The sequence below is a fragment of the Acidovorax sp. SRB_14 genome, assembly GCF_012932145.1.
Taxonomy (GTDB): domain Bacteria; phylum Pseudomonadota; class Gammaproteobacteria; order Burkholderiales; family Burkholderiaceae_C; genus Simplicispira.
In genome coordinates this window covers 1-40,998 of record NZ_MWOK01000029.1, presented here as the reverse complement: position 1 = coordinate 40,998, position 40,998 = coordinate 1, and the positions used below count along the sequence as shown (strand labels likewise).

40 protein-coding genes are annotated in these 40,998 nt (G+C 68.8%); 22 read left to right on the top strand and 18 right to left on the bottom strand.

Translation table 11 applies throughout. The annotated features are described in order from the left end of the window. The 5 genes from B2J86_RS16375 to B2J86_RS16355 form a co-directional block, all read left to right on the top strand. Positions 1-739: DNA polymerase III subunit gamma/tau C-terminal domain-containing protein (locus tag B2J86_RS16375; RefSeq protein WP_305792586.1), on the top strand; the 739-nt coding region annotated here is incomplete at its 5' end. A 35-nt stretch (positions 740-774) separates the two neighbouring features. Beyond that, on the top strand, positions 775-1,107 hold the full coding sequence (locus B2J86_RS16370) for a YbaB/EbfC family nucleoid-associated protein (RefSeq protein ID WP_169169535.1): 333 nt from the start codon (positions 775-777) through the stop codon (positions 1,105-1,107). A gap of 199 nt (positions 1,108-1,306) precedes the next feature. Continuing rightward, the gene (gene recR, locus B2J86_RS16365) at positions 1,307-1,897 is read left to right on the top strand and encodes a recombination mediator RecR (protein ID WP_169169534.1); all 591 of its coding nucleotides are present in this window, start codon (positions 1,307-1,309) and stop codon (positions 1,895-1,897) included. An 87-nt stretch (positions 1,898-1,984) separates the two neighbouring features. After that, entirely contained in the window at positions 1,985-2,392 is a 408-nt protein-coding gene (locus B2J86_RS16360; RefSeq protein ID WP_173026143.1) for an MAPEG family protein, read from the top strand. Positions 2,393-2,516: 124 nt separating this feature from the next. Continuing rightward, a complete protein-coding gene (locus B2J86_RS16355) occupies positions 2,517-3,575 on the top strand; it encodes an ABC transporter substrate-binding protein (protein WP_173026142.1) in 1,059 nt (352 codons plus the stop codon). A 36-nt stretch (positions 3,576-3,611) separates the two neighbouring features. Here B2J86_RS16355 and B2J86_RS16350 read toward each other — a convergent pair whose 3' ends face one another. Together B2J86_RS16350 and gloB are read right to left on the bottom strand one after the other, a co-directional pair. Continuing rightward, complete coding sequence (locus B2J86_RS16350; protein WP_173026141.1) at positions 3,612-5,159, bottom strand: transglycosylase SLT domain-containing protein; 1,548 nt, start codon at positions 5,157-5,159, stop codon at positions 3,612-3,614. Then, positions 5,156-5,932, bottom strand: a complete 777-nt coding sequence (gene gloB / locus B2J86_RS16345) for a hydroxyacylglutathione hydrolase (RefSeq protein WP_173026140.1) — start codon at positions 5,930-5,932, stop codon at positions 5,156-5,158. Before gloB ends, B2J86_RS16350 begins: the two co-directional genes overlap by 4 nt. A 19-nt stretch (positions 5,933-5,951) precedes the next feature. Between gloB and B2J86_RS16340 the strand changes: the two genes are divergently transcribed. The 4 genes from B2J86_RS16340 to B2J86_RS16325 all read left to right on the top strand — a co-directional run bounded on the left by B2J86_RS16340 (position 5,952) and on the right by B2J86_RS16325 (position 11,649). Further along, complete coding sequence (locus tag B2J86_RS16340) at positions 5,952-6,725, top strand: class I SAM-dependent methyltransferase (protein ID WP_169636524.1); 774 nt, start codon at positions 5,952-5,954, stop codon at positions 6,723-6,725. Continuing rightward, on the top strand, positions 6,722-7,171 hold the full coding sequence (gene rnhA, locus B2J86_RS16335; RefSeq protein WP_169169529.1) for a ribonuclease HI: 450 nt from the start codon (positions 6,722-6,724) through the stop codon (positions 7,169-7,171). Before B2J86_RS16340 ends, rnhA begins: the two co-directional genes overlap by 4 nt. 144 nt (positions 7,172-7,315) lie before the next feature. Continuing rightward, positions 7,316-8,482, top strand: coding sequence for an efflux RND transporter periplasmic adaptor subunit (locus tag B2J86_RS16330; RefSeq protein ID WP_173026139.1), 1,167 nt, complete (start codon positions 7,316-7,318; stop codon positions 8,480-8,482). Between the two features lie 29 nt (positions 8,483-8,511). After that, complete coding sequence (locus B2J86_RS16325) at positions 8,512-11,649, top strand: efflux RND transporter permease subunit (protein ID WP_169169527.1); 3,138 nt, start codon at positions 8,512-8,514, stop codon at positions 11,647-11,649. Between the two features lie 195 nt (positions 11,650-11,844). On the opposite strand, the gene B2J86_RS16320 is transcribed toward B2J86_RS16325, so the two are convergent. Next, positions 11,845-13,623 (bottom strand): alpha/beta hydrolase, encoded by a 1,779-nt coding sequence (locus B2J86_RS16320; protein ID WP_169636519.1) that lies wholly within the window; start codon positions 13,621-13,623, stop codon positions 11,845-11,847. Positions 13,624-13,854: 231 nt separating this feature from the next. Here B2J86_RS16320 and B2J86_RS16315 point away from each other — a divergent pair, with 231 nt between their 5' ends. Further along, a complete protein-coding gene (locus B2J86_RS16315; RefSeq protein ID WP_173026138.1) occupies positions 13,855-15,243 on the top strand; it encodes a phenylacetate--CoA ligase family protein in 1,389 nt (462 codons plus the stop codon). A gap of 238 nt (positions 15,244-15,481) precedes the next feature. Further along, the gene (locus tag B2J86_RS16310; protein ID WP_173026144.1) at positions 15,482-16,639 is read left to right on the top strand and encodes an MFS transporter; all 1,158 of its coding nucleotides are present in this window, start codon (positions 15,482-15,484) and stop codon (positions 16,637-16,639) included. Between the two features lie 34 nt (positions 16,640-16,673). Here B2J86_RS16310 and B2J86_RS16305 read toward each other — a convergent pair whose 3' ends face one another. From B2J86_RS16305 to B2J86_RS16275, 7 genes are all read right to left on the bottom strand, one after another. Further along, the gene (locus B2J86_RS16305; protein WP_173026137.1) at positions 16,674-17,006 is read right to left on the bottom strand and encodes a thioredoxin family protein; all 333 of its coding nucleotides are present in this window, start codon (positions 17,004-17,006) and stop codon (positions 16,674-16,676) included. Between the two features lie 11 nt (positions 17,007-17,017). Continuing rightward, positions 17,018-18,382 (bottom strand): gephyrin-like molybdotransferase Glp, encoded by a 1,365-nt coding sequence (gene glp, locus B2J86_RS16300; protein WP_173026136.1) that lies wholly within the window; start codon positions 18,380-18,382, stop codon positions 17,018-17,020. Next, positions 18,379-18,915 carry a GNAT family N-acetyltransferase gene (locus B2J86_RS16295; RefSeq protein WP_169169524.1) on the bottom strand — a complete coding sequence of 179 codons (537 nt, stop codon included), beginning with the start codon at positions 18,913-18,915 and terminating at the stop codon, positions 18,379-18,381. The genes glp and B2J86_RS16295 overlap by 4 nt, the downstream gene beginning before the upstream one ends. Before the next feature lie 93 nt (positions 18,916-19,008). After that, entirely contained in the window at positions 19,009-20,145 is a 1,137-nt protein-coding gene (gene moaA, locus B2J86_RS16290) for a GTP 3',8-cyclase MoaA (protein ID WP_169169523.1), read from the bottom strand. Between the two features lie 84 nt (positions 20,146-20,229). Beyond that, on the bottom strand, positions 20,230-21,000 hold the full coding sequence (locus B2J86_RS16285; protein ID WP_173026135.1) for an SDR family oxidoreductase: 771 nt from the start codon (positions 20,998-21,000) through the stop codon (positions 20,230-20,232). 93 nt (positions 21,001-21,093) lie between these two features. Then, a complete protein-coding gene (locus B2J86_RS16280) occupies positions 21,094-21,687 on the bottom strand; it encodes a DUF2889 domain-containing protein (protein WP_173026134.1) in 594 nt (197 codons plus the stop codon). Between the two features lie 91 nt (positions 21,688-21,778). Further along, positions 21,779-23,212 carry an aldehyde dehydrogenase family protein gene (locus B2J86_RS16275; protein WP_169636514.1) on the bottom strand — a complete coding sequence of 478 codons (1,434 nt, stop codon included), beginning with the start codon at positions 23,210-23,212 and terminating at the stop codon, positions 21,779-21,781. A gap of 199 nt (positions 23,213-23,411) precedes the next feature. Here B2J86_RS16275 and B2J86_RS16270 point away from each other — a divergent pair, with 199 nt between their 5' ends. From B2J86_RS16270 to B2J86_RS16255, 4 genes are all read left to right on the top strand, one after another. Next, positions 23,412-24,041, top strand: a complete 630-nt coding sequence (locus tag B2J86_RS16270; protein WP_173026133.1) for an FMN-binding negative transcriptional regulator — start codon at positions 23,412-23,414, stop codon at positions 24,039-24,041. A gap of 1 nt (position 24,042) precedes the next feature. Further along, complete coding sequence (locus B2J86_RS16265) at positions 24,043-24,276, top strand: hypothetical protein (protein WP_173026132.1); 234 nt, start codon at positions 24,043-24,045, stop codon at positions 24,274-24,276. 66 nt (positions 24,277-24,342) lie between these two features. Continuing rightward, a complete protein-coding gene (gene tadA / locus B2J86_RS16260; protein WP_173026131.1) occupies positions 24,343-25,740 on the top strand; it encodes a tRNA adenosine(34) deaminase TadA in 1,398 nt (465 codons plus the stop codon). Between the two features lie 72 nt (positions 25,741-25,812). Continuing rightward, positions 25,813-26,784 (top strand): LD-carboxypeptidase, encoded by a 972-nt coding sequence (locus B2J86_RS16255; RefSeq protein ID WP_173026130.1) that lies wholly within the window; start codon positions 25,813-25,815, stop codon positions 26,782-26,784. Between the two features lie 27 nt (positions 26,785-26,811). On the opposite strand, the gene B2J86_RS16250 is transcribed toward B2J86_RS16255, so the two are convergent. Genes B2J86_RS16250 through B2J86_RS16240 form a run of 3 tightly spaced genes read right to left on the bottom strand, consistent with a single transcriptional unit; the run spans position 26,812 to position 28,955 of the window. Beyond that, positions 26,812-27,807: an HD-GYP domain-containing protein gene (locus B2J86_RS16250; RefSeq protein WP_169169515.1), complete on the bottom strand. Its 996-nt coding sequence runs from the start codon at positions 27,805-27,807 to the stop codon at positions 26,812-26,814. Positions 27,808-27,813: 6 nt separating this feature from the next. After that, positions 27,814-28,452, bottom strand: a complete 639-nt coding sequence (locus tag B2J86_RS16245) for a TIGR02281 family clan AA aspartic protease (RefSeq protein WP_173026129.1) — start codon at positions 28,450-28,452, stop codon at positions 27,814-27,816. Between the two features lie 17 nt (positions 28,453-28,469). Beyond that, entirely contained in the window at positions 28,470-28,955 is a 486-nt protein-coding gene (locus B2J86_RS16240; RefSeq protein WP_169169513.1) for a YajQ family cyclic di-GMP-binding protein, read from the bottom strand. Positions 28,956-29,012: 57 nt separating this feature from the next. Between B2J86_RS16240 and murB the strand changes: the two genes are divergently transcribed. Next, a complete protein-coding gene (gene murB, locus B2J86_RS16235) occupies positions 29,013-30,086 on the top strand; it encodes a UDP-N-acetylmuramate dehydrogenase (protein ID WP_173026128.1) in 1,074 nt (357 codons plus the stop codon). A 122-nt stretch (positions 30,087-30,208) separates the two neighbouring features. On the opposite strand, the gene B2J86_RS16230 is transcribed toward murB, so the two are convergent. The 5 genes from B2J86_RS16230 to B2J86_RS16210 all read right to left on the bottom strand — a co-directional run bounded on the left by B2J86_RS16230 (position 30,209) and on the right by B2J86_RS16210 (position 33,904). Then, the gene (locus tag B2J86_RS16230) at positions 30,209-30,574 is read right to left on the bottom strand and encodes an SPW repeat protein (protein WP_169169511.1); all 366 of its coding nucleotides are present in this window, start codon (positions 30,572-30,574) and stop codon (positions 30,209-30,211) included. A 235-nt stretch (positions 30,575-30,809) separates the two neighbouring features. Next, on the bottom strand, positions 30,810-32,150 hold the full coding sequence (argG, locus tag B2J86_RS16225) for an argininosuccinate synthase (RefSeq protein WP_169169510.1): 1,341 nt from the start codon (positions 32,148-32,150) through the stop codon (positions 30,810-30,812). A gap of 83 nt (positions 32,151-32,233) precedes the next feature. Beyond that, positions 32,234-32,551 carry a pyrimidine/purine nucleoside phosphorylase gene (locus B2J86_RS16220; RefSeq protein ID WP_173026127.1) on the bottom strand — a complete coding sequence of 106 codons (318 nt, stop codon included), beginning with the start codon at positions 32,549-32,551 and terminating at the stop codon, positions 32,234-32,236. Positions 32,552-32,687: 136 nt separating this feature from the next. Then, positions 32,688-33,377, bottom strand: coding sequence for a glycine zipper 2TM domain-containing protein (locus tag B2J86_RS16215; RefSeq protein WP_173026126.1), 690 nt, complete (start codon positions 33,375-33,377; stop codon positions 32,688-32,690). A gap of 128 nt (positions 33,378-33,505) precedes the next feature. Further along, positions 33,506-33,904 (bottom strand): arsenate reductase, encoded by a 399-nt coding sequence (locus tag B2J86_RS16210; protein WP_173026125.1) that lies wholly within the window; start codon positions 33,902-33,904, stop codon positions 33,506-33,508. Between the two features lie 36 nt (positions 33,905-33,940). On the opposite strand from B2J86_RS16210, the gene folC reads away from it, so the two are divergent. From folC to gltX, 6 genes are all read left to right on the top strand, one after another. Further along, entirely contained in the window at positions 33,941-35,266 is a 1,326-nt protein-coding gene (gene folC, locus B2J86_RS16205; RefSeq protein WP_173026124.1) for a bifunctional tetrahydrofolate synthase/dihydrofolate synthase, read from the top strand. Positions 35,267-35,290: 24 nt separating this feature from the next. Further along, positions 35,291-36,109: an SPOR domain-containing protein gene (locus tag B2J86_RS16200; protein WP_173026123.1), complete on the top strand. Its 819-nt coding sequence runs from the start codon at positions 35,291-35,293 to the stop codon at positions 36,107-36,109. 16 nt (positions 36,110-36,125) lie between these two features. Then, positions 36,126-36,614 carry a CvpA family protein gene (locus B2J86_RS16195; RefSeq protein WP_173026122.1) on the top strand — a complete coding sequence of 163 codons (489 nt, stop codon included), beginning with the start codon at positions 36,126-36,128 and terminating at the stop codon, positions 36,612-36,614. Between the two features lie 87 nt (positions 36,615-36,701). Further along, the gene (gene purF, locus B2J86_RS16190) at positions 36,702-38,207 is read left to right on the top strand and encodes an amidophosphoribosyltransferase (protein ID WP_173026121.1); all 1,506 of its coding nucleotides are present in this window, start codon (positions 36,702-36,704) and stop codon (positions 38,205-38,207) included. A 36-nt stretch (positions 38,208-38,243) separates the two neighbouring features. Beyond that, positions 38,244-39,455 carry an O-succinylhomoserine sulfhydrylase gene (locus tag B2J86_RS16185; RefSeq protein WP_173026120.1) on the top strand — a complete coding sequence of 404 codons (1,212 nt, stop codon included), beginning with the start codon at positions 38,244-38,246 and terminating at the stop codon, positions 39,453-39,455. Further along, entirely contained in the window at positions 39,452-40,870 is a 1,419-nt protein-coding gene (gene gltX / locus B2J86_RS16180) for a glutamate--tRNA ligase (protein ID WP_173026119.1), read from the top strand. Before B2J86_RS16185 ends, gltX begins: the two co-directional genes overlap by 4 nt. Positions 40,871-40,998: the final 128 nt, after the last annotated feature.

Genomic DNA, 40,998 nt, shown 5'->3' with positions numbered 1-40,998 from the left:
CGGGCCCGCCGCGGCGGCACCCTTGGCCGCGCCAGCGGTCCATGAAAATGCGGCGCCCCAGCGGGCTGCGGCGCCTGCGGCATCTGCGCCGCCAGCGGTCCATTCCGAAGCGAACGAAACCCCTGCGGGCGTGCCCCTGGCAGCCGATGAACCTGCTGCGCGGGCCGAGCTGGCCTTGCCCGTGCGGACGCCTGAGACGCTGCCGGCGGCACCCGCGTCAGCGCAGGCCGTGTCTGCACCGCCTGCCGCCCAGGTACGCACCCTGCCCGTGCGCACCCCGCCCGAGCCGGGCGCGCGCCTGCAGGCGCAGCCGGGGGCTGCGTCCGCAGGCCACCCGGCGCGCGGCTACACCGCCACCGAGGAAGGCGATGTCTGGCACCCTGTGGTGCAGCAATTGGCGGCCAGCGAGGCCATCACGGCCTTGGTGCGTGAATTGGCTTTGCAGTCGCAGCTGGTGGCGCGCGATGGCGGCCACTGGTTGCTGCGGGTGGAGCGCGAGTCGCTGAACCAGCCCACGGCGCGCGAGCGGCTGCGCGCTGCCCTGGAGGCGGCTGGCCATGCGCAGCAGATCAGCGTCGAGATCGGCCTGGTCATCGACAGCCCGGCGCGCCGCAATGCCGTGGCCGAGCAGGAGCGCCAGCGCGTGGCGCTGGAAACCGTCTTGGGCGACCCATTCGTGCAGGCTATGGTGCGCGACCACGACGCAAAAATAGTGCCCGGCAGCGTCAAACCCCTTTAACCCCCTCTCTCTATTTCCACCAGAAAGGTACTCACATGTTCAACAAGGGACAACTCGCCGGCCTCATGAAGCAGGCCCAGGCCATGCAGGACAACCTCAAGAAGGCGCAGGACGAACTGGCCAATGTCGAAGTCGAGGGCGAGTCGGGCGCTGGCCTGGTTAAGGTGCTCATGACCTGCAAGCACGATGTCAAGCGCGTCACCATCGACCCGAGCCTGCTGGCCGAGGACAAGGACATGCTCGAAGACCTGGTCGCCGCCGCCTTCAACGCGGCCGTGCGCAAGGCCGAGGAGACCTCGGCGGACAAGATGGGCAAGATCACCCAAGGCATGCCAGGCCTCCCCGGCGGCATGAAATTCCCTTTCTGATGCTGGCTACCGAGCGGGCGCCAGGCGTTGTTGCGGGACTCGTCGGGAAATCCTCACGTACAGGAAGTACGTTCCGGTTTCCCGCCACCCGCGCCTAGCCTGACACCCGCTCGCTACGCCCTTGAGGGCGGGGTCTGAATACCAAAACCACCAACGGGTGCGCGCTTCGCGGTCTGTCGCTCAAATTGCCGGTCCAACCATGTCCACCACCAACTCCCTTGACACATTGATCCAGGCGCTGCGGCGCCTGCCGGGCGTGGGGGTGAAGTCGGCGGCGCGCATGGCGTTTCACCTGTTGCAGCATGACCGCGCGGGGGCGCTGGCGCTGTCGCAGGCGCTGTCGCAGGCGGTGGGCAGCATGCGCCACTGCGCGCGCTGCCACACGTTTTGCGAAGCCGAGGTGTGCGAGGTCTGCCTCGACCCCGAGCGCGACGCGACGCGCCTGTGCGTGGTCGAGACGCCGGCAGACCAGTCGGCGCTGGAGCGCACCGCGGCCTTCCATGGGCTGTATTTCGTGCTCATGGGGCGCATCAGCCCGCTCGACGGCATCGGACCCAACGACATCGGCCTGAAGAAACTGCTCGACCGCGCCACCGACGGTGTGGTGCAAGAGGTGATCCTGGCGACCAATTTCACCGCCGAGGGCGAAACGACGGCCCACGTCGTCAGCGAGGCGCTCAAAAACCGCGGCCTGCGCGTCACGCGCCTGGCGCGCGGCGTGCCCGTCGGCAGCGAGCTGGAGTATGTCGATCTGGGCACGATTGCGCACGCCCTGGCCGACCGGCGCTAGACTCAAATACTATCGATTGGATAGCTTTAAGCGCTTATCCGGTCAGCGTTTCAGCCCCAAAACATCCATAAAACGAGTTCCTTGCATATGGCACATTTCACGGTGGCTTACTGGTGCGTTTTCATCGCGGCGCTGCTGCCCATCGTGTGCGCCAGCATCGCCAAGCGCGGGGCTTTCGGCAAGCCGCGCCAGGACGGCGGTTACGACAACCACAACCCGCGTGCCTGGCTCGCGCGCCAGAGCGATTGGCGCGCGCGCGCCAATGCGGCGCAGGCCAACACGTTCGAGGCGCTGCCGTTCTTCATCGGTGCGGTCATCGTGGCGCACCAGTTGGGGGCGGCGCAGGCCCTGCTCGACCTGCTGGCCTTCCTGTTCGTCATGCTGCGGGTCTTCTACATCCTGATGTATGTCTCCGACATGGCCACGGCGCGCAGTGCCGTGTGGGGCGCTGCCTTCCTCGTCAACAGCGCGATCTTCTTTATCGGCTACCGCTGAGGGGCTGCGGTGCCCAGCGCCCGGCCGCAGGTAGGTAGAACCCCTCAGGGATTACCCCGGGTGTGCCAACGGCCCGCCTGCAGCATCATTGTTGCAGTGCATCAAAACCAGGAAGTTCGCCCCTGTGTCCTCTGATCCGATCAGTCGCCGTGCCTTTGGCGCCCTGAGTGCCGCAACCGCTGCCGCGTGGGCCCCGGCGGTGCGGGCAGCGCTGCCTGGCGCCGATGCTACCGCCGCGCGGCTCACCGTGTCCATGGGGCCGCGCTCGGCCTTTGTGTTCCGCCACCTGCCCACCACGCTGGCGCTGCAGCTGGGCTTCTTCGCCGATGAGGGCGTGGAGCTGGCCATCGAGACCTTTGCCAGCGACGCGTTGGCCCTGCGGGCGATGCACGCTGGCGCCGTCGACGTGTGCGCCACCGACTTCGAGCAGCTGCTGCGCACGCCCGGCGATGCGCCGCTGGCGCGCGCTTTCGTGCTGCAGGGGCGTGCGCCGCAGGCGGCACTGGGCGTGTCGGCAAAGTCTCTGCCGCATTTCACGGCGCTGAGCGACCTGCGCCAGCGCAAGGTGGGCGTGGCGGCGCTGGGATCGCTCTCGCACACCACGGCCCGCCTGGCGCTCGCGCAGGCGGGGCTCGGGCCTGGCGACGTGTCTTTGGTGGCGGTGGGCGAAGGGCGCAGCGCCGCCGCCGCGCTGCGTGCGGGCCGCGTGCAGGCCCTGTGCCACGGAGACCCGCTGATGGCCTTGCTCGAGCAGCGCGGTGACCTGCGCATCGTCAGCGATGCGCGCACGCTCCGCGGGGCGCAGGCCCTGTTTGGCGGCAGTGTGCCGGGCGGCTGTCTGGTGGCACCGGCGGAGTTTTTGCAAAAACGCGCGCCCGAGGCGCAGGCGCTGGCCAACGGCGTCGTCCACGCGCTCAAATGGCTGCAGACCGCGGCACCGGCCGACCTGGTCAAGGCGGTCCCGCCGCAGGACCTGGGGGCCGACCGCAGCCTCTACCTGGCAGCGTTTGCGCGCGCCCGCGAGACCATCTCGCCCGACGGGGTGATGCCGCTCGATGGGCCCGCAACGGCGCTGCGTGCGTTGCTGCTCGCCGAGCCCAGTCGCAGCCGGCAGCGTGTGGACGTGCAGCGCTGGGTGGCGCCCGAGTTTGCCCGCAAGGCCAAGCAGAAATTCAGCGCCTGAGCCGGCCTGCGCCCGAGGGCGCGGCCGGGCACTAGGTCAACGCCGTGCCACCTTCGACGGTGTGCCGCCGCGTTTCTGCTTGGATGCCGCAGGCTGCTTGGTGTTGCGCGCGACTTTCGATGCGTTCTGGGTGGCGGGCGTCGCCTTGGCGCTGCGGCCGATTTGGGTCTGCACCGGCAGGTACAGCACGATTTGCTGCCCGAGCTTGAACGCGGCACCTGCCTTGGTGTCGTTCCAATCGGCCACGTTCGCGGCGCTCAGGCGGTAGCGCTGCGCCACGCTGGCGACGCTGTCGCGCTTGCCTGCGCGCACCGTGGTGCGGCGTGTGACGGTTTCGGGCAGCAGCGCGATCTGGCCGTTGTCGGCGACCTGCTCGGCCACGTCGTGGCGCATGGTGGTCGAGCGCGGCACCACCAGGGCCGAGCCCGCCTTGACCAGCATGCGCGGCGGAATGCCGTTGATGCTGCGCAGGTCGCCTTCGCCCATGCCCACGCGCTGCGCCACCTCGGCCACGCTCATCGTGGAGGGCAGCGTCCAGACGGTCCAGCTTGCGTACTGCCCCTGGGTGTAGGCCTGCAGGTTGCGCTCGAAAATTTTGGCGTTGTCCCAGGGCAACAGGATCTGCGGTGTGCCGGCCGCCAGGATCACGGGCCGATGCAGCGAGGGGTTGAGGGCCTTGAAGTCTTCTTCGCGCACATCAGCGAGCTTGGCGGCCAGCGCCACGTCGATGTCGCGGGGAATGTCCACGGTCTGGAAGTAGGGGTGGTTCTCGATCAGCGGCAGCTCGGTGCGAAACGCATCGGGGCTGGCCACGATGTTCTTGACGGCCTGCAGCTTGGGCACGTACATGCGGGTTTCGGCGGGCATGGTCAGGTCCGTGTAGCCGGTGCCCAGGCCCGCTTTCTGGTTGCGCGCGATGGCGCGGCCCACGCTGCCTTCGCCCCAGTTGTAGGCGGCCAAGGCCAGATGCCAGTCGCCGAACATGCCGTAGAGTTTCTGCAGGTAGTCGAGCGCGGCACGGGTGGACGCCAGCACGTCCCGGCGGTCGTCGCGGAAGGCGTTCTGCTTGAGGTCGAAATAGCTGCCCGTGGCCGGCATGAACTGCCACATGCCGGCCGCCTTGGCGGTGGAGACGGCTTGCGGGTTGAAGGCGCTTTCGATGTAGGGCAGCAGCGCCAGCTCGGTCGGCATGCCGCGGCGCTCGAGTTCCTCGACGATGTGGAACAGGTATTTGCTGGAGCGCTCGGTCATGCGCTGCATGTAGTCGGGCCGTGTCGCATACCACTGCTCGCGGTCCTGCACCAGCTCGTGCTGCAGGTCGGGCATGGCAAAGCCGCGGCGAATGCGCTCCCACAGGTCGGCCGGTGCCGACAGCGCGGCGACCTTGCCGCGCGCGGCGTGGGCCGAGGTGATCGGTTGCAGCGGGCCCTTGGCAAGATCGGCGCTGCGCCCGCGCTGCGCTGCGGTGGCGGGCGCGGGCGCGGGCTGGCCCTCAGTGTTCGTGGCATCGGCGGAAGTGCCATGGGTGGCGCAGCCGGTGAGCCAGAGCAGGCCCGCCAGGCATGCGATATGCAGAATTTTCATCGGAACTCGTTTTTCCATTCGCGCAGTGCCGCAAAAACGGCGACCGCGTCGGTGGTGTTGACAGAAGGGTCCCGGCGGCGCGCGGCAGCGGCCACGGCAGGGAGGCGGACGCGCAAGAAGGGGTTGATGTCCCGCTCGAGCGCCATGCGCGAAGGCAGCGTGGGCAGGTTGTGCGCGCGCAGCCGTTCGCATTCTCTGCTGTGGTGGAGCAGGGCGGCGTTGCCAGGTTCCACGACATGGGCAAATCGCAGGTTCGACAGGGTGTATTCGTGGGCGCAGCAAATGCGCGTGTCGCCCGGCAGCGCCGCAAGCGCATCGAGCGAGGCCAGCATCTGCGCCGGCGTGCCTTCGAACAGGCGCCCGCAGCCGCCCGAGAACAGCGTGTCGCCACAAAACAGCAGCGGGGCACCGTCCGCCAGCGTGCAGTGGTATGCAATATGGCCGGCGGTGTGGCCCGGAACGTCGATGACGGCAAACGACAGGCCCAGCGCCTCGACCTGGTCACCGCCGGCCAGCGCCACTGCCGGCGCCGGGATGCGCTCGCGTGCCGGACCGTACACCGCTGCGCCAGTGGCCTTGCGCAGCGCCTGCACTCCGCCGACATGGTCGCTGTGGTGGTGCGTGACTAGAATTGCCTGCAGCCGCAGACCGAGCCGGTCCAGCGCCTGCAGCACGGGCTCTGCTTCACCCGGGTCCACCACCAGGGCGTGGCGGCCGTCGTGCAGCATCCAGATGTAGTTGTCGGAAAAAGCGGGCAGCGGCAGTAGATTCATGAGCGATCAAATTATAGGTATGCACCATTGGTTCGATTCACCGCCCGGCCGCTACCTGCTGGAGTGGGAACAGGCGCGCTTTGACGCCGCCGTGGCCGATGTCTTTGGCTACCAGAGCCTGCAGCTGGGCATGCCGTCACTGCAGGGGCTGCGTGCCAACCGCATGCCGCACCGCTGGCTGGCACTCGGCGAGATGCCGCCGCAGCCCACCCTTGCGGGCGGGACGCCGCACCTGCTGGCCCACGCCGTGGCCCTGCCGTTTGCCGACAACAGCCTGGACCTGCTGGTGCTGCCGCACACTCTGGAGCTCAGCCACGACCCCCACACCGCGCTGCGCGAGGTCGCGCGGGTGCTGGTGCCCGAGGGGCGCGTGGTCATCAGCGGGCTCAATCCGGCCAGCCTGTGGGGCCTGCGCCAGATGCGCGCGCGCTGGGGACAGCGGCTGGGCAGTGGCACGCTCTACCTGCCCGATACGGGCCAATTCATCGGTCCCTGGCGGCTGCGCGACTGGTTGCAACTGCTGAGTTTCGAGGTCGACGAGGTCCAGTTTGGCTGCTACCGCCCGGCCGTGCGCACGCAAAAATGGCTGCAGCGTTGGGCCTGGGTGGACAGTGTGGGTGAGCGCTGCTGGCCCATACTCGGGGCCGCCTATTTCATGGTGGCCATCAAGCGCGTGCACGGCATGCGCCTGCTGGAACCCGCCTGGCGCAGCACCCGACCGCGCGCTGCGGCCACGGTGCCGGTGGCCAACCGGGCCACTGCCAGCCCTTTCATCGACAGGAATTTTGAGTGAACGAGATACAGATCTATACCGATGGCGCCTGCAAGGGCAATCCGGGCCCCGGGGGCTGGGGCGTGCTGCTGCGCTCCGGTGCGACCGAAAAAGAGTTGTTCGGCGGCGAGCTGGGCACCACCAACAACCGCATGGAGCTGATGGCGGTGATCGAAGCCCTGGCTGCGCTCAAGCGCCCGTGCGCGGTCACGCTCTACCTCGACAGCCAGTACGTGCGCAAAGGCATCACCGAATGGATCCATGGCTGGAAGGCCAAGGGCTGGCGCACCGCGGCCAAGCAGCCGGTCAAGAACGTCGAGCTGTGGCAACGCCTGGATGCGCTGGTGAGCGAAGGCGGACACCAGATCGACTGGCGCTGGGTCAGGGGCCATTCGGGAGACCCCGGCAACGAGCGCGCCGATGCCCTCGCCAACTGTGGAGTCGAGCGCGCACTGGGCCGCCGCTAAAGCAGCCGGGGCCCCATCTGCCGTCTGTGTAAACGCTGCGTAAAAGCACCTCGCTTTGCCGGAATTGCTGCGACCGAGGCCGCGTTGGGGGCGTGCCGCTGCTACATTCACAGGCTGCCCTTTATGTAACCCAATGTCACTTTCATGGCGTCCAGAGCGATTTATCTTCTTGTAGCCGCGGTCGGCATTGCCGGTGCGGGATCCTTGGCGTGGTGGTTTCAGAGAACTGCGCCGCTGCAGGCCTCTCCTCCTGCCAGCACCGCGCCGGCGAAAGGCGCCGGTGCGTCCGGCCAGCCGGTCGCCGTGGAGGCGGCCCAGGTGCGGCGCATGGCGCTCAGTGACGAAGCTCAGGCCGTGGGCAGCCTGCGCTCGCGCCGCAGCGTGGTGCTGCGCCCCGAGGTGAGCGGGCGCATCGTGCAGCTCAACTTGCGCGATGGCCAGCGCGTGCGCCAGGGCCAGTTGCTGGTGCAGCTGGACGACCAGCTGCAGCGTGCGCAGGTGCAGCAAAGCCAAGCCGAACTGTCGATTGCGCGCGCCAACCACCAGCGCAACCAGGACCTGGTGGCGCAAGGCTTCATCAGCCAGCGCTCGGTCGACGAGAGCGATGCGAACCTGCAGGTGGCGCAGGCCAAGCTGGCCCTGGCGCAGGCCACGGCGGCGCGGCTGAAGATCGTGGCGCCGTTCGATGGCATTGCCGGCATTGGCAACACCCAGGTGGGCGACTACCTCAAGGACGGCACCGACATCGTCAACATCGAAGACCTCGACAGCGTGTATGTCGACTTTCGCCTGCCCGAGCGCTTCCAGGGCAAGCTGCGCGTGGGCCAGAGCGCGCGCGTCGAGGTCGATGCGCTGCCGGGCGAGGCCTTCAGCGCCATGGTTCGGGCCATTGACCCGCAGATCGATGCCAACGGCCGTTCGGTCTCCGTGCGCGCCGCCATCGACAACCGGCAGCTGCGCCTGCGCCCCGGCATGTTTGCCCGCGTCACGGCCGTGTTTGGCGAGCGGGCCGATGCGAGCGTGGTGCCCGAAGAGGCGGTCGTGCCCAACGGCGCGGGCCACTATGTGCTCAAGGTGGTGTCGCAGGCCCAGGGCGGCATCGCGGTGGCGCAGCGCACCAGCGTCGTTCTGGGGCTGCGCCGCGACGGCTGGGTCGAGGTCGTGCAGGGCCTGCAACCCGGTGACACCGTGGTGACGGCGGGCCAGCAGCGCCTGTCCAAGGACCGTGCTCCGGTGCGCGTCGTGCCATCGCCCCAGGCGCCAGAGGCCGCACCCGAGGCGCAGGCCGCCACGCCGCGCCAGCCCGGCTGACGGCCCCGAACCCTTCTTTCGCTTCTTCCATGCAACTGGCCGAAACCTCCATCCGCCGCCCGGTGTTCGCCACCGTGCTGTCGCTGCTCATCGTGCTGATCGGCGCGGTGAGCTTCACGCGCCTGTCGGTGCGCGAGTACCCGAAGATCGACGAGCCCGTCGTCACCGTCAGCGTGACCTATGCGGGCGCGTCGGCCGAGGTGATCGAGTCGCAGGTGACCAAGCCGCTCGAAGACTCCATCGCCGGCATCGACGGCGTGGATGTGATCACCTCGATCAGCCGGGCCGAGCGCAGCCAGATCTCGGTGCGCTTTCGCCTCGAAAAGGACGCCGACAATGCCGCCGCCGAGGTGCGCGACCGCACCGCACGCGTGCGCAACCGCCTGCCCGACGCGGTGGACGAGCCTGTCATTGCCAAGGTCGAGGCCGATGCGTTTCCGGTGATGTGGCTGGCTTTCAGCAGTGACACCCTGAGCCCGCTGCAGATCAACGACCTGCTCAACCGCATCGTCAAGCCCCGCCTGCAGACGGTGACCGGCGTGGCCGATGTGCCCATCTATGGCGAGCGCCGCTACGCCATGCGCGTCTGGCTCGACCCGCAGCGCCTGGCCGGCTACCGCCTGACGACGCAGGACGTGGAGGACGCGATCCGGCGCAACAACCTTGAACTGCCGGCCGGCCGCATCGAGTCGCAGCAGCGCGAGTTCAGCGTCACCTCGCAGACCGACCTGGGCCAGCCGGGCCAGTTCGCCGACATCGTGCTGCGCACGGTCAATGGCTTTCCGGTGCGGCTGCGCGATGTGGCGCGGGTCGAAGAGGGCGCCGCCAGCGACCGCAGCAAGGTGCGGCTCAATGGGCGCGAAGCGATTTCGGTGGGCGTGATCCGCCAGGCCACGGCCAACCCGTTGGAACTGTCGGCAGGAGTGCGCGCCATGCTGCCCACGCTCAAGGCCGACCTGCCGGCCGACGTCACGATCGATGTCGCCAACGACAACTCCATCTTCATCGACCGCTCGGTCAAGAGCGTCTACACCACCATCGCCGAGGCGGTGGTGCTGGTGGCGCTGGTGATCTTCGTGTTCCTGCGCACCCTGCGCGCGTCCATCATTCCCATCATCACCATTCCCGTGAGCCTGGTGGGCAGCTTTGCGTTGATGTCGCTGGCGGGCTTTTCGATCAACACGCTCACGCTGCTGGCGCTGGTGCTGGCGATCGGCCTGGTGGTGGACGACGCCATCGTGATGCTGGAGAACATCTACCGCCACATCGAGGAGGGGCTGGACCCGTTTTCGGCCGCGATCAAGGGCGCGCGCGAGATCGGCTTTGCCATCGTCGCCATGACGCTCACGCTGGTGGCCGTGTATGCGCCGCTGGCCTTCACGCCGGGGCGCACGGGGCGCCTGTTTGTCGAGTTTGCGCTGGCGCTGGCCGGGGCGGTGGTGGTGTCGGGCTTCGTGGCGCTGACGCTCTCGCCCATGATGTGTTCGCTGTTGCTCAAGCACAACCCCCAGCCCAACTGGTTCGACCGCAGCATGGAGCGCTGGCTCACGGCGCTGTCCGGCGCCTACGGCCGCCTGCTGCGCTGGATCGTGACCGCGCGCTGGCAAACGCCCGGCAAGCCCGGCGGCGGCCTGCGCGGCAAGGTGTTCCAGGCGCGCTGGATCGTGGTCGGCGCGATGGCGCTCAGCGGCCTGGGCCTGGTGTGGGTGTACCCGACCATGAAGCAGGAGCTCTCGCCCCTCGAAGACCGCGGCACCATCCTGGCCAACATCACCGCGCCCGACGGCGCCACGCTCGATTACACCAACCGCTATGCGCTGGAACTGGAGAAGATTGGCCGCGACTACCCCGAGTTCGACCGCATCTTCGCCAACATCGGCAATCCCACGGTGTCGCAAGGCAGCGTGGTGTACCGCACGGTGGACTGGGAAAACCGCACGCGCAGCACGCTGGACATCGCGCGCGAGCTGCAGCCGCGCCTGGCCAGCCTGCCCGGCGTGAGCGCGTTCCCGATCACGCCGCCCTCGCTGGGCCAGGGCTTCCGGTCGCGGCCGCTGAACTACGTCATCCAGACCTCGGACAGCTACGAGAACCTCAGCGCCGTGGCCGAGCAGATGGTGGCCGAGATGGCGAAGAACCCGGGCATCACCTCGCCCGACGTCGACCTGCGCCTGAACAAGCCCGAACTGCGCATCGACGTGAACCGCGAGCGCGCGGCCGACCTGGGCGTGAACGTGGACGTGGTCGCTAAGGCCATCGAGACCATGCTGGGCGGGCGCACCGTGACCCGCTACAAGCGCGACGCCGAGCAGTACGACGTGATCGTGCAGACCCAGCCCAGCGGCCGCACGGCGCCCGAGGACATCGATGGCATCTATGTGCGCGGGCGCTCCGACGCGATGATTCCGCTCTCGGCCCTGGTCACGGTGCGCGAGAGCGTGAGCCCGCGCGAGCTCAACCACTTCGGCCAGCGCCGCTCGGCGACCATCACGGCCAACCTCTCGCCCGACTATTCGCTGGGCGAAGCGCTGACTTTCATGGACACCACGGCCGCCAAGCTGCTCAAGCCCGGCTACACCACCGACCTCAACGGCACCTCGCGCGAGTTCAAGAGCTCGCGGGGCGCGCTGGGCATCGTGTTCGTGCTGGCGCTGGTGTTCATCTTCCTGGTGCTGGCCGCGCAGTTCGAGAGCTTCATCGATCCGCTGGTCATCATGCTCTCGGTGCCACTGTCCATGATCGGCGCGCTGCTGGCGCTCAAATGGAGCGGCGGCTCGCTCAACGTGTACTCGCAGATCGGTCTGATCACCCTGGTCGGCCTGATCACCAAGCACGGCATCCTGATCGTCGAGTTCACGAACCAGTTGCGCGCGCAGGGCGTGGACATGGTCGATGCGCTCATCAAGGCCTCGGCGCAGCGCCTGCGGCCCATCCTGATGACCACGGGCGCCATGGTGCTGGGGGCCTTGCCGTTGGCACTGGCGTCGGGTGCCGGCGCCGAAACCCGCACGCAGATCGGCTGGGTGATCGTGGGCGGCATGTCGCTGGGCACGCTGCTGACCATCTTCGTGGTGCCGACCATGTATTCGCTGTTTGCGCGCCGCTCCGTGCCCGGCGCCAAGACGGCCACGGCCCACGACACGCCGCACGCCGTGGCCGACGCCTGAACCGGGTGTCCAGCGCCTGCAGCCCAGACTTGCTATGGAATAGTGAGCTGTTGGCGCTGGTTGGGTATGGGCTGGAGGCCTTTTTGCTCCATATCGGCGCACGCCGCCCGGTTCCGGCGGTCCACGCCCCTCAGGGGTCACGGGAATGGGGCAGTGGACGCCGGCGCAGGCATGGCGCAGCGCGGGGCCCGGTGCCTATTCCTTGTAGCGTTGCAGCACGTAGGTGCCCGGTGCGTCGCACAGCACGGTGCCTGCCGCGATGGGGGAGGTCGCCTGCCTGCGCGAGGAGTGCCGGGCCAGCCAGGCCTGCCAAGCGGGCCACCACGAGCCTTCGTGCGAGGGGGCCTTGGCCGCCCATGCGCCGGGCTCGGTCCAGCGGCCCCGCGCGGGCCGCGTGTGGATCTGGTAGCTGCGGTGCGGGTGGCCCGGCTCCGAGACGATGCCGGCGTTGTGCCCGCCGCTGGCCAGCACGAAGGTGATCTCGGCGTCGCACAGCTGGTGCAGCTTGTAGACCGAGCGCCAGGGCGAGACGTGGTCGCGCTGCGTGCCCACCAGGAACATCGGTGGCTGGAGGTCGGCCAGCGAGACCGCCTGCCCCTCGGCGCAGTAGTTGTGGGTGGCCAGCGCGTTGTGCAGGTACAGCTCGGTCAGGTACTCGTGGTGCATGCGCGCGGGCATGCGCGTGGTGTCGGCGTTCCAGGCCATCAGGTCGTTGGACTGGTCGCGCTCGCCCAGCAGGTACTCGCGCATGCGCCGCGCCCAGACCAGGTCGCGCGAGTGCAGGAACTGGAACGAGCCCGCCATCTGCTTGCCCGACAGGTAGCCCTGGCTGCGGGTGATGTGGTCGAGCAGGTCGATCTGCCCTTCGTCGATGAACAGGCCCAGCTCGCCCGGATCGGAAAAATCGGTTTGCGCCGCCAGCAGGGTCAGCGTCTTCAGCGGCGACAGCAGGTCCTGCTCGGCCACCCCGCCTGCGCGCGCCATGGCCGCTGCGGCAATGGCCAGCAGCGTGCCGCCCAGGCAGTAGCCCACGGCATGCACGGGCGTCTTGCGATCGCCCTGCGTGGCCACTGCCTGCAGCGCGTCCAGTACGCCCAGGCGCAGGTAATCGTCCATCGACAGATCGCTGTCCGCGGCGTCGGGGTTGCGCCACGACAGCATGTACACGGTATGGCCCCGGCCCACCAGGTAGCGCACCAGCGAGTTGTGCGGCGACAGGTCGAGGATGTAGTACTTCATGATCCACGACGGCACGATCAGCACCGGCTCGGGGTGCACCGTCGGTGTCTGCGGCGCGTAGCGGATCAGCTCGATGAGTGGATTGCGGTACACCACCGCGCCCGGCGTCACGGCCACGTCGCGGCCGACCTGGAAGGCAGGGATGCGCTCGGGCTCGCCCGGCAGGGGCACGCCGCTCGCGTCGGCCAGCCAGTGGCGCGCGCCCTGGCGCAGCCGTGTGCCGCCCGACTCCAGCGCATCGCGCAGCACCAGGGGGTTGGTGGCGGGCCAGTTCGCGGGGGCCAGCATGTCCAGCCACTGGCGCGCGAAGAAGCGCGTGAGGTCGGTGTGGTGCGCGGTCATGCCGGGCGCCCAGCTGGCCTCGCGCCAGAAGGCTTCGGCATTGTGAAAGCCCGCGCGCATCTGGCTGTAGGGCCAGTGCGCCCAGGCGTCGTGGCGAAAGCGCGGATCCTCGTCGGGGACGCCGTCTGCCTCGGGCGCGCGCCCATGGGCGTGCAGCGTGTCGGCCCAGAGGCGGGCGGCCAGTGCCGCCAGCTGCAGCTGCCGGCCGGGCGACACGCCCAGGTGCCAGGCCCAGTCCGCAGCGGCCAAGGCCAGCGACACCGGGGACAGCCCGCCTGTGAATTCGGCGCCGCCGGCATGGACCAGGCGGTCCAATTTTTCGGTGGGGGTTTCTGCGGCATGTGCCGCACGTCTGCCGGGTGGGGCGGGCGAGGGGTCGGACGGTTGGGCCATGGCGTGGAGAGGCAGAGGTGAAGGACAGTCCGCACTGCAGCGTGCTTCATGATAGTGCGCTCGCGTGGCGTGCGGGGCCACAAGGCAAAGTGGATTTTCGATGCCCATGCGCCGCAAGCGGACTTGCGGGTGGCGGCGGGTGCGGGCGCAGCGCTTTAATAGGGGGCATTGCAGCCGCTTCGCGGTATCCGCCGGAGCGCACCCGCAGCCAACTTGAAAAGGGCATGACCCATGAGTACCGTGTTCGATCCGTTGCGCCTGTGGACCGTGTCCGCAGATGTGCTGGCGGTCGACAGGGGAGACGCCGAGGGCGTGGTGCAGCGCCAGCGGGCCCGGCTGGCGCTGCTGCTGGAGGCCGTGCTGCGCGGCTCGCGCCTGTACCGGGCACTGTGGCCGGCGTCTGTCCGGCCCGACACGCCCTTGTGCCAGCTGCCGGTGGTCACGCGCGCCCAGCTGATGGAGCGGTTCGAAGACTGGGTGACCGATCCCCGCCTGGAGCTCGATGCCTTGCGCGCGTTCACCGCCGACCCCGCACGCCTGGCCGAGCCCTGGATGGGCCGGTACATGGTGTGGGAGAGCTCGGGCACCAGCGGACATCCGGGCATCTTTGTGCAGGATGCGCAGGCCATGGCGGTGTACGACGCGCTGGAGGCGCTGCGCCGCAGCCCGCCCCAACCGCTGGCGCGCTGGCTCGATCCGCTGGGCCTGGCCGAGCGCACGGCTTTTGTCGGCGCACTGGGCGGGCATTTCGCCAGCCATGTGTCGCTGCTGCGGATGGCCGCCCTCAACCCCTGGCTGGGCACCCGCTTGCGCAGCTTTTCCATCCAGGCGCCACTGGCCGAGCTGGTGGCGGAACTCAACGATTTCGCGCCGACCGTGCTGGCCACCTACCCGACGGCGGCTGCCCTGCTGGCCGACGAGGCGGCGCGCGGCAGCTTGCGCATCGCGCCGCGCGAAGTCTGGACCGGGGGCGAGACACTGGGCGCGGCGGTGCGCACGCACATCGAAAAAAATCTGGGTTCGGCGGTGCGCAACAGCTATGGGACATCCGAGTTCCTGGCCATGGGCTGGGAGTGCGCCCACGGGGGCATGCACCTCAACGCCGACTGGCACGTTTTGGAGCCGGTGGACGAGCACCACCGGCCGGTGCCCGCGGGCCAGCCTTCGTGCAGCGTGCTGCTGACCAATCTGGCCAATGCGGTGCAGCCCCTGGTGCGCTACGACCTGGGCGACCGCGTCACGCTGCAGGCCGGGCCCTGTGCCTGCGGCTCGCCGCTGCCGGTGTTCACGGTGCAGGGGCGCCAGGACGATCCGCTGCGCATGGCGGGCCGGGGTGGGCGCTGCGTCACGCTGCTGCCGCTGGCCCTGAGCACGGTGCTGGAGGAGGAGGCCGGCGTGTTCGATTTTCACCTGCGCCAGCTGGACCGGCACATGCTGGAACTGCACCTGCCGCTCGAAGGCGAGACGGGTCGCGCTGCCGCCGCGCGCTGCTCTGCGGCCTTGAAGGCCTTTGCCGGTGCCCAGGGGGTGGTGCAGGTCCAGGTGCGCGTGCGCCTGGGCCAGAGCGTGCCGCGCGGGCGCAGCGGCAAGGCCTGCCGCATCGTGGCCTGCAGCCGCTGAGCCGCACGGCCAGGCGCGGTATGCGGGTTTTTCCGTAGAATGCCCGCTTCCCCGCTCCGGGTTGCGGCGGTCGCTGCGCCGGCCCCGGGGCAGCAGAAAAGCCGTGTGTGCCGGTTCCGCGCGCCAGCGGCTTTTTCCCCTTCTCTTCCTTCTTTTCAGAAGCGCAGGCCGCCCGTGGGGCGCCTGTTTGCCGGATATGCAACGTCACTGGCCTGCGTTTGCCTGGGTGTGTTTCGCGATGTGTGTCGGCGTCATGGGCACGGCGCTGGCGAGCCCGCTGTACCCGCTGTACCAGGCGCGCTGGGGGCTGCAGCCCAGCCACATCACCGGCATCTACGTCGCCTACATGGTGGGCGCGCTGTCCAGCCTGCTGTTCCTGGGGCGGCTCAGCGACCGCTTCGGCTTTCTGCCGGTGCTGCGCTGGGGGCTCATTCTGGTGTATGCCGGGGTGCTGCTGTCGGCGGTGGCCTGGAGCGTGCCCTCCTTCGTGGCCAGCCGCGTGCTCATCGGCATTGCCTCGGGAATGATCACCACCTCGACCTCGCTGGGGCTCACGCAGCTGAGCCGTCCCAGCCAGGTGATGCGCGCGTCGGCCATGACGAGCTTCGCCATGGCGCTGGGCTTTGGCATGGGCCCGCTGGTGGGCGGGCTGGTGGCCCAGTGGGTGCCGCAGCCCCTGGTCACGGCCTATGTACCCAGCCTGTTGCTGGGCGCGCTGGCGATTTATGCGCTGTTCCAGGTCCGCGTGGAAGCGCAGGTGGCGGCGGCCCCGCAGCCACCGCTGGTGCTGCGCGACTGGCTGCCGCGCATCACCTTGCCCCGGCCGGCGGTGCGGCGGCCTTTCATGGTGGCCTGTCTGGGGGCGTTCGGCACCTTCGGCATCTTCGGGCTCTATGCCTCGCTGGCCCCGAGCTTCATGGAGCGCATGGTGCCCTGGCACGGGCCGGCCGTGAGCGGTTTGTCGATCGCCATGATCCTGTTCCTGTCGGCGCTCGTGCAGTGGCTGGCCCGGCCGGTGCACACCAAGACCTGCGCCGTCTGGGGGCTGGGCCTGCTGGCCGCGTGCAACCTGCTGCTGATCGCCACCTCGTTCACCCAGTGGTCGGTGCTGTTCGTGCTCAGCGTGCTGACCACCTCGGCCGGGCACGGGCTGGTGAACCTGGCCGGCATCGCCATCGTCAACAAGGTGGCCCGGCCCGAGACCCGTGCCGGCCTGCTGTCCACGTATCTGGTGGTGGGCTACATCGGCACCATTGCGCCAATCCTGGCCGTGGGCTGGCTTTCCGATGGGCTGGGCCTGGCGGCGGCCCTGGTGATTTTTTGCGTCGCCATGGCGGCCTTGACCGGGGCGCTGGCCTGGGCGGCCGCCCGCACGCCGCTGATCGAGGTGGCCTGAAGCGCGCCGGGCGGGCCCGGTCCAGTCCCGGCCTTCAGGCCGGCGCGTCGAGTTGCTGCAGCGCCCGGGCGAGCGCCTGCGCGTCCTGCGGCCGCACGAGGCGCGTCACTTCCTGGCCGCCGCGCAAAAACACCAGCGTGGGCCAGAGCTTCACGCCAAAGCTGCGGCCCAGGCGCTGGCCGGGGCCGTCCTCGACCTTGATGTGCGCGACATCGGCGCGCGGCGCCAGCGCCTGCTCGATCAGCGGCTGGGCGCACAGGCAGTGGCCGCACCAGGGCGTTCCGAACTCGAGCACGGCCGCGCCGGGCAGTGCATCGACTTCGGCGCGCGTCGGGGGCTGGGGCAGGTGCCGGGCTTGGTAGGTCATGGAGGAGCCTTTCACATGACACCGTCGAACACCATCACATCGACCACGTCGCCCGGCGCCACGTTGCCCTGGTCGTGGTGCAGCACGATCAGTCCATTGGCCTGCACCATAGAGCTGAGCACGCCCGAGCCCTGGTTGCCCACGGCGTGCACCTGCAGCGTGCCATCGGGCGCGGTGCCCACGCGGCCGCGCTGGAATTCGGTGCGGCCCGCCTTCTTGCGGATGGCCTGGGCGCTGACTGCGCGCAGCAGCGGTGGCGCGGCGTGCGTGCTGCCCATCATGCGCAGCAGGGCGGGGCGCACAAAAGCGAGAAAGGCCACCATCACCGCCACGGGGTTGCCGGGCAGGCCGAACAGGACGGCGCCGCGCCGGCCGTGTGGGCTATGGTTTTGATAGCTGTCAGCGCTTGTGGGGTAAGCGCTGGAGGCCGATTTGGCGTGAATTTCACCGCGCGGGATGCGGCCCACCGCCATCGGGCGGCCCGGGCGCATGGCGATATGCCAGAAGGCCATCTCGCCGAGCTGGTGCATCAGGGCGCGCGTGTGGTCGGCCTCGCCGACGCCGACGCCGCCGCTGGTGATGATGGCGTCGGCCTGCTGCGCGGCCGAGCGCAAGGCGCTTTTGAGTTGCGCGGGTTCGTCGCGCACCTGGCCCAGGTCGAGCACTTCCACGCCCAGCCGCGTGAGCAGGCCGAACAGGGTGTAGCGGTTGCTGTCGTAGACCGCGCCTTCGCGCGGCGCGTCGCCCAGGCCGAGGATTTCGTTGCCGGTCGAAAAATAGGCCACGCGCAGCCGGCGGCAGACCGTCACGGTTTTCAGGCCCAGGCTGGCCACCAGCCCCAGGGCAGCGGGCGTGAGCAGCGCGCCTCGGGAGAGTGCCACGCTGCCTTCCATCAGGTCTTCGCCCTTGAAGCGGCGGTTGTCGCCGGCGCGCAGCACATCGGCGGCGATCGCGATGTGCTCGCCCGCGGCGTCGGCGCGGGCCTGCGCGAACTCTTGCGGCACGACGGTGTCGAGGCCCGCGGGCATGACGGCGCCGGTCATGATCTTCACGCACTCGCCCGGGCCCACCCGGCCGCGCCAGGCCGCGCCCGCAAAGGCCTTGCCGACCACGCGCAACGCCAGCGGCGCGCCGGCCACGAGCTGGCGGCCGTCGAAGGCGTAGCCGTCCATGGCCGAGTTGTCGTGCGGCGGCACGCTCAGCGGCGAGACCACGTCGTGCGCGAGCACGCGGCCCAGGGCATCGCAAATGCCCAGTTCCTCGGTGCCTTCGACGGGCTGGACGAGGCGCTGCAGGAAGGCCGCCGCGTCGCTCGCGCGCAGCGCCTGGGGGGCGTAGCCTGGCAGCTCGGCGGCAATCTGGGCAAGGGTTTTCATGGGGCGGCGCGGATCAGGGTGGGCAGGGGCAGCAGCATGTGGACCTTGTCGTAGCCCACGCCGTCGACCACGATGGCGTTGGGGTGCCGGCCCCAGGCGCGAAAGCCCGCTTCTTCGTACAGGCGCTGGGCGCTGTCGTTGCCGGCGGTCACGGTGAGGTCGAGCTGGCGCAGTCCGGGCAGGCGCTCGGCCGCGGCAATGCAGGCCGCCAGCAGCTGGCGCGCCAGGCCCTGGCGCTGGGCGGCGGGCGCCACCATCATGCCGAGCACGGTGGCGCGGTGCCGCTCCTTGCGGCGCTGCGCGCGTTCGCAGCCGACGCAGCCGAGCAGCTGGCCCGCCGCATCGAAGGCCCCGAGAAAGAACAGGCCGCTGGCGGGCGCGCCCAGGCGCGGCGCGAATTCGCTGGCCGCCAGGGCCACCGAGGATTCGTGGTCGGACGTGAAGGCCGTGGGCGCGCGGCGCAGCATGTCGTCGCGCAGCGCCTTGTAGGCCGGGGCGTCGCTGGGCGTCAGCGGGCGGATGTGGGTGTTCATGGTGCCAACGGGGGGGCAGCGCCACGCGTGTCTTGTGCGTCAACCATGGCGTGTCGGCTTTCCGTGGTCTGCCCGGGTGCAGGGCGTGCCGCTTCAGCCACCGATGTAGCTCATCTCCACGCGCCGCACGCCCGGGCCCGCGTCGGCCGGCAGGCTGCTGCGCAGCTCGGAATAGCGGTCGCTGCGCCCCTGCCAGATGCCGGCAATGGCCGCGGCCAGCGCCGTGTCGTCGGCGCCGCCGCGCAGCAGGCCGCGCAGGTCGTAGCCTTGGGTGGCGAACAGACACAGGTAGACCTTGCCTTCGGTGGACAGGCGGGCGCGGTTGCAGTCGTGGCAGAAGGCCTGCGTGACGCTGCTGATCAGGCCGATCTCGCCGAGCGCCGGGTCGTGGCGGCCGCTGGCATCGGCCCAGCCCCAGCGCTCGGCGGTTTCGCCCGGCGCGGTGGGCTGCAGCGCCACCAGTGGCAGCTCGGCCTGCAGGCGCGCGATCAGTTCCTTCGAGGGCAGCACCTCGTCCATGCGCCAGCCATTGGTGGCGCCCACGTCCATGTATTCGATGAAGCGCAGCGCCGTGCCGGTGCCGCGAAAATGCCGCGCCATGGGCAGGATCTGCTGGTCGTTGGTGCCGCGCTTGACCACCATGTTGACCTTGATGCCGGTGAGGCCGGCGGCGTGCGCGGCCTCAATGCCGGCGAGCACATCGGCCACCGGAAAGTCGACATCGTTCATGCGCCGGAACACCGCGTCGTCGAGGCCGTCGAGGCTCACGGTGACGCGGTTGAGGCCGGCCTCCTTGAGCGCGCGCGCCTTGCGCGCCAGCAGCGAGCCGTTGGTGGTGAGCGTGAGGTCGGGTGGCGTGCCGTCGACGGTGCGCAGCTCGGCGAGCTGGGCGATCAGGTCCTCGATGTTCTTGCGCAGCAGCGGCTCGCCGCCGGTGAGGCGGATCTTGCGCACGCCGTGGGCCAGAAACTGCCGCGCCAGCCGCGTGATCTCTTCAAAGCTCAGCAGCGCCTGGTGCGGCAGGTAGGCATAGTCCTTGTCGAAGACTTCCTTGGGCATGCAGTAGCTGCAGCGGAAGTTGCAGCGGTCGGTGACGCTGATGCGCAGGTCGCGCAGCGGGCGCCCGAGCGCGTCGGAGAGCCGACCCGGAGAGACCGGGGAATGCCGGGGCCGCGGAGGCTGGAGGGCCGCCAGGCGCTGGTCCACAAGGGGGATGACACGTTCAGCCATGCTGTGATTCTGCCCCACTTGGTCCATGCAGGAATGGCCTGCCGTCGCAGGGGCTTGACCGAGGTCAAGGAGAAGGGCGGAAGCTCAGACGCAGCGCGCGCCGTCGACCTCGATGCACACGCCGCTGATGAAGGCGGCCTCGTCGCTGGCCAGGTACAGCGCGGCATTGGCCACGTCGAGCGCGGTGGAGAAGCGCCCGAGCGGAATGGTGGCGAGAAACTTGGCGCGGCGCGCCTCGTCCACCGGGCCGCCCGCGAACTCGGCGGCCAGGCCGGTGTCGGGGTTGAATACCGGGTTGATGCAGTTGACGCGGATGTTGTCGGGGCCCAGCTCGGCGGCCATCGACTTGCTGGTGGTGATGACGGCGCCCTTGGAGCCGTTGTACCAGGTCAGGCCCGGGCGCGGGCGCAGGCCGGCCGTGGAGGCGATGTGGATGAAGCTGCCGCCGCTGCCGCCCGGGTTGGCGCGCATGGCCGGCACGGCGTGGATGGCCGAGAGGTAGATGCTCTTGACGTTGATCGCATAGACCTTGTCGAACTCGTCCTCGCCCACTTCGAGCATCGGGCGGTTGCGGTGCGTCCAGCCGGCGTTGTTGACGACCACGTCGAGCCGGCCGAAGCGGTGTACGGCTTCATGGACCAGCGCCTTGACCTGGGCCGAGTCGGTCACGTCGGCCTCGAAGAAGGAGGCCGTGCCACCGGCCGCCGTGATCTCGGCCACCACGCGCTGGCCACCGGCGGCGTTGATGTCGGCGACGACGACGCGGGCGCCTTCGGCGGCCAGGCGCTTGGCGATGCCCTCGCCAATGCCGTTGCCGGCGCCGGTGACGATGGTGGATTTGTTCTGTGCGCGCATCGGTTTTGTCTCCTGGAATAGTTCAAATAGGATAGCGTCTTACGCTGGACAGGAAAGGGTTTGGGGCAGATTTCGCCGGATGGATGGCCCCGGTCACTGCGCTTCTGTGGTGGCGGGTGTGGGGGGGAGGGCAGGGGCGCCGCCCGGGGTCGCGCGGCCATAGAACTGGGGGAAATATTCCTTCACGCCCGCTCCGTTGAAGTCCCAGCCCGTGCATTGGCCCAGGTGGCGCGGCGGTTCATCGGCGTCGGCCGACGCAAAGGCCGCGGGCAGCGTTTGGAAGGCGGCGGTGGCCAGGTTGAACAGCAGCTCGCGCAGGTGGGTGCAGCTGGCCACGCCGCCCAGGTTTTTCTGGATCGCCTGGCGCCAGCCGCGCCCCATGGTGCAGCCGACCATGGTCTGCAGTGCGGCGCGGGCCTGCGGGCATTCCCGCAGCGGGTGGGTGTCCATGGACGCCTCGATGGCTTGCACGACCAGCACCCGGTTCACGGTCACGCGCAGCCACATGTGGTGGATGGGCTCGCCCGCGCGGCGGATGCCGCCGCCGCGCAGAGCCGGCGCATCGTGCATCTTGCTGTCGTGCAGCTCTCCTTCGAGGTCCCAGAGACCGTCTTCGCGTTCAAAACCTTGGTAGATGACCCGGCGGGCGTGCCGGGCGGTGCGGGGGGCAGGGGGGCTCAGGGGCATGGACAGAAAGCTTTGTCAACGAACACAAGGGGAGGGTGGCATGGGCGCACCCCGGGCGCGCGGGACGCCGCGGGTGCGCGCAGGGGGCCATTCAGCCGTGGCGGATGGCCACGGTTTTCAGGGTGGTAAAGCCGTACAGCGCTTCGAAGCCTTTTTCGCGGCCGTAGCCGGACGACTTCACGCCGCCAAAGGGCAGCTCGACGCCGCCGCCGGCGCCGTAGTTGTTGATGAAGACCTGGCCGCTGTGCAGGCGTTTGGCGACCCGGAATTGGCGCGCGCCGTCGCGCGTCCATACGCCGGCCACCAGGCCAAAGCGCGTGGCGTTGGCGAGTGCGACGGCGTGGTCTTCGTCTTCAAAGGCCATCGCACACAGCACCGGGCCAAAGATCTCTTCCTGGGCCAGGCGGTGGTCCACCGGCACGTCGCGCAGCAGCGTGGGCGCCTGGTAGAAGCCCGACTCGGGCGCCTCGTCCACGATCTGGCCCTGGGCCACCATGGGAATGCCGGCCACCTGGGCGTCGCTCAGAAAGTCCCACACGCGTTGCTGCTGGCTCTGGCGGATCAGCGGGCCCACGTCCAGGTCCAGGGCGGCCGGGCCCACGCGCAGCTGCTCGAAGGCCTGGCCCAGGCGCTCCAGCAGGGGCTCGTAAATCAGCGAGTCGATCAGCACGCGCGCGCCCGCGCTGCAGGTCTGGCCGGCGTTTTGCACGATGGCGTTGACCACCACGGGCACGGCGGCATTCAGGTCAGCGTCGGCAAAGATGATCTGCGGGCTCTTGCCGCCCAGCTCGAGCGTGACCGGGCAGTGCCGCTCGGCCGCCACCTGCTGGATCAGCGTGCCCACGCCGGGGCTGCCGGTGAAGCTGATGTGGTCGATGCCCGGGTGGCGTGCCAGCGCGTCGCCCACCTCGTGGCCGTAGCCGGTGACGATGTTGATGGCACCGGCCGGAAAGCCCACCTCGGCCGCCAGCTGGGCCACGCGCAGCAGGCTCAGGCAGGCGTCCTCGGCGGGCTTGACCACGCAGACATTGCCGGCGGCCAGCGCGCCGCCGACGCTGCGGCCGAAGATCTGCATCGGGTAGTTCCAGGGCACGATGTGGCCCGTGACGCCGTGCGGCTCGCGCCAGGTCAGCACGCTATAGCCGTCCTGGTAGGGCAGGGTCTCGCCGTGCAGCTTGTCGCAGGCGCCGGCGTAGAACTCGAAGTAGCGCGCCAGTGCCAGCGCATCGGCGCGGGCCTGCTTGGTGGGCTTGCCGCAGTCGCGCTGCTCGATGGCGGCCAGTTCTTCGGCGTGCTCGGCCACCTTGTGGGACAGGCGCATCAGCAGGCGGCCGCGCTCGGCGGCGCTGGTCTTGAGCCAGACGGCGTCAAAGCACTGGCGCGCCGCGTGCACGGCCTGGTCGATGTCCTGGGCATTGCTGCGCTGCAGCTCGTCGAAGGGCTGTCCGTCGGACGGGTCCAGCACGGCCAGCGTGCGGCCGCTGGCGGAGGCCATGGAGGCGTTGGCGATGAAGTTGAGCTGCATGAACCAATTGTGCGGCAAATGGCGGAAACGGTCCTATCCTGCGGCCAAAAGTGGCGGAATCGCTTGGTGGTGCTGCGCTGAAAGCTATCGATTTCATAGTTCACACCGGCGCCCGGGGGCGCGCGGGCAGCGCCGGCGCCGCACCGCCGTGGGCCACCGGTTTTGCCGATACAGTGGCGGCTCAAGGAAAAAGTCCGCCATGTACCTGCCCGCCCAGTTCCGCTCCACCGACCCCGCCCATGCGCATGCGCTGATGCGCGCCCACCCGCTGGCCAGCCTGGTGTCCACCGACGACGGGGGCTTTCCGTGCGTCAGCCACCTGCCGCTGCACCTGCAGGAGCGCGCGGACAGCCTGGTGCTGCTGGGCCACTGCGCCAAGGCCAACCCGCACTGGCGCTACCTGCAGGCGCGGCCCCAGGCGCTGGTCACTTTCATGGGGCCGCACGCCTACCTGTCGCCCACGGTCTACCCCGACCTGGCGCGCGTGCCCACCTGGAACTACCTGGCCGTGCACTGCCGGGTGCAGGCTACGCTGGTCGAGCAGCCGGCCGCCAAGGACGCGCTGCTCAAGGCGCTGATCGGCGACCACGAGCCGCCCTATGTGGCGCAGTGGCGCGCGCTGGACGAGGACTTCGCGCACCGGATGCTGGCCGGCATTGTGGCCTTCGAGCTGCGCGTGACCGAGCTGCAGTGCGCGCTCAAGCTCAACCAGCACCGCAAAGAAGCGCACGCCGCCATGTACCAGGCGTACCGGCAGGGCGGCCCCGGCGCCCAGGCGCTGGCGGACTGGATGCAGACCCTGGGACTGGTGCCCGCGCAGGAGGCTTGAGATGCGCGCCGCCCTCGGCATCGTGTCCCTGCTGCTGGCGTTGGCCATCGTCGGCGTGCTGGCCAAGAAGCAGGTGTCGGCCACGCGCAGCACCGTGCCCGTGCTGCAGCCCGCCGCCGATGCGCCGGCCACGGCCACCGTGCGCGCGCAAAGCCAGCAGGTGCAGCAGCAATACCAGCAGGCCATCGAGGGCCTGGTGCAGCAGGCCCGGCCCCTGCCGGACGATGAAAAATAAAATTCCAGTCAAATCGGCCTCCAGCCCTTATGGGGTAAGTGCTGATAGCTATCAAAACCATTGCTCATGAGCACGCAAGCAGACGCCGATGCGCACTGGATGCGCCTGGCCCTGGCCGAGGCGCAAGCCGCCGCGCAGGCGGGCGAGGTGCCGGTGGGCGCGGTGGTGGTGCGGGAGGGCCAGGCCATCGCCACCGGCCGCAATGCGCCCGTGCAGGGACACGACCCAACGGCGCACGCCGAGATCGTCGCGCTGCGCGCCGCGGCGCAGCGGCTGGGCAACTACCGCCTCGAAGACTGCACGCTCTACGTCACGCTCGAGCCCTGCGCCATGTGCAGCGGCGCCATGCTGCACGCGCGCATGCCGCGCGTGGTCTTCGGCGCGCGCGACCCCAAGACCGGCGTGGCGGGATCGGTGCTCAATCTGTTTGCCACGCCGCAGCTCAACCACCAGACGGTGGTGCAGGGCGGGGTGCTGGCGGACGAATGTGCGGCGCTGCTGGGCGATTTTTTCCGCCAGCGCCGCCACGAAAAGCGCGCCCAGGCGCTGGCCGCGCACCCGCTGCGCGACGACGCCCTGCGCACGCCCGAGGCACGCTTTGCCGACCTGCCCGGCTACCCCTGGGCGCCGCACTATGTGAGCGACCTGCCGGCACTCGGCGGCCTGCGCCTGCACTACCTCGACGAAGGCCCGCAGGACGCGCCGCTCACCTGGCTGTGCCTGCACGGCACCCCGAGCTGGAGCTACCTGTACCGGCACATGCTGCCGGTGTTCACCGCCGCCGGGCATCGCGTCGTGGCGCCCGACCTGATCGGCTTTGGCAAGAGCGACAAGCCCAAGAGGGCCGCCTTCCATGCCTTCGCATGGCACCGTGAGGTGCTGCTGGAGCTGGTGGAGCGGCTCGATCTGCGTCGCGTGGTGCTGGTGGTGCAGGACTGGGGCGGCATCCTGGGCCTGACGCTGCCCATGGCACTGCCCCAGCGATTTGCGGGTCTGCTGGCCATGAACACGCTGCTGGCGACGGGCGACGCGCCGCTGCCCCAGGGCTTTTGGGCCTGGCGCGAGATGTGCGCGAAAAAGCCCTTGTACGGCGTCGGCCGGCTGCTTTCGCGCGGCAACCCGCATCTGAGTGCGGCCGAATGCGCAGCCTACGACGCGCCGTTCCCCGACCGGGGCTACCGCGCCGCGCTGCGCGCCTTCCCGAAGCTGGTGCCCGATGCGCCCGAGGCGCCGGGCGCCGCGCTCTCGCGCGCGGCACGGCATTTCTGGCAGCACGACTGGGCCGGCCGCAGCCTGACCGTCGTCGGCGCGCAGGACCCGGTGCTCGGTCCGGCGGCCATGCGGGTGCTGCAGCAGGCAGTGCGCGGATGCCCGCCACCCGTGGTGCTGGCGCAGGCCGGCCACTTCGTGCCCGAGCACGGCGCGGCGATCGCCCGGCAGGCTGTGGAATACTTCGCCTCCTGACTCCCGGGCGCGCTGACAGGCCCGCCCGCCCCGCACTTTTCTCGGAGCAGGCCGCAGCACGGCCTGAGCGTTTTGTCTTCTGACCACGACCCCTGCGACTGCGGCCACGACCACGGCCCCAAGCACATCTACATCTATTCCCCCTCGAGCGCGGTGCGCGACAAGGCGGCGTTCCGGCGCGGCGTCAAACGGCTGCAAAAGCTGGGCCACGAGGTCGAGATCGACGCCGACGCGCTGGCCATCCACACGCGCTTTGCCGGCGACGACGCCACGCGCCTGGCGGCCATCCACCGCGCGGCCGCCAGCGGCGCCGATGTGGCGCTGATCTCGCGCGGCGGCTACGGCCTCACGCGCATCCTGCCGGGCATCGACTATGCGGCCGTGGCACGCGCCGTCGACAAAGGCATGCTGTTCGTCGGCGTGAGCGACTTCACAGCCTTCCAGAACGCCGTGCTGGCGCAGACCGGCGCCGTGACCTGGGCCGGGCCGGCGCTGTGCCCGGACTTCGGCACCCGAGGGCTGCCCGACGACATCATGGAAGCCTGCTTTGACGACCTGCTCTCAGGCCACGGCGAAGGCACGGGCTGGCGCATGCCGCGCGAAAAAACTGCCGAGGCGGCACCGCCGCTGGAGTTCGAGATTCCCTCCGCGCGCCTGTGGGGCGGCAACCTGGCGGTGCTGGCCTCGCTGGTCGGCACGCCCTACCTGCCGCAGGTGTCGGGCGGCATACTGTTCATCGAGGACGTGAACGAGCACCCCTTCCGCGTCGAGCGCCTGCTCACGCAGCTGCTGCACGCCGGCGTGCTGGCGCAGCAAAAGGCGGTGGTCTTCGGCCAGTTCACCCAGTACCTGCTTGCGCCGCACGACAAGGGCTACAAGCTGCAGACCGTGGTCGACTGGCTGCGCGGCCAGATCACGGCGCCGGTGCTGACCAATCTGCCTTACGGCCACGTGGACACCAAGGTGCTGCTGCCCGTGGGCCGCGAGGTGGAGCTGTCGGTGCAGGGGCGCGACGCGCTGCTGTACTGGGGCCACGCGCACTGACACGGCGCCGCGCGGCGGCACGGGTTTTCAGGGCTGCGTGGCCAGGGGGGCGCTGCGCTGGGCGGCGTACAGCCCCAGGCGCACCATGGTGCGGTGGTTGAGCTCGACGGTGACGGCGGTGCGCGCCAGCGCCGACTGGATGCGCGGCGTGCCGTCGTCGGCCGTGGGGTACAGGCGGGGCTGGTCCAACTGGGCGCCGCCGCGCTCGATCAGGCTGGCCACCAGGGGCTGGTTGGCCTTTTGGCTGCGGCGCAGCACGATGGCGGTGTCGCCGTTGTCCAGCCGCACAAAGGTGCCGGGCGGGCACAGGCCCACGGTGCGCACCAGCATGTAGCCCACCTCGTCGCGCTGGTCCACTTCTTGGCCCACCAGGGCGCGCACCGAGTCGGTGGCGCTGCGGCCCGGGCGCGACTTGCGCGGGCTGATCATGGCGGCATAGCGGTCGATGGTGCCCAGGATGCGCGTGAGCCGGTCGACGTCCAGCATCTCGGCCAGGGGCGTGCGCTCGGTCAGGTTGGTGTGGTGCTGGCCGACCAGCTCCAGCCACAGGTCGTCGGTGATGTTGAGGCGCTCGAGCAGCAGCAGGCCCAGCTCGGGGTGCTGGCGGATGGCCTCTTGCTGCGCGGCGTTGGGGTGTTCGCGCTGGTTGGCCAGCTCGTCCTGCAGCGCCGTCATGCCGATGTTCATCGTCATGGCGGCGCGCACCAGGGCGTTGCGCTCGTGGCCGGGCAGGGCGAATTCGCGCGCCATGATGTGGCACAGCGTGGCACAGACCAGCGCGTGTGAGGCGCTGTAGCCCACCGTGGAGGTCGAGGCGAGCTGGAACATCAGGTAGAGCGAGGCATCGATGTCGTGCGCCACCAAGTCCTGCAGCCAGCGGTCGAACTGGCGCACCTTGGCGGCAAAACCCTGCACCTGCTCCGGCTGTGCCAGCAGCACCGACAGGCCCGATTCCAGGTCGGACCACAGGCTCAGCAGGTCTTCGTATTCCTCGTCGATGGCGGTGCGGGCCGGGGAGATCATGGGGCCTCAGTGGCGCTTTTCCAGCACCATCTGGTCGTTCACCCGGCTCATCTGGAATTCGGTCAGAAAGTTGTTGCCCAGCAGCACGTAGGGCATGGGCTGGGGCATGACGACGGCGTCCACGCCATACACCTGCACGTCGCCGACGCGCACCGAGTCGAGCTTGAGGCGCCAGCCCTGGGCGACGCCGTTGGCCGTGCCCATGCGCACGGGCTGGCCGCTGCGGTAGTTCAGTCCCATGCGGTCGGCGTCGGACTGGCCGATCGCCACGGTGGTGGCGCCGGTGTCGACCATGAACTGCATGACCTGGCCGTTGATCTGGCCCTGGTTGACAAAATGCCCGCGGCTGTCGGCCGTGAGCACGATGCGCCGGCTGCCGCCGCGCGCGCCGATGCTCACGGGCGCTTCGCCCAGGCGCACGGTGCGCCGCACGCCGCCGAGGTCGACCACGGCGTCGTCCCGGCCCACCGACACCACCTTCACACCCTGGTGGCTGTCGCCCGGAGCCATGCCGCGCGGTGGCGTGCCATCGACCACCAGCAGCGCCTTGCTGCCCAGGATGCCCGTGAGCGCCACCGCCTGCGCGATGGCGGCCGCTGGGCAGAGCAGCGCGCAGGCCAGCAGGGGCCGCAGGCGGTGTCGCATGGCGGGCTCGGCGCAGTTCAGTCGCGGAAGTTGTTGAACGACAGCGGCATGTCGGCAATGTCCTTGCGGATCAGCGCCATGGCGGCCTGCAGGTCGTCGCGCTTGGCGCCGGTGATGCGCACCTTCTCATCCTGGATGGCGGCCTGGACCTTGATCTTGCTGTCCTTGATGAGCCTCTGCAGCTTCTTGGCCAGCTCGCTCTCGATGCCGTTGCGCACCTTGATCACCTGCTTGACCTTGTCGCCACCGATCTTCTGCGGCTTGCCGATGTCGAGGAAGCGCACGTCCACATTGCGCTTGGTGAGCTTGCCGCGCAGCAGGTCTTCGACCTGCGTGAGCTGGAACTCGGCGTCGCCGTACATGGTGATCTCCTTGTCCTTGAGTTCCACGGCGGCGGAGGTGCCCTTGAAGTCAAAGCGCGTGCCGATTTCCTTGGCCGCGTTTTCGACGGCATTTTTCACTTCGACGAAGTCGGCTTCACAAACGGTATCAAAAGATGGCATGGCGTGGTCTCTCCCAAAAATCGCGCCGCACCGGGAGCCGGTGCGACAATCCGGCCGATGTTAGTCGAGAAAAATGCCTCCCTTCAGCCCTACAACACCTTTGGCATCGTCGCCCGCGCCGAGACGCTGGTGCGCGTGCGCTCCCATGCCGACATTGCCGCGCTGCGCGCCGACCCGGTGCTGGGCCAGGCGCCGGTGTTCGTACTCGGCGGCGGCAGCAACGTGGTGCTCACGGGCGACGTCAAGCCCGTGGTGCTGAAGGTGGAAATCCGGGGGCGGCGCCTGGTAGAGGAAACCGAGCACGCCTGGATCGTCGAGGCCGGCGCGGGCGAGCCCTGGCACGACACCGTCGCCTGGACGCTCGCGCAGGGCTGGCCGGGCCTGGAAAACCTGGCGCTGATCCCTGGCACCGTGGGCGCCGCGCCGGTGCAGAACATCGGCGCCTATGGCGTCGAGCTGCAGGACCGCTTCGACTCGCTCGACGCGGTCGACCTGGCCACGGGCCAGGGCTTCACGCTCGACGCCGCCCAGTGCGCGTTTGGCTACCGCGATTCGGTCTTCAAGCACGCGCCGGCGCAGGCGGGGGAAGCCGGCCGCCTGCCGCGCGGCATGGGTCTGGCCGGGCGCGCGCTCATCACGCAGGTGCGCTTTCGGCTGCCCAAGCCCTGGAAGCCCGAGCTGGGCTATGTCGAGCTCGAGCGCCGCGCCGCCGAGGCCGGCGTCGCACAGCCCACGGCGCAGCAGATTTTCGACTGGGTCTGCGCCATCCGGCGCGCCAAGCTGCCCGACCCGGCGGTGCTCGGCAACGCCGGCAGTTTCTTCAAGAACCCGACGGTGACGCCCGAGCAGTGCGCAGACATCATCGCGCGCGACCCGAAGATCGTGCACTACGCGCTGCCCGACGGCCGCATCAAGCTCGCCGCGGGCTGGCTCATCGACGCCTGCGGCTGGAAGGGCAAGACCGTGGGCCAGGCCGCGGTGTACGAAAAGCAGGCCCTGGTGCTGGTCAACCGCGGCCGCGGCGAAAGCAGCGTGACCGGCGGCGAGGTGATGACGCTGGCCAAGGCCATCCAGACCAGCGTCTACGAGCGCTTTGGCATCCGGCTCGAGCCCGAGCCGGTGGTGGTGTGAGGCGCTGCAACGCACCAGAATGCTCCTCTTTGCATAGCTGCTAACGCTTTCTTCATCAGCGTTAGAGGCCAAAATGGCCATGAAAAAACCGCCCGAAGGCGGTTTTTTCATGGAGCGCGCCGTCATTGCGCAGTGCGGTCATGCCCCCAGGGTCGGTAGTCCGCATCGGTCGCCAGCACCCACAGGGCCAGCAGCGCGACGGCGATGCCCGAGACGACGGCGTTGACCATGGCGTTGTGGTTCGTGCTGAAACCCAGCACCCACGGCGACGCCACCATCCACAGGCCCAGCACGCCTTCGGTCCACTCTTCCCAGGCGCGTGGCAGGAAATACGCGCCGAGCGCGGCGGCGATCAGGGCCACCCCGACGACCACACCGTTGGCCGTGGGCGCCATCTGGTTCTGAAAGCCCAGTACCCACGGTGACAACGCAAGCCAGGCGCCCAACAGCGCGTTGACCGGGTCTTGCCAGTGTTTCACTTGCTTCATGGTTCCACCTCCCGCCGCCGCAAACACGCTTGGCGGCTTCTGGTTGGACTGGCAGGCAGGCGTGCGGGTTCCATCTGCCGGGGGCTCGCCAGGCACCATCCCAAAATAAAAAACCGCCCGGCCAAGTGGCGGGGCGGTCGAGGCGTTGCGGCAAACGCTTCTATTTCAATAGCTGTCAGCGCTTTCTGGACAAGGGCTAGAGGCTAATTTGGCTGTGCATCCGCAGGTCGCAGGTTCAGTTTTTGTCGCCATTGCCCAGCTGCGCCAGCGCCGCATCGCCGCCCAGCGACAGCAGGCCCGCGCCCGCGTAGATGCCGAGCTTGGCGCGCGTGTCCACGATGTCGAGGTTGCGCATGGTCAGCTGGCCGATGCGGTCCAGCGGCGAGAACGGCGCATCTTCGACCTTTTCCATCGACAGGCGCTCGGGGTGGTAGGTCAGGTTGGGGCTTTCGGTGTTGAGCAGCGAATAGTCGTTGCCACGGCGCAGCTCCAGCGTCACGGTGCCGGTGACGGCGCGCGCCACCCAGCGCTGGGCGGTTTCGCGCAGCATGATGGCCTGCGGGTCGAACCAGCGGCCCTGGTAGAGCAGGCGGCCGAGCTTGAGGCCGTTCATGCGGTACTGCTCGATGGTGTCCTCGTTGTGGATGCCGGTCACCAGGCGCTCGTAGGCGATGTGCAGCAGCGCCAGGCCCGGGGCCTCGTAGATGCCGCGGCTCTTGGCTTCGATGATGCGGTTCTCGATCTGGTCGCTCATCCCGAGGCCGTGGCGGCCGCCGATGCGGTTGGCTTCTAGGATCAGCTCGACCGGGTCGTTGAACTCGACACCGTTGAGCGCCACGGGCTGGCCTTCTTCAAAGCGCACCGAGACTTCCTCGGCCTTGACGGCGACTTCTTCCTTCCAGAACGCCACGCCCATGATCGGGTTGACGATGCGGATACCGCTGCTGAGGAACTCGAGGTCCTTGGCCTCGTGCGTGGCGCCGAGCATGTTGGAGTCGGTGCTGTAGGCCTTCTCGGCACTCATCTTGTAGCCAAAGCCGTGCTGCGTCATGAAGGCCGACATTTCGGCGCGGCCGCCGAGCTCGTCGATGAACAGCTGGTCGAGCCAGGGCTTGTAGATGCGCAGCGCCGGGTTGGTGAGCAGGCCGTAGCGGTAGAAGCGCTCGATGTCGTTGCCCTTGTAGGTGCTGCCGTCGCCCCAGATGTGGACGTCGTCTTCCTTCATCGCGGCGACCAGCATGGTGCCGGTGACGGCGCGGCCCAGCGGCGTGGTGTTGAAGTAGGTCAGGCCGCCGGTGCTGATGTGGAACGCGCCGGCCTGCAGCGCCGCAATGCCTTCGTGCGCCAGCTGCGTGCGGCAGTCGATCAGGCGCGCCTTCTCGGCGCCGTACTCCACGGCCTTGCGCGGGATGGCGTCGTAGTCGGGCTCGTCGGGCTGGCCGAGGTTGGCGGTATAGGCGTAGGGCTGGGCGCCCTTGAGCTTCATCCACAGCAGGGCGGCGCTGGTGTCCAGGCCGCCCGAGAAGGCGATGCCGACCTTTTGGCCGACGGGAAGGTTTTGAAGAATGGTGGCCATGGGCGCAGATCCTGTGAGGTGGCGGAAAGGGGCGGGGCAGTCCAAGGGGCGGCGCCACCGGGCGCCGCGCGTGCAGCCGAAGCTCAGCCGAAGTGGCAGATGTAGTGGTAGGCCTCGGTCACGCGGATGTCGAACCTGGAATTGCCGGGGATGCTGAATGCGTCTCCGGGCGCGCTGGCCAGCCAGGCGTCCGTGCCGTCCAGGCGGTATTCGCAGCGGCCGGCCACGCATTCCATGGTTTCGGGGGCGCCGGTGTTGAAGGTGAGCGTGGCGGGCAGCACCACGCCGACCGATTTCTTCGTGCCATCGGGGAACGTGATGCCGTGGCTCACGCATTTGCCGTCAAAGTACACGCTGGCCTGGGTGGTGACGGAGACGCCGTCGATTTTTTCGGTGGTCATGGAAGGGCTGCTGGCAGGGAGAAACCGGCAATTTTAGGCCACCGCACGCAGGGCTGCCGCGCGCGCGGCGCAAGGCCGGCGGTGGCACAAAAAAAGAGCCCCTGCGGGCTCTTGGAGGCAGGGGCTGCTGCTGCCGTCAGCGCCAGTGGCCGCGGTGGCCGCCCCAGCCGCTGCTGAAGCCCAGGTCGATGGAAACCGCCGGGTTCACGTACACGGGCGCCGGGTAAGCCGGGCCATAGACGGCTGGGTAGGCAGGCGCACCATAGCCGTTCGTTACCACCACGCCCGGCTGGCTGATGACGCCCTGCTGCGGGCCGTAGGGGCCGGGTTGTGTGGAATAGGCCTGGCCGTACGGTGCGCCGTTGTCCAGGGGCTGAACCTGCACGGCGATGGTGCGGCCCGGATCGGTCTGCGTCTGCGTGGTGTACTGGCGCCCCGCGTACTCATAGACCACGGTGTAGCCCACGGTGCGGTTTTCGTAGAAGGTTTCGGTGCTGCAGCGCTGCACGTTCTGGTAGGCGGGCCGACCGTTGCCTTCGATCTGGTTGCCCAGCAGCGCGCCCCCGATCACGCCGAGCGCCGTCGCCGCCGCGCGGCCGCTGCCGCCGCCAATGGCATTGCCGGCTGCGCCGCCCGCAATGGCGCCCAGCACCGCGCCGCCGCCCGTGGTTTGGGGGCCGGTGTAGACCGTTTCGTTGCCGCACACCTGCTGCGGCACCGCCACCTGCTGCACGATGGGGGTAGAGGAGAGCACGCGGGCCTGCTCTTGTGCGCTCGCCAGCGCAGCGGTGCAGGCAAGGAGGGAGAAGAGTGCGAGTTTTTTCATGAAGGAACCCCTTTCGGGTCTTGCGGGCTTGAACAGCCTCTTAACGCGCCAGACCTGGCAAAAGTTTATGCGCTGGCTGCAAACGCAGGGCTTGCGCACCGTAAATCTGCGTAAAGAACGGTGCTGCGTCAGCTGGCCGCGCCGCCGTGGAGCCACTGCACCCACAGGGCCGGGTCGAAGCCCACGGTGGTGCGGGCGCCGCCGTGGTGGCGCCACTCGACCACGGGGCGCTTGATGGCGCTGGCTTGGGCCTGCAGCAGGGTGCCGGCGCTGGCCGCGTCGTGCACGCGGGCCTGGGTGGCGGGGTCGAGCTTGCGCCAGGTGGTTCCCTGGCGGTTGACGAGCTTTTCCCAGCCCAGGGCGGCCATCCAGTCGGCCAGCCGGTTGGCGGGAACGCCGTGTTTCTTGAAATCGTGGAAGCGGTGTTCGACGCCTTGGGCCGTGAACCAGGCACGGGACTTTTTCACGGTGTCGCAGTTGGCAATACCGTACAGGGTGATGTCAGGGGTACTCATGCGCGCCATCATGCGCCACCCGCCTGCTCGGCGACAATGGTGCCCTGTATGCACACCACTATCCATACCCTGGAAGGCTGGCTCGCCCACTGCGAGCGCCTGCACCCCCTGAACATCGACATGGGCCTGGAGCGGGTCAGCGAGGTGGCACGCCGCATGGCGCTGCGCTTCGACTGCCCGGTGATCACCGTGGCCGGCACCAATGGCAAGGGCTCGACCTGCGCCATGCTGGAGGCCGTGGCGCTGCAGGCGGGCTACCGCACGGGCGTCTACACCTCGCCGCACCTGGTGCACTTCGAGGAGCGCTGCCGCATCCATGGCGAATCCGTAGGTGCTTCTGATTTGATAGTGCACTTCGCAGCGGTGGAGGGCGCCAGAACGCAAAATGGCAACGATGTCTCGCTGACCTACTTCGAATTCACCACGCTGGCCATCCTGCGCCTGATGAGCCACGCGCGGCTCGATGTCGCCATCCTGGAGGTGGGGCTGGGCGGGCGGCTCGATGCCACCAACGTCATCGATGCGGACTGCGCCGTCATCACCAGCATTGACGTGGACCATGTCGAATACCTGGGCCCGGACCGCGAGAGCATCGGCCGCGAGAAGGCCGGCATCATGCGCACCGGGCGCCCCGTGGTCGTCAGCGACCCCATGCCCCCGCAGAGCGTCATCGACCGTGCACGCGAGATCAATGCAGACCTGTGGCGTTTCGGCGAGGACTTCAATTTTTCGGGCGACAAACAGCAGTGGAGTTGGGCGGGGCGGGGCCGGCGTTATGCGGGTCTTGCCTATCCGGCATTGCGCGGCGCCAACCAGCTGGTCAATGCCGCCGGCGCGCTGGCGGCGCTCGAGGCCTTGCGCGCCCGCATTCCCGTCACGGCGCAGGCCGTGCGCAACGGCCTGGCCCTGGTCGAGCTGCCGGGGCGCTTCCAGATCGTTCCGGGCCAGCCCACCTTGGTGCTGGACGTGGCGCACAACCCGCACTCGGTGGCGGCGCTCACGGCCAACCTCGACGCCATGGGCTATTTCCCGACCACGCACGCGGTGTTTGGTGCGATGGCCGACAAGGACCTGGCGCCCATGTTCGCCAAGGTGGGGCCGCTGATCGACCGCTGGTATTTCACCAGCCTGCCCACGGCGCGCGCCGAAACGGCGGCGGGGCTGCAGCAGAAGTGGAACGCCCTGCAGATCGTGGCGGGCGGGCGGCGCGACGTGTCCAGCAGCACCCATGGCAGTCCCGAGGAGGCGCTGGCGGCGGCGGTGGCGGGGGCGGACCCCGCTGATAGAATCATTGTCTTTGGCTCGTTCTACACGGTGGGCGGCGTTTTGCAACATGGCACGCCGCGCCTGCAAGCCAAGCACATGGACCACTAGGTCCACACGGGTTTTCGCACTTCCATGGCATTTTTCAAGTTTCGGTGGCCGGGCCAAAAGGGGCAAGGCAACAAGGCGGCAAAGCCTTCGCGTGCCCCACGCGCCGAGAGCATCGACGTGATGCGCCGGCGTGCACGCCATCGCTTGATCGGGGCGGCCGTGCTCGTGCTGTTGGGCGTGGTGGGTTTTCCCATGCTGTTCGACACGCAGCCCCGCCCGATTCCCGTCGACACCCCCATCGAGATTCCCGACCGCAACAAAGTGGCCCCGCTCGTGGTGCCCGCTGCCCCCGCGCCCAGTGCGCGCGCGCCCGATGTCGCCAGCCTGGCCGATGGCGAAGAGGTGGTGACGCCCGCCCGCGAGGCGCGAAAGCCTACGGCCGAGGCACCGGTGGCGCAGGCCAAGCCAGAGCTGCGGGCCGAACCCAAGCCCGAGCCCAAGCCGGTCGCAAAGCCCGAACCCAAAACCGAACCCAAAGCCCCGCCGCGCCTTGCGGCCGAGTCCAAACCGGAGCCCAAACCCGAACCCAAGTCGGCCGTGCACAGCGACGACGCCGCGCGTGCGCGCGCCTTGTTGGAAGGGCGCACGGCGCAGGCCACCGCGCACGCGGACGAGGGCCGTTTCATCGTGCAGATCGGCGCGTTTGCCGACACCGACAAGGCGCGCGAAGTGCGCCAGAAGCTCGAACGCGCCGGACTCAAAACCTATATGCAGGTGGTCGAGACCAAGGACGGCAAGCGCACCCGTGTGCGTGTGGGACCGTTCGAGGGGCGTGGCGACGCAGACAAGGCCGCCGCCCGCATCAAGACGCTGGATTTGCCCGCGTCCATCCTCACGCTGTGAATCTGCGCGCTCGCCCATGGCTTCGCTGGACTGGATTTTTGTGGCGGTGCTGCTGGCCTCGATGCTGATCGGTGCCTGGCGCGGCCTGGTGTTCGAGGTGTTGTCGCTGTTGGGCTGGGTGGTGGCATTCATCGCGGCGCAGTGGTTCGCCGCCGACATGGCGGCGCTGCTGCCCATCGGCGAGGTGCAGGGGCAGGTGCGCCATGCGGCAGGCTTCGTCGTGGTGTTCGTGATCGCGATCTTTGCCTGCGGCTTGGTCGCCTGGCTGGGCAAGAAGTTGGTCGAGGCCACAGGCCTGCGCCCCGCTGACCGCACCTTGGGAGGCATGTTTGGCGTGCTGCGCGCCGTGGTCTTGCTGCTGGCCGTGGCCGTGGTCGTCGAATTGACGCCCTTGCATGAGGGCGCCTGGTGGCAGGAGTCGCGCAGCGCGCCCCTGTTGTCGGTGGCGCTCCAGCAATTGAAGCCGGCGCTGCCCGAGGAGTTTGGCAGGCACCTGCCTTTGTGAACGGATTCGTGGGTGGGCGCCGGCCGTCGGTCGAGCTGCCTGCCATAGCTTTGCGGGCCTGGCCCCGCCAATGGATGAAAGTCAACTATGTGTGGAATCGTCGGTGTCGTCAGTGCGACCCCCGTCAATCAACTGATCTATGACGCTCTGCTGCTGCTGCAGCACCGGGGCCAGGATGCCGCCGGCATCGTGACCCAGCAGGGACGCAAGTTCTTCATGCACAAGGCCAAGGGCATGGTGCGCGACGTGTTTCGCACGCGCAACATGCGCGCGCTGCCGGGCAACGCCGGGCTGGGCCAGGTGCGCTACCCCACGGCGGGCAATGCCTACAGCGAAGAAGAGGCGCAGCCCTTCTATGTGAACGCGCCTTTTGGCATCGTGCTGGTGCACAACGGCAACCTGACCAATGCGCAGGCCCTGCGCGCCGAGCTGTTCTCGACCGACCACCGCCACACCAACACCGACAGCGACTCCGAAGTCCTGCTCAATGTGTTTGCGCACGAGCTCGAGCGCGCCACGCGCGGCGTTCCTCTGCAGCCCGACGACGTGTTTGCCGCCGTGCGTGCCGTGCACCAGCGCATCAAGGGTTCGTACGCCGTCATCGCCCTGATTGCCGGTCACGGCCTGGTGGCATTCCGCGATCCGCACGGCATCCGCCCGTTGGCCATGGGGCGTGGCCCGGACGGCACGGTCATGGTCGGCAGCGAGTCGGTGGCCCTGGAGGGCACGGGCCATGTGTTTGAACGCAACATCGCTCCGGGCGAGGCGATTTTCGTCGCGCTGGACGGGCAGGTGCATGCGCAGCAGTGCGCAGAGGCGCCCCGGTTGCAGCCCTGCATTTTCGAGTTCGTCTACCTGGCGCGACCCGACTCCGCACTCGACGGTATCTCCGTCTACCAGGCGCGGCTGAACCTCGGCGAAGCCCTGGCCAAGCGCGTGGTCTCCACCGTGCCGCCCAGCGAAATCGACGTGATCATTCCCATTCCGGAGTCGAGCCGTCCCAGCGCCACGCAACTGGCGCATTTGTTGGGCGTGCCGTACCGCGAAGGGTTCGTCAAGAACCGCTACGTGGGCCGCACCTTCATCATGCCGGGGCAGGGCGTGCGCAAGAAGTCGGTGCGCCAGAAGCTCAATGTGATCGCCAGCGAGTTCAAAGGCCGCAACGTGCTGCTGGTGGACGACTCCATCGTGCGCGGCACCACCAGCCGCGAAATCGTGCAGATGGCGCGCGACGCAGGCGCGCGCAAGGTCTATCTGGCCAGTGCCGCACCGCCAGTGCGCTACCCCAACGTGTACGGCATCGACATGCCGACCAGCACCGAACTGGTGGCGCACGGCCGCAGCGTCGAAGAAGTGCGCGAATGGATCGGCTGCGACGCCTTGATCTACCAGGATGTGGACGGCATGAAGAAGGCCATTGGCTCGCTCAATCCGCAGCTCGACGGGTTCGACGCGTCCTGCTTTGATGGCGTCTATGTGACCGGCGACATCAACGCCAGCGATATCGAGCGCCTCAACCAGACCCGGGTCGGCGCACAGGAGGGCGATGAAGACACTTCGCGCCTGGCCCTGCCGAACGCGCAGGACGCATAAGCGCATGCTGGAACCGATACAAAAAGGAACTGCGCAATGAGCCGCGAACTGCCCCCCGGCCTGCACCCCGAGACGTTGGCGGTACGCCAGTCCGTGCCCCGCAGCGCTTACGGCGAGAACTCCGAAGCGCTCTACCTGACCAGCAGCTTCGTGCAACCTGACGCGGCCACCGCAGCGCGGCGCTTTGCCGGAGAGGAAGAGGGCTATACCTATTCGCGCACCTCGAACCCGACCGTGACGGCGTTCGAGCAGCGCCTGGCGGCGCTGGAGGGCACGGAGGCGGCGATCGGCACGGCCAGCGGCATGTCGGCGATCTTGCTGATGTGCATGGGGTTGCTCAAGGCGGGAGACCATGTGGTGTGCTCGCAGTCGATGTTCGGCTCGACCATGCGGCTCATCGGCGGAGAGTTGGCACGCTTTGGCGTGCAGTCGACCTTTGTGCCGCAGACCGATACCGCCGCCTGGAAAGCGTCCCTGCGCCCCGAGACGCGGCTCCTGTTTGCCGAGACGCCGACCAACCCGCTGACCGACCTGTGCGACATCCAGGCGCTGGCCGACATCGCGCATGCGGCCGGCGTGCTGCTGGCCGTGGACAACTGCTTTGCATCGCCCGCGCTGCAGCAGCCCGCACGCCTGGGCGCCGACCTGATCATCCATTCGGGTACGAAGTTCCTCGATGGCCAAGGCCGCGTGATGGCCGGCGCGGTGTGCGGCCCGCGCGCCCTGATCGAAGACAAGCTCGCGCCGCTGTTGCGCAGCGCCGGCATGAACCTGTCGCCGTTCAACGCCTGGGTGGTGCTCAAGGGCATGGAGACGCTTTCCATCCGGGTGAAGGCGCAAAGCGACTCTGCTTTGATCCTGGCGCAATGGCTTGAAGCGCATCCGGCCGTGGCGCGCGTGTACTACCCGGGGCTGGCGTCCCACCCGCAGCACGCCCTGGCCATGCGCCAGCAGTCGGGGTCGGGCGGCGCTGTGCTGTCCTTCGATGTGCGCGCCAGCGGCGCGGCCGCAGGCCGCGACCGGGCTTTCCATGTGATCGACAGCACCCGTGTGTGCAGCATCACCGCCAACCTGGGCGACACCAAGACCACCATCACCCACCCCGCCAGCACCTCGCACGGGCGCCTGAGCGAAGAGCAGCGCCGGGCGGCCGGCATTGGCCAGGGGCTGATCCGCGTGGCCGTGGGCCTCGAACACCTCGACGATTTGAAAGCCGACCTCGCACGGGGTCTGGACACCTTGCCATGACCGAGAACACCTCTTCCACGCGCGTGCGCACGCGCTTTGCACCGTCGCCCACGGGCTTCATCCACCTGGGAAATATCCGCTCTGCGCTGTACCCCTGGGCATTTGCGCGCGCCACCGGCGGCGACTTCATCCTGCGCATCGAGGACACGGACCTCGAACGCTCCTCGCAGGCGGCGGTGGACGTGATCCTTGAGGGCATGCACTGGCTGGGCATGGACCCCGACGAGGGGCCGTTCTACCAGATGCAGCGCATGGACCGCTACAAGGAAGTGCTGGCGCAGCTGCAGGCGGCCGGGCATGTGTATCCGTGCTACATGGGCGTGGCCGAACTCGACGCCTTGCGCGAGGCACAAATGGCCGCCAAGGAGAAGCCGCGCTATGACGGCACCTGGCGGCCCGAGTCTGGCAAGACGCTGCCGCCCGTGCCTGCGGGCGTGCAGCCTGTGCTGCGCTTCAAGAATCCGCAGGGCGGCGTGGTGGCCTGGGACGACAAGGTCAAGGGGCGCATCGAAATCCGCAACGATGAACTCGACGATCTGGTGATCGCGCGCCCCGACGGCACGCCCACCTACAACTTCTGCGTGGTCGTGGACGACATCGACATGGCCATCACGCATGTGATCCGCGGCGATGACCATGTCAACAACACGCCCCGACAGATCAACATCTTCCGCGCCCTCGGCAAGGAGCCGCCGGTCTACGCCCACCTGCCCACCGTGCTCAACGAACAGGGCGAGAAGATGAGCAAACGCAACGGCGCCAAGCCGGTGACCCAGTACCGCGACGAGGGCTATCTGCCCGAAGCCATGGTGAACTACCTGGCACGCCTGGGCTGGAGCCATGGCGACGACGAGATCTTCAGCCGCGAACAGTTCCTGCAGTGGTTCAACCTGGACCACCTCGGTCGCAGCGCCGCGCAGTTCGACGAAGCCAAGCTGCGCTGGGTCAACGCCCAGCACCTCAAGGCCATGCACGACGACGCACTGGCCGCGCTGGTGGCACCGCAGCTGGAGAAGCGAGGCATCGCCGCCGCAGACCTGGCGGACGGCCGCCTGCCGCGCATCTGCGCGTTGTTCAAGGACCGCTGCGACACCACGGTGGCGCTGGCCGACTGGGCCCATGTGTTTTACAGCGAGGCGGTAGACGCCGCGACCGAAGAGCGCGAAAAGCATGTTACGGTCACGGTGGCCCCCGCACTGGACGGCCTGGTGCAGGCGCTGCAGGACTGCGCCTGGGATCGGCAGGCCATCGGCGCGGCCTTCAAGCAGGTGCTGGCGGACCACGCCTTGAAGATGCCGCAGCTGGCGATGCCGGTGCGCGTGCTGGTGGCCGGCACCGCGCATACGCCCTCGGTGGATGCGGTGCTGGAATTGATGGGCAGAGAAAAAGTTGCTGCAAGATTGCAAAAGCGCTGAAAAACCTGTCTATAATTCAAGGCTCAGGTGATCGCGACAAACAATAGGTTGATCGTGATTCGCTGGGGGGTATAGCTCAGCTGGGAGAGCGCTTGCATGGCATGCAAGAGGTCATCGGTTCGATCCCG

Excerpts from the sequence above, each read along its gene's own strand:
- B2J86_RS16220 (WP_173026127.1), bottom strand. The coding sequence starts at position 32,551 with ATGACCACCGAAAAAATCGACGGCGTCTCCGTCACCACCCAGGCCAGC.
- B2J86_RS16310 (WP_173026144.1), top strand. The coding sequence starts at position 15,482 with ATGTGTGTCGGCGTCATGGGCACGGCGCTGGCGAGCCCGCTGTACCCG.
- B2J86_RS16265 (WP_173026132.1), top strand. The coding sequence starts at position 24,043 with ATGCGCGCCGCCCTCGGCATCGTGTCCCTGCTGCTGGCGTTGGCCATC.
- B2J86_RS16370 (WP_169169535.1), top strand. The coding sequence starts at position 775 with ATGTTCAACAAGGGACAACTCGCCGGCCTCATGAAGCAGGCCCAGGCC.
- B2J86_RS16280 (WP_173026134.1), bottom strand. The coding sequence starts at position 21,687 with ATGCCCCTGAGCCCCCCTGCCCCCCGCACCGCCCGGCACGCCCGCCGG.
- gloB (WP_173026140.1), bottom strand. The coding sequence starts at position 5,932 with ATGAATCTACTGCCGCTGCCCGCTTTTTCCGACAACTACATCTGGATG.
- B2J86_RS16245 (WP_173026129.1), bottom strand. The coding sequence starts at position 28,452 with ATGCGACACCGCCTGCGGCCCCTGCTGGCCTGCGCGCTGCTCTGCCCA.
- murB (WP_173026128.1), top strand. The coding sequence starts at position 29,013 with ATGTTAGTCGAGAAAAATGCCTCCCTTCAGCCCTACAACACCTTTGGC.
- B2J86_RS16315 (WP_173026138.1), top strand. The coding sequence starts at position 13,855 with ATGAGTACCGTGTTCGATCCGTTGCGCCTGTGGACCGTGTCCGCAGAT.
- B2J86_RS16325 (WP_169169527.1), top strand. The coding sequence starts at position 8,512 with ATGCAACTGGCCGAAACCTCCATCCGCCGCCCGGTGTTCGCCACCGTG.
- B2J86_RS16340 (WP_169636524.1), top strand. The coding sequence starts at position 5,952 with ATGCACCATTGGTTCGATTCACCGCCCGGCCGCTACCTGCTGGAGTGG.
- recR (WP_169169534.1), top strand. The coding sequence starts at position 1,307 with ATGTCCACCACCAACTCCCTTGACACATTGATCCAGGCGCTGCGGCGC.
- B2J86_RS16330 (WP_173026139.1), top strand. The coding sequence starts at position 7,316 with ATGGCGTCCAGAGCGATTTATCTTCTTGTAGCCGCGGTCGGCATTGCC.
- argG (WP_169169510.1), bottom strand. The coding sequence starts at position 32,150 with ATGGCCACCATTCTTCAAAACCTTCCCGTCGGCCAAAAGGTCGGCATC.
- B2J86_RS16195 (WP_173026122.1), top strand. The coding sequence starts at position 36,126 with ATGGCTTCGCTGGACTGGATTTTTGTGGCGGTGCTGCTGGCCTCGATG.
- B2J86_RS16240 (WP_169169513.1), bottom strand. The coding sequence starts at position 28,955 with ATGCCATCTTTTGATACCGTTTGTGAAGCCGACTTCGTCGAAGTGAAA.
- folC (WP_173026124.1), top strand. The coding sequence starts at position 33,941 with ATGCACACCACTATCCATACCCTGGAAGGCTGGCTCGCCCACTGCGAG.
- B2J86_RS16295 (WP_169169524.1), bottom strand. The coding sequence starts at position 18,915 with ATGAACACCCACATCCGCCCGCTGACGCCCAGCGACGCCCCGGCCTAC.
- moaA (WP_169169523.1), bottom strand. The coding sequence starts at position 20,145 with ATGGCTGAACGTGTCATCCCCCTTGTGGACCAGCGCCTGGCGGCCCTC.
- B2J86_RS16270 (WP_173026133.1), top strand. The coding sequence starts at position 23,412 with ATGTACCTGCCCGCCCAGTTCCGCTCCACCGACCCCGCCCATGCGCAT.
- B2J86_RS16350 (WP_173026141.1), bottom strand. The coding sequence starts at position 5,159 with ATGAAAATTCTGCATATCGCATGCCTGGCGGGCCTGCTCTGGCTCACC.
- B2J86_RS16185 (WP_173026120.1), top strand. The coding sequence starts at position 38,244 with ATGAGCCGCGAACTGCCCCCCGGCCTGCACCCCGAGACGTTGGCGGTA.
- gltX (WP_173026119.1), top strand. The coding sequence starts at position 39,452 with ATGACCGAGAACACCTCTTCCACGCGCGTGCGCACGCGCTTTGCACCG.
- B2J86_RS16320 (WP_169636519.1), bottom strand. The coding sequence starts at position 13,623 with ATGGCCCAACCGTCCGACCCCTCGCCCGCCCCACCCGGCAGACGTGCG.
- B2J86_RS16230 (WP_169169511.1), bottom strand. The coding sequence starts at position 30,574 with ATGAAGCAAGTGAAACACTGGCAAGACCCGGTCAACGCGCTGTTGGGC.
- B2J86_RS16360 (WP_173026143.1), top strand. The coding sequence starts at position 1,985 with ATGGCACATTTCACGGTGGCTTACTGGTGCGTTTTCATCGCGGCGCTG.
- B2J86_RS16250 (WP_169169515.1), bottom strand. The coding sequence starts at position 27,807 with ATGATCTCCCCGGCCCGCACCGCCATCGACGAGGAATACGAAGACCTG.
- B2J86_RS16305 (WP_173026137.1), bottom strand. The coding sequence starts at position 17,006 with ATGACCTACCAAGCCCGGCACCTGCCCCAGCCCCCGACGCGCGCCGAA.
- glp (WP_173026136.1), bottom strand. The coding sequence starts at position 18,382 with ATGAAAACCCTTGCCCAGATTGCCGCCGAGCTGCCAGGCTACGCCCCC.
- tadA (WP_173026131.1), top strand. The coding sequence starts at position 24,343 with ATGAGCACGCAAGCAGACGCCGATGCGCACTGGATGCGCCTGGCCCTG.
- B2J86_RS16285 (WP_173026135.1), bottom strand. The coding sequence starts at position 21,000 with ATGCGCGCACAGAACAAATCCACCATCGTCACCGGCGCCGGCAACGGC.
- B2J86_RS16200 (WP_173026123.1), top strand. The coding sequence starts at position 35,291 with ATGGCATTTTTCAAGTTTCGGTGGCCGGGCCAAAAGGGGCAAGGCAAC.
- B2J86_RS16275 (WP_169636514.1), bottom strand. The coding sequence starts at position 23,212 with ATGCAGCTCAACTTCATCGCCAACGCCTCCATGGCCTCCGCCAGCGGC.
- B2J86_RS16210 (WP_173026125.1), bottom strand. The coding sequence starts at position 33,904 with ATGATGGCGCGCATGAGTACCCCTGACATCACCCTGTACGGTATTGCC.
- B2J86_RS16215 (WP_173026126.1), bottom strand. The coding sequence starts at position 33,377 with ATGAAAAAACTCGCACTCTTCTCCCTCCTTGCCTGCACCGCTGCGCTG.
- purF (WP_173026121.1), top strand. The coding sequence starts at position 36,702 with ATGTGTGGAATCGTCGGTGTCGTCAGTGCGACCCCCGTCAATCAACTG.